The organism is Roseateles sp. 22389 (genome assembly GCF_052044995.1).
Lineage (GTDB): Bacteria > Pseudomonadota > Gammaproteobacteria > Burkholderiales > Burkholderiaceae_C > Roseateles.
The window spans coordinates 6,193-63,145 of record NZ_JBQEOF010000017.1; the positions used below are offsets into that span (position 1 = coordinate 6,193).

A 56,953-nucleotide genomic window follows, 5' to 3' on the forward strand; every position below is an offset into this window, starting at 1 on the left:
GACAAGCGCCAACGGATCTGCCCAACCGATGCGGATGACCGGTGCTCGGGCGATGAGGTCGTTCATCGTGGCGAACCACTGCGGTATGAACTCCAGGCCAAGGCCTGCGAGCAGCAGCACTGCGACGGGAACGAACAGAAGAAGTACTTTGCGGGCTTGCTTGACGTCTTCGGCGATCACCGTGCTGCTCACTTCAGTATCTCCTGCAGACTGGGCACATCCAGTCCATCATCTCGCGCCCGATCTGATTGCTCTTCTCCCGCAACTTGCCAGCGATGGCGTCACGCAGATCCGACATCCAGGAGGCGCTCGTCTGGTTGATCTGGTAGACCCCGTTCGCTGTCTTCTCAGGAATCATTTTCAGGGCCTCGATGACCCGGCTTTTGACGTCGTACTTGTTGTCGAGATAGTTGATGTAAGTGGCAGCCACGAATCCCACAAGCACCATAGTCACCAACGGAGCGACCACCGCTGTCGTGGCGACACCCACAGCTGCCGCGGCGGCGTAACCGGCGAGTGCCCCGAGTCCACCCTTCACCGCCTCGACGCCGATGCTACCAACGAGGTCGGCCATGGTTTTCTCGTCCTTGAAGAGAAAATCCGTCACCTCGATCGTGGACGAAACCACGATGCCCAGCACGAAGCCACCCTTCACCATCCCTCGCAACCCCTTCATGCCTAGCCCGAACCTCATAACAGCCGGGTTTGATGCCAGGTATCGCGTTCCAGCAAGGAGAGGGCTCCTATGGGCAGGGAAGCCTTTCAGGATGATGTACGTGCCCTTCGGCGTGGTCTTCACGTAGCTGGTGATACCAGCAATGCCCAGGGCCGTGAAAGTCTTGGTGACTGCAAAAGCGTCAAGCGCACTCTGCGCGGTTGGGGTGACCCACGCTTCATTGATGTTGGGGTACAGCGTTTTTCGCCAGTACTGCCCGAAGGTGGTCTTGTCCAGGATTTGACTTAGCGACTCCCGCAGCTTGGAGTTCCCCTTGGACTTGTCGTGCAGGATGCCGATGTACTCGTCGATGGACAAGATCAGCACGTCCGCCTGATTTTGGTCCATGGAACGAGCAAGTTCCTGCGCGTAACCTACGGTATAGAAGGTACCCGCCAAAGCAGCGCCGCTCATAGTCTCTTCTCCCTTTAAGCCGGTTTAATTGTCCGGAAGGCAGAGGGGCGGCCATAGTGACCAAGGACACGGGGCATCGGTTCGCCTACCGGCTCGGCTCCCCGTTCCCGCCGACCGCTCGGAAGCGCCTTCGTCGACTGTTATGCGCGACCCGTCTGCTGTCGCCGCTTGGTCCGCAGTGATTCACCAGCTAGCTCAATGCGGTGAACGTTGCTGACGAGCCGATCCATGATCGCGTCTGCGACTGTTGGATTGCCATCTGCAAGATAGTCATGCCATCGCTTCACGGGCAGTTGGCTGGTCACCACCGTGGCCTTGTTGCCGGATCGGCTTTCGATGACTTCCAGAAGATCCGACCGACGCTCTGGAGTCAACGTGTTGATACCAAGATCGTCAAGGATCAAGAGGTCCAACTTGCTAATGGCAGCAATTCGCTTCCGGAACGTCCCGTCCGCATGCGTGATCGCCAATTCTTCCAAGAGCAGGGGCACCCGCTCAAACTTTACCGTCATACCGTGTCGACATGCCTGATTCCCCAAAGCGCAGGCGATCCAGGTCTTGCCTAAGCCGGTGGCTCCGGTGATGACTACGTTGACGCCGTGCCTGATCCAGTTGCACAAGGCCAGAGATGCCATCGTCGAGCGATCGAGTCCGCGCTTGGCCTCGTAGTCCAGATCCTCTATGCACGCTGGCTCGCGGAGTTTGGCGTTGGCCAGCAGTCGGCGCAGCCGTTTGTCGTCGCGGTAGGTCACCTCATGGTCGACCAACAGGCCGACTCGCTCCTCGAAACTCAGGTGGCCCGTTGTTGCAGATTCGGTCTGATGCGAAAAGGCATGCGCCATACCGAAGAGCTTGAGCTCGTTGAGCTTGCGGATCGTCTCGTTCGTCATCATCTAGTGAGTTCCTTGGTCCCCAGTTGACTTCAGTGGTAGTGCTCGGGACCACGAAGGTTCTCGTGCACAAAGTTGGCTTCAGTGACGCTCCCATCAAAGGTGTCCAGCCGATGCACCAGGATCGCCCGCAGGCTCGAGACGGAGGTGGCGCCGTTGCTGATTGCCTTTGCACAGGCGGCCTCAAGACGGTCAGTGCCGAACTCTGCGCTCAGCTTGCGCATTCCAAGGCCCAGTCGATATCCGGCCGTCTTGCCGCCGCTCGCGGTGAGGCGTTGCTCCACGAAGGACGTGGTCTGTGGGCCGATTTCTGCCGCCCATTGCAGTTCCCGATCCGGCGACCACAAACCGTATGCGTGCTCAGCCGGGGTGAGGTGCGCAGGATCGATAACCGGTTCGATGCCTGGCGTCTGGGCATGGCTCGCCACGCGGCGCCCACCAAAAAGCACCTCCACAGCGCCAGCGGTCACGCGAACGTCGACGACCTGCGACACAAACTTTGCCGGTACCGAATAGAGGCGACCGGCCACGGTCACCATCTTGTCCATCCCGACCCTAGCGCGGCGAAACTCGACATACTCGTACGGCGTTGCCGGCAGGCTGCGAAGATGCGGCCGATCAAGGCTGGCAAACGCGCTTGCCCGGCTGCCGGGCAACTTCTGGAACGGCCTGCCATTCAAGTCGACAAGCAACTCACGAATCGCGTCGTTGAGTTCGGAAAGGCTAGTGAACACCCGTCGGCGCAGGCGGAACAGGATCCAGCGTTCGACGATCAAGACATGCCCCTCAACCTTGGACTTGTCCTTGGGATGTCTAGACCGTGCCGGCAAGATCGTGGTGCCGTAGTGCTGCGCGAAGTTCTGGTAGCTATCGTTAATCAACGGCTCCGTGAGACTCGGCCGCGTTACCCCCGACTTCAAGTTGTCGCAGACGATGGCATTGGGCACGCCTCCAAAGAACTCCAGCATCCGCACATGCGCGGCGATCCAGTCTGGCAGCTTTTGAGACCAGTGCGCTTCAGCGTAGCAATAGTTTGATGCGCCGAGGACCCCGACGAAGATCTGAGCCCGCTGAACGCTGCCGGACGCCGCGTCATGTATGGCTACCGTTGGTCCGGCATAGTCCACAAACACCTTGTCTCCTGCTTGGTGGGATTGCCGCAGGTAGCTCTTCAAGCCGCGGCACCACTTCCTGTACAGCGCGCAGAAGTTGCTGCGCTGCATCCCATCAGGGTGGTCCCGCAGGTATTCGGAGTGCAACTGCTGGAGCGTTGCCCCGGGCAGTTGCATCTCTCGGTGGATGTCGGCCCAGTTGGGCTCTGGCCGTCGGGCGCGCGTCGTTGGTTCGACGGGGTACAGCAAGCGTTCAAGCTGCTCGTCGTTGATATCCTCTGGCAGCGGCCATGTGAGCCGCGCGTTCGCAGCTCGCAGAAGGTAGTCTCCAACCGCGTCGCGCGAGATGTCCAAGCTCGCTGCAACCGCACGGCGGCTCAATAGCAGGCTGTGAGACAGCCGCAGGACCTCCCGGATCTTGCGCACGTGTATTCTCCGATTGACCATCGTTCTTCAGCGGCCATGCGCCGCTTTGGATACCGAGACACGGGCAAGCCCACCCGCCAGCTACAGCCCTCGGCTCGACCTTGACAGTCCAAACGACGGATCAGAGAATCCAGTCTGAAGTCCCCACTTCACTGGAGTCACTCCCGTAGGCGGCCCGCAGTTTTCACTGCGGGCCGCTTGCGTTTGGGCGCCTGTGATACGTCAGTCCACAGGCACGGCGTTCCCTCCCACAGCATCCTCCTGTCGCCGTGTTGCCCGTCCACGTGGACGGAACGTATAGCGCTGGGGCCAGAGCTCGCCGGGGGTCGTCCCCAACAGCCTCGCCACATGGTTTGCCACCTCGAACGATGAACTGCGATCGTGGATGACGTTGCCTACCGCGCTGGCCGAAACCCCAAGATCTCGAGCAATGTCCGACTGACTGACGCCCAGCCGCTTGAGCCTGTAGGCGATGTCTATCCCGTCCATGGTGACAATCTCGTCAGTTGGATGTAGATTGAACGCAATCGGTAGATTGTCGTTCTCTATGGAAACAGAATATACGCAGAAGAGATCGTCAGCGCAAGACGTGCCGGGGCCCCTGGGGTCACTGCCGGCGCGCTTGGCGCAGGTGGTGGCTTACGCGGGCGTAAGCCAAGCAGAGTTGGCTAGGCGAGTCGGCGTCTCTGCGGGCTTCGTGAGCGATGTCCTGCGAGGCATCAAGCGGCCCGGCTTGGAAATGCTCATGGGTCTACGCGAGGCCTTTGGGGTCTCGGTAGATTGGCTCCTATCGGGCGAGGGAACAATGATCGGAGGCGCCGGCATTCGCCACGATCTATTCCGAGCGATCCGGCTGCAGATCTCTGTTGCCCGATCGGCGGTCATCGATCAAAACCCGATCGCCAAGGCCCTACTTCTCCTGATCAGGGAAGGTCAACTCGCCGCAGCGACGGAAGAGCCAGCTTTCAGGGAGTTGCTGGATCGTGTCTCTCCGGACGATGGTGATCTGGACTTCGCCGTCGAGCTGTACAACGGCCATCAATGGGCCACCGACCCGGTTTCGCAGCGCCGAAACTTGTTGGCGGCGGCCGTTGCCCACTTCGAAACCCGGAAACCCATGGATCCTCTAGCCGCCCTGACCGGCGTCGGTGACCGCGCGTCCATCGTCCAGTTGAACTCTGGGAAGGGGCAACGAGTTGCCGGCCGAGACTTCCATGATCATCGTGGCGGGCGCAAGCGATGAGTGACAGTGGGCAGGAGGTTGGTGCGCTCCAGCTAAATCTGGGCCCTCGTAGTCGAATAGCCGGCCGTGACTATTACGAAGGCAGGGTTCCTGATTCGATCAAGGTCTACCTAGCCACGATGCCATCGGATCAGCTTGATGAAGAAGCAATCGACAACGAGCGACTGTTCTATTACCGATTCGGCGTCGATGTGCCTCAATCTGCTCGCGAGCAAATGATCGCATTGAAGCGCCAGCACGGCCTGACCGACGCCGAATGTCGTTGGCTGCGGCGCTCGGGACAACTCCGCATCACGCGCGATGCTGCAAGACTCGTCCCAGATCGGCTGGTCCCTGCCGCGGCCTGGGTCTATGCGCTCACGTTGGCTTTCGCCTTCGTGAACTCCTTGTTGATCATTGGAATGTCGGACGCTCCGGCTTGGAAACAAGCGCTGGGGTCGGCCATTACCACCGCCCTGTGGCTCGGTGCCATGTGGTTCATCAATCGGCTTTTCTGGGCCCCGTGGCGATGGGTAAGAGGCATAGGGACCAACTCAAAGTGATGGGATTTGATCGAAGCGACACAACTCGGCGTTCCTCGCAGGCGAACACTACAAGTTCGAAGAAATGAACATGATCAGGAGATTCGTTGGGACTTTCGCCATCATTCTCTGTGGCTCGGCCATGGCCCAGGAAACCGATGAAGATTTATGGGCTAAGGCGACGCCCGCATTCAAGGCTATGGACTACGCGACAGCCGCTGCTGCTTATGTCAAGTTGGCTAAGCGTGGAGACCAAGACGCGATGTACTGGCTTGGTCGGCTTCATGAGCAGGGACTCGGCGTCAAGCAGGATAGGAGAAGGGCTCAATCTCTTTTCCGTGAAGCCCGAAAAAGTGGCTCCAAGCTGGCTCGCATCCGGCTGGCGGCCATTTACAGTGACTTCGAGGGCAGGATCACCTATCGTGCTGACGATGCTGTGGTTGCCGATTTCTTGAGTCAGACAATAAAGTGCTCCCAGATTGGGAGGTATGGCAGCTTGGAGGTCAGTGTCCTCGACGCGATGGGTATGCAGACCGTGGATTTAATTGGTGGCAAACTGCGCTTTACTTATGCGCTGACTCGAATAGCCGGCGGCAGTCTAGTCGAAGTCATTCAGCACAATATTCGAGAATCGGACGACAAGGAATTTTCTCCCGCGGAACGACACGTCTATAACATCACGCCTGCCGGATACGCATGGGCCGGCAGCTACGGCCTGGTTTCCGGCGCGCCGCTTCCATCATCAGTGGTCACGGATCCGATTCGCGCGCTGACCAGTCGGCCGGAACCGTTTTGCAATACCAAGGCAAGGTATTACGTTGAACCGGATCTGCCGAACGGTTGAAGCCCTGATCGCAACAGGGGACCGGACGTGAAGGCCTTGGGGGGGGGGGGGCTAGGCGATCCGCAGCCCGAGTCAACGCATGTCCTGAAGCAGGCGCTATACGGTACTGGCGCGGGCAGTGATCTCGCTCCAGATGGTATCGCTCACGTCGGCCGCATCGACCAGGCCGCTGCGCTCGGCGTTGGCTTGGATCAAGGCGCGCAGCAACTCCCCATCCTCCGGCGGACAGCACAACCGATATCGCCTGCCAGACGACGTGATACAGCAAGCCTTGGGAATATCGACCGCGACCACAGGTGTCGTAATGCGCATGGTGCCTGGCTTGATTTCGGCACTCAGGCGCGTGTCACCGCTGGGTGCGCGGAACATGCGCCAATGATGGAGGTCAACCTCTGGTTGCTGCGAGACTTGGGGGGCAAAGCGCTCGTTGAGAAAGAGGAATTGCATCCAGCATAAGGTCCGGGCGGCGGATCGCGCGTCGGACAAGAAGGGGTTCTAGGTTGCAACTAAGAAGCTTGGTTGCGGCTGAAAGATTCAGCAGTGCCTAGGTGGCCTCAGAGCAAGCGACAAATACGGCTTATATGCCGTGGCCTGGGCGGATCAGGGCGGAGATCCTCCGCGCCGTGTCCAAGAATGCCGTCGCTCCAGCAGCCAAACCCAAGCGCTCGACCTCGTTCGAGCCTGAGGTCGCGCGCGCCGTCGGCACCGTCATCCGAATCGTTCGGGAGGCTCGCGAGTTCTCCCAGGACGGATTCGCCCTGCACGCTGGGGTGGACCGGTCGTACTACGGCAAGCTCGAGCGCGGCGAGCGACAGCCCACGGTTGGGCTGCTGCTACGCATCGCCAAAGCGCTGGATGTGACAGGCGCAGAGCTCCTTGCCCAGGCCGAAACCCTGCTGGAAGATCGGCCGACGCGGCGGCGGGCACGTACCTAATCACGGACCACGGCGTCCAGCCTGCTGCAGCCGCTTCTGTCGTCGGCGCTCCGTGCCTGCAATGTCTCCCTCCAGACTCGAGTGCAGTTGCTTGGCGAAAGTGACAATGTCGGTGTCCATGGCGGCGAGCCAGACGACGAGCTCCGTGATGTCTAGCCGACGCTCTCCCGATTCGACTCGGCTCACGATGGCCTGCGACCGGCCCAGGCGTATCGCCAGGTCGGATTGACGCAGCCGCTTGGACATGCGCACATCGCGCAGCAGCATGAGGAAGACATCGTTGGGGCGGCTGTACAGGGACTTGTGCATGGCTGTCGAGCACGCTATCTCCCAGATGGAATATCCGGAAAGTGCATCTATTGGCCTGCGCGCCGATGCTTCAGATCACTTGAAGCTTGCCATCTCTCAAGAGGCGTCGAGAGAATAGCCGACGGCATATGTGCCGTATGAGGCCGTCCCATCTTCTTGGTCGGACGGCCGTGAACGACCCGTCGCTGCATGTGCCCTAGGGCGGTGCGCATTGCGCGGCCTTCCTGAGCCTTTCGATGATGTTTGTCTCGAGGCGAGGCATCTCGCCGCCGCCCAATATTGCCAGCGATGCATCGGCCCATGCCTTGTGGCGGGTCCTCGGCATGGTGGGATCCAGCAGGCCTTGGCTATGCGCATGGTTTGGCATGGGTGCCGGGTTAGATCGTCGAGTCGAGCAGGTCTTCGCATCCACTGGAGCCGAGCTGATGGGTCGACTCAAGACGTTCCCGCACGAGAAACTTTTCCAGCTGCAGTGCTACTCACCGCGGGACTGCGAGGGTGCTTGGAGCTGCCGGCGTGTGAACGCGGTCTGGAGCGCCAAGCGCGGCGCCTGGCCGGTGATCCTATACACGGATGACGCTGGTCAAGACTTCCTCATTGAAGGATATGAGGAGATCGACGCGCCAAGCAACGTCGATCCGCGATCTCGGCGTTTGGTTGCCCGCGTCGAGACTTCTTGGATCGGTAGGTGAGCCTGCCGCGCGACCGGGCGAGCTATTGGCTCAAGGGATTGCTCGCTAAACTGTACTGACACAGACTGCATCCGCTGCATCCGCTGCATCCGCTGCATCCGCTGCATCCGCTGCATCCGCTGCATCCGCTGCATCCGCTGCATCCGCTGCAGTTTCTTCATGCGAAGGGAACTGTATTGATGACGATGCGTATTTCGACGAACGTGAACACCAATGTTCGGCAACGTCAACGGTGAACTGGGCCACCCTGAGCAGCGAAAGTGGGGACACAAAGCTCTAACATATCCAAATGCCGGGGCCGAACGACTGGATCCGGCAGTAGCGTTGGCGCCTCGCTTGATGCCCATCGACTGAAGACGGGGTCAGGCTGGTCAGAGTCATTCAAGACCGGAAGCTTAGGTGGCCGGTACGATCTTCACCGCGCGTTCGCTAGACTGCTTCCATTTTCGGGAGGACATCACATGAGTAAGCCGTATCACGTATTTATTTCATACGCTACCGAGGACGAGCAATTCGCCAGCGAGTTAGCCAACGGATTGAAGTGGTACGGCTTGTCAGTTTGGTTTGCACCTATCGCGCTCAAGATTGGAAGTAGGCTGCTCGACTCAATCAATGCCGGTCTTATAGCCTCAGAGTACGGGCTGCTACTGCTCTCTCCGACGTACATTTCTAAGAAATGGACAAGCTACGAACTGGACGTTCTACACCGACAACACATTGAAGAGAATAAGAGGCTACTTCCTATTTGGCACGGTGTTGGCAAAACGCAGTTAGACAACTGGAATCCAGGTCTATCAGGCATCATTGCGTTGCGAAGCACCGACGGCGCGAGCGCAATCTCCAAAAAGATTGCGGACTTAGTCTACCAAGGGTGCCCTGTTGTTGGCGTCAATCCGTCCTATGAGGATCCGCAATGGCGATTTCTTCAGGGGCGTGGAGAGCTCTACGCGAATCACAGCGACGGTTCGGCATTCAACCTTTTTGAAGCCGCGTTGTTTCCAGACAACCACTTCCCCATATATGTGCACGAGCGCCCGCACAGTCGCAAGGATATTTTGCTAGCCGTAGCCAAAGCCGTGTTCTATGGCAGCTACGAAAAGCTAAGCCTGAGCGATGAAAAGCGTGAGCAGATGAAGGCGCTCTGCAAAGATTTTGGCTTTGATCTTGACCAGCCAAATTTCGATCCTGCTATCTACGGATAGTACTCTTACGTCCGTGCTTCTGCACCGGGAGACTCGCTCGCCCGCTGGACATCGGCACTCGTCGCCCTTGGCGGTGTAGATGAAGTCCGTCTTGTCGAAGCCGCCCTCGGCCTGCGCGCTTGGAGTCATAACCTTTCGCTCCAGCAGACGGCTTTGCCGCCCGCTTAGCTTTGACGTTAGATCTAACAATACCCATGCCAAGCGCACGCTACACATTCGGCTTTCACGGTTCAATGCACTTGTTGCGCCACGCTGGTGAAGTTCAAGCGGAGACAGTTGAACCGTTCTTCGAGAACGGCGACTGGCTGTACGATCCCGACTACTTCGAACAAATTCCGGCGCTCTTTGAGCGAAGGCAACAAACTGCGCTTGCAGGGCTAGAGATAGCAGGAGTTGTCGTTGGTTTCATTGGCACATGGTTCGCCAAGAAGATACTTGACGAGGTCTACGAACGGACACTCAAGCGCCCGATCGGCGCTCAACTCGACAAACTTTTCGAAAAGGTCGAGATCCCTGCTGAAAAGACTATCGAGTATCGCGATGTGATCTATCTAGAGGACATCGACCTTGTTGTCGTCATACGCGCGATTGCGAGTAAAGACGCGGGCCAAGCCATACAGAATCAAGTGATGCAGGCGCATCGCGTGGCCTATAGCTACATCGAACAACACGGACGCAAAGGGCCCATCCATTGTCACAAGATCATTGACGGCTCCATCACGGCCGTGCCTGAGCTTTTCTCCACACTGGAAGAGATAAACCAGCACGATCGTTCCCAGATCAGGCTGCTTGGTCGCAGGTGAACTTGGGCTCCGGCAGCGTGGAGGGCGGCTCACTCAAGGGTGACGCCCGTACGCCGTCGGCCTTCATCAAGCGGTGGCGCGAATAGCTGGCCGTGCCGGTGCGCCTGTCCAAACAGGTGATCAGCGTGGAGTTCGGCAAGTCCGCCAGCATCGCTCCATCCCGACTTGCCAACCACATCGAGGTGGCGGCAACGAGTTGGAATCAGTGGCGGGTTTGGACTGGAACGACTGGCGGGTTTGAACTGGAATTGGTGGCGGGTTTGGATCGGAACACGTGGCGGGTTTGACTGGAATACGCAATTAAGGGCCTGCAAGCAAGAGGCGCGGAACTGCCGGGCGGCTGAACCACCGCTATGAGCATGCTCACGCGAACCGGAAGTTCCCTTCACCATCGTGACGATCGTTGACCCCGAATCGAAGCCGAGGAAACTGCCTCCGCTCAAGCGCTACGTCGAAGACTTGGAAGTAGGCACCGAGAAACTCTGGCCCTGATAGGCAGAAGGTGCAATACTGAACGAGTTCCTGATAGTCCAGAGCAATGCACGGCAGCCCCATATCTGGTCGACTGCTTGACTCAGGAATCGGCTCTTCGTCCTCGTTCCTGATGACGAGCCGACTGGCAACGTCGGGGACCGCGAGCTTGGTGACTGCTTCCTGAGGCGCCGGGAGGTCGTGCCCGACCCAACTGCGACATTGGCGTGTTCGAGGCGGAAGCCGTAAAGCCGTCATTCGGTTCTTTCTCGAGTTCGACGGATAGCTGCGTTGCGTCTGCGCCGCAGGCCTCGAGCTCCCACTGATCGACAATCTCGTGATCACAAGAAAGGGAGGAACCTGTGGAGTGGTTGAAGCGCTTGCTCGGGCGCCCGACGTTGACCTCGGCGCTGACAACGGTGAACGGTTTCCCCGCGCCATGGGGCGATGACCGGCCCAGCCTATTCGGCTATCTTGCGAGCTTCCCGCTGGAGCCCGATGGGCGCCTGCCACAAGCCGCTTCAACGCTCCCCGACGAGGATGCGCTGGTCAGCCGCAGCGGCTCGAAGCTGCGTTGGGCCGCCGGCGCCCTGGACGGCATGTTGGGCCGCCACGTGCAGACCTCGCAGACGGCGTCGGTGGAGAAGGCGCTGCACATGCTCGAAGCCGCCTCGAACGCGCCCACGCCGGAGCATGTGAAGGACTTCTACGACCTGGTGAACGAAGGCGAAGTGCTGAGCCTGATCGATGCACTGCTGGATGCTGTGCGGGGTTCGAGGGCGTTGGACAGCGCGCGGCTTCACGCCTTCGCCCAGTGGCTGGCGCGTGAGAGCCCTGATCGCGCGCCGGTCAAGGTAGGCATCGCCCTCCTGGGACTGATTCATCCGCCGCAGGACACCGCGCTGCTGCTGCGGCTGGGTCTGCACGACGAGTTCACGCTGTATGCCACGGTTGCGCTGAGCAACACGCTGCCGCAGCCGCAGCGGGAGGAAGCGCTGTGGTCCCTGGCTCGCCGCGTGGATGGCTGGGGCCGCATCCAACTCGTCGAGCGCTTGTCCGGAACGAGCCGCCCCGACCTCAAAGCCTGGCTGCTGCGGGAGGGCTACAAGAACTCGGTCATGTACGAATACCTCGCCTATGCGTGCGCGACCGGCGGCGGGCTCTTGCACGCACTACAGGCCGACACCGTCGACGCGCCCCTGCTCGATGGCGCGGGCGAGCTGATCCAGGCTCTGCTGCGCGGCGGGCCAGCCCAGGACATCGGCGACTATGACGATGGTGCGCAGGTCGTGCGGCACTACCTCGAGCACGAGGCCGCGCGCAACGCTCCGCCGCTAACCAGCTACCTCGCCGTGTCCGACATTGCCGAGTTCGTGGACGACGAGCACCGGACCTGGGCACCAATGGAGGCCAAAGGATGGACGCTCGAGCATCGACGCAGCGTGCGCGACGCGGCCGCATCGATCCTGTCCGCGCCGCATTGGCGGGGCCTGGCCCTCGCGGCCCTGGATGACGACGATCGCGTCACATTTTGGGTGGCCAGCAAGGCCGCGGAGCGCATGGGGCTGGATACGTGGGAGAAGTACTTTGTACGGCAGCACGACGGGCACGGTGAGCATTGGTTCGACCTGATGCGAACAGACGACCCTGCGCGCGTAGGGCGGGTCATTGCACTGGCCCAGGCACAAATCGACCTGCGGGCGATCGCGACCGGGCCTTCCGATGCCGTTGGACTCGGACCCGAGTACCGGCAGCACACGGCGCTGGACTTCATCCTGCAGTCGCTTGGCGACTTCCCGGGACAGGGGTGGCCACTTGTCGAGGCGGGCCTACGCAGCCCAGTCATTCGCAACCGCAACATGGCGCTGCGGGTGCTGGCCGCCTGGGGCCGCCGGCAATGGCCCGAGAGCGCGCAGGCGCTGCTATCGCAGGCTCTGCGCGACGAACCCAACGACGACGTTCGCGGGCGCATCGCGGAGCTGCTGGCAACCTAGGGCATCGGCTGCCGAGGCCGCGGAGCTATCCCGAAACTGCGATAGTCAGATGACGGCTCTTGGCCGCACAGCCACTCAAAGCCCCAGATGATCGTAGAACCACTTTGCAGGCGCCGTTGTGGCGAGGACCGGCAATGGAAAGCAAGCAGCCAGCTCCGTAAGACTCGACGCGTTCGCGACGTCCGCGCGAAAGCGCCCTCCGGCTCCGGCTCGAATAGTTCTATCGCGCGTCAGAAGTTGGCCCCACAGCGGCATGCGCTGATACGGATGTTCTTTTAAGGCCTGCAGGCTCGCCAGATACCGCTTCGGGAAGAGACGCCGATAGCAGCCCAGGTTGTAGAGCCAGGAGGCGCCGACGATCTGCAAGCTGTCGTTCGTTGATACCTTCAGGTGCGCGAACAGCGCTGCAAGGTCGAGAAGACGCTGCCCTTGACTCTCTGCGGACAACGGCGAATCGAAACCTGCGACGTGAAAGTGGAGCCTTGCGCGATCGGCGGCGACCAGCTCATACGAAAAGCATCCCTCCGTCATGGCGGGCGTCGGCCCTGCATGAAGGTGAAGCCGTCGAAGGTGAACGGCCAGGGTCCATGCTGCGGGATCGAGAGCCGCCATGAGGCCTGCGAGGTAATTTCGCCACTCGACGTTGCTTACATCGAGCCGTGGTCCCATGGCGAGTCGAACGTAGATGTTCGTGTGGGAACCGACTGTCTCAGCAAGGGACCGGCCCGAGAGCTCCGCAACCTTCTTCGCAAAGCGAAGCTGCACGTCGAAAAATTCGACGTCGTACGCGTCACTCATCCATCCGGACGAGGTGGCGGGCATCAGCGACATGGCGGAAGCTTAGCTCGCACGAACATCGCCAGAGCAGATGCAGATCTATTCCCGCTCTTGGCCGGGACTACCTGTTCGGCCGTGCGCCACATAGCTGTCGTTGAAGGCGGCCATCCGGCGGCAGTGCCCAGGGTGACCGCCAGCGACAACGTCAGATCTCCGTCTGCTCAGAGATCTCGAGGGCATCATCGACCTCGATGCCGAGGTATCGCACCGTCGACTCGAGCTTCGAGTGCCCAAGCAGCAGTTGCACGGCGCGCAGGTTCTTCGTGCGTCGGTAGATCAGCGTCGCCTTGGTCCTACGCATCGAGTGCGTCCCGTACTCGATGCGATCGAGGCCAAGCTCGTCGACCCAGTGCCCGAGGATTCGGGCGTACTGTCGGGTCCCCAGATGCGGAGAGTCGTGCAGCCGGCTGGGGAACAGGAAGTCCTCTGGCTTCCGCCCGGCCAGCTTGATCCACGCATGCAAGGCGTCGCGGGCAGCCTGCGTGATCTCGAACTGCACCGGGCGCTGCGTCTTGTGCTGCATGACGACGGCGCGCGACGCCACCTGATCGCCATGGCACACGTCCCGAACCTTGAGTGCGACGAGGTCGCATCCCCGCAGCTTGCTGTCGATGCCAAGGTTGAAGAGAGCGAGTTCTCGCACCCGACCCTCCATCTGGAGCCTCACGCGCAGCGCCCAGATGTCCTTGAGCTTGAACGGCGCCTTCTGGCCGACGATCTTGCCCTTGTTCCACGGCTCGCGATTAGCGGCATTGCCTGTGGTTCCCATGATGGTCTCCCATCGAGTTAAGGGCCACACAGGATGCGCTCTCGACTGCGCGCGCAGACGCCTTGGCCCAGCTACCCAGGGGCGGGGGGCACACCGCGCTCTGCGGAATGTCAGCTTCCTGGAGTAGCCGCGAACTCACGGAGCCGGCCAAATGCCGTCGCTGAACAATGTCAGCTGTGGGGCGATCCAACAAGTTCCCAAAGCCGGGCCGCTACCGTGGGGTTCCGACTGGCTGGAGTAGTCTGGGCCGCCTCGGCGTTCGCGACTGCATCATGGGGCCCGCAGTGGCATCAACATCGTGGTGACCGTGTGCGATGCGGCAGCGGCCGAGCAGTGCCCGTACTGGCCCGGCAGTCCAGTCAAGGTGCATGGGTGTCAACCTGACATCGCCAGACGCTTACCAACGAGTAGAAAGGACATTTCTTCGATGCTCCGGCGCGCTGCCTTGACGGCATCGTCACCAGACACCGTGACCGGATCACGCTGTGAAAGCCTACTTCCACCACTTGGAGTGCTTCTCGACGTACGCCCTGACAGCCCGACTGCGTGACCTCTGCCTCGGGTCGGCCGATTCCACCATCACCTCCTCAACCCATTTGAGATAGCGCTTCCCGCCCCAATGCTCCCAGGTGGCGTCGAGGATCATTGAGAAGAGGCCATCCGTCGACGCCAGCGCCACGTAGTCCTCAGGGGCAACTGGTGTGTCGACACACCGCTTCACCAGGCCGAGCCTGAGTCTGAGCGCGACATCCCACGCATCTGCCGTCCGGACCCACGGAAGGCTGTCACGCAGATGTTGCCAATTCGATGACGCTAGTGCTCCCGCAGTTGCAGCTCCGTGCAGTGATTCGAAGGTCAGGCACAGCAGCGGTCCAACGCTTCTGGACCGCCAGCTCATTGCCCGTTGAAACCCGTAGACCAGCAACTCGATGGGCAGTTGACCAGCTTGCTGCTTTACAGCCGTCAGCGCGACTAGCCAAGGGTCAACGCCGTAGTCGTTGGGCACCACATCTGGAGCAAGTTCAGCCGCGATGCAAGCGACCAAGCGCGGATTCAGCGTGGGCGCTTGCGCCAGGAAGGCTGCGACTGCATCGGGTTGCCTGCAGGCCTCCGCGATCCACTTCCGCAACTCTTTGGCATCTCCTCCCTCGGACATCAATTGCTGAATGCAAGTGAGCACCGCATCCGGTCCAAAAGCCCGGACGATTGACTCAATGGACACTTCGTTGTGTAGTCCTTGAACGGCAGCGGCAAGCTGGCTTCCGGCGTGCAGTTCGACACCGGCTTGCTGGACATCAGATGCTCTTGCTTGGGTTCGACGCCAGAACTCGCTCATTTCAGCAAGGTCTGGTCGGATGGATAAAAGCGGGGGCCACCAGCTCGTCCCCGGCATCATATTGTCCACAAGCAGGGCAGCGTCCAGCTCCTTGACCGTCGCCCGCATCGCAGCTTGCACGGCCGGGCGCTCATCTTCGACTAGTTCTACGAGCGTCCCCGGCGCCACCTCGAGCAAGTGCCCAGCCAGCTTCCAGCCGTGGGCAACGAGTTCTCCTTCTGCGACCAGGTCCAGGTTATCAACGACATAGTGCAACTCTGAATCGTTGAGAACATCAGCCCTGGACAGGGCGCGGGTCGCAACCATCTCCTTCGCCGCCTTTGACCCGGACAGTGTGGCCGGGACAGTCACCAATGCGATGGCATCGGCCACGGCAGTTGGCCCGCGCCGAGCAAGCGTCGCCTGCAGCTCGCAAATGGCTCGCATGGCTTCGCGGCCACCAAGAACGTCTGTGCCCAGCAGCCTCAGTACCTCACGGAATTCGGAGGCATCCGGACGGCGAGCATAGTCGACGAGTTGCGCAAGCCAGGGTCCAGCGGAAATGGAAGTCGCTTCAACCCCCTCCGTGCTCCGGGAAAAACGCAATCGGGAGACCGATTCGCCGCAAAATTGGAGGTCGAACAGCGCACCTTCTTGCGAGCGGTCACGAGTAGTCAACGTACAGAACCGGAAAGAACGCCTAAGCCGCGGCCACTGTAAGTCCCACAAGCGCAGTACCACGTCGTCCACCTGCGCATCGGTGGCTCTGCGAGCCCACACTTGGTCATGAGGCTGCTCGTACAACGCAGTCGCGAGCCGTGCGAACACCGGCACCTGGCTCGACGTCAGCGCCCAACCGCTTGCTAATGCGTTCGTGAAGTGAAGAGCGCCTCCGTAGACACGGGCTGTGTCGATGGAAGGTGCCTTGAACAGCGAAGCGAGCTGTGACGGACTATCCAGCGTCGCCAAGTCGGCGAACTCAATGAACAGCGTATGCGTCCACACGCAGCCTGGTCTCGGCATCTCGGGCGCTGGCCAAGTTCGGGCGAGCGCGTATAAGCCAGATTCCGGCAGTGGATAGCCCGTCAGGTAGGAGATGCCCTCCGCGGTGACGCCAGACCCGGACGCGTCGCTCATCACCAAGACGAGGCGCGCGTCGTTCGGGGTCAGTTCTGCAGAGCACGCAAACTGTCGGTGGCCCTCTGAATAGCCGTGAAGTGCCTGATGGACGATGATTCCCACAACCTGCCTCAGGCCAGCAACCACTGAAGCGGTTCCGTTAGGTCGTGTGATTGCCCTTCGGCGGAGACCACTGTAATGCGCTCGGAGGGGACGTCCATCTCGCGAATGCGCTGGGCCTCCTCCTTCGGAGGCTTCCCGGTCTCGTCGTAAACCCCGCCCTGGGCGCTAACCCCGAACACCCTGACCGTCCAGGCTTTGTCAAGTCCGTGGGACAGGTACTGGCGAAGCAAGGGCAGGTACGCCGTCAGATAATCATCCGGCGACATCCCGGCGCCTGCAGCTCTATCCCACGCGGACAAGACGATGGCAACGCTGCGTGCGCCTGTTTCCAACGGTGGCGCCTGCAACGATTGCAGGAGATCGACGACCTTGACCTGCGTGGGGGCCATTCGAGCATTCCATGGCACAGGCTTGCCGGGTTCCTGCGGAAGGCCTACCGCCTCAGCATCTTCCGCGTCGTCCGCGATCCAGCCAGGCGCCTTGATCTTGTCTGCATGGATAAAGAGCAACACGTTGGCGCTGCGCAGTGATGCCGCCACCTCGGGTGCACACTCGCGCGCTTCCCACATCTGCTGGAAAGACTCGCCCGCCAGGTCGGGGAACGACAACTGAAACTCAGGAGCAGCGCCGTTTCGCAGAGACATGGTCACTGTGCGGTCGCCTGCATGCAGCGTCCGCTCCTGGACCTTGGCGCGACGCCACGATGCAGCGATCTCGTTGAGATGCGCTGATTCGCCAGCCTTCAACGATACGAGGCTCAAGCGAGTCTCGACCTCATCGGACGTCAGCAGATGCCACAGAGCGGCCAAGAAGGTTGTCTTTCCCGAGCCAGGAAGCCCCAGCACAACTATGTCGTGCACGGTCATGTGCCTGCCCTCGCAGTCGCCAGCAATGGAAGCCTTCCGAAGGCGCGTTCCTTTAGCACCTCTCGCTGCTCAATGGCCGCAGGTACATTCCTGGCGGGATCAGCCATCCAATACCGTAGCAGTTCGTGCATGCCCTCTCCGCGGTGGGCATTAGTGGTCTTCGGCGAGGCGGCGACGATGAACGACTGGATTTCAGCGAAGTTGGAAGCGCAGTCCTCCCGCACCCTTGCCACGAGTGCCTCGAAGTATCCTAAAGCGCCGTCACGTCCCGCTTCGTCCTTGCGGATCGCGTCGAGCTTGGTAAGCACCAGGGCTAAGCGCTGCCAAGGCGGAGCGACGCCAGCCTCGACGAACGCCCGCAGGGTGAGGCGAACTTCGGCGCGCACTTGGTGGCGCTCGCCGGCGTTGAGCAGTTTCGCCCCATCCACGAGTACCGTGAGCACGTCTGAGCGCTTCAGCTCGGGATAGGCCTTAGCGCGGTCCGGCTCGTCCTGCACCATGGTGTATTCCTCGCCTGCGCGGTTGCCGAAGAGTGCTGCGCGCTTGGCATCGCAACCTTCACCAACTAAATCAACGTGGAAGAAGAGAACCTCTCCGCGCTCGGTTCGCTCCATGTGAGCCTCGCTGCGCTCGGAGTCACGCCTTGAATCGTGGCAGGCGCGCTCGAACGAATGCATCGTGGACGAGCCGGCGAACGCGTATCCGCCCACAGGCCCGCGCTGCAGCAGGTCATAGATGCCAGCGATCAGACTGGTCTTGCCGGAATCGAATGGCCCGACCAGGGAAACCACGTTGCACGGACCATGCCGCAGCAACGAGGTCGCTTCGCTGATGGACAGCGATTGAGCGTGCGGCAGGCGAAGGCCTGGGACAGACGACTTAGGGGTCGAAGTTGTACCCGGAACGATGACCAATGCCTTGCCGAAGTGGGGACAGGCGGAAGCTTCAGGGAAGCCTTCGAGACAACGGCCGCCCGACGCGATCTTGCAGTCGGGGTTCGCGCACTGTGGCCCGGAGTCCTCTTCGACATCTTCCATCGTGGTCATCCCAAGGACACCTGCAGCAGTTCTCGGTAGAGCAACTCGGCCAGCGTACGTGCAGGCAACGAAGCCGTCGCTTCAACGCCGGTCACGGTGGCCCATGCCGAGACCCATGTGTCCTGACCATTGACTTCTTGCCTGCGCCGGACGGCTTCTAGGATGGGCGTGGTGGTAGCCGACACCTTCCCTGCCTTGTCTTCCGGCAAGACCCGCCCCAACCATTCATGAGGGAAGCCTTGCACCATCGCGGGAATGGACAACTGAACGACGTCATCCACGCCTGCACGGGACAGCAGGGAGGGCAATGCTGTCGGGCCGGGAAGCACCTTGGTCAAGGCAGCCAGTTCCACTGCGATGACGATGGGACGGAACTCAGACCGAACTTCCTCGAAGGTCTGATCGAAACGAGTGCATCGCCCGCCTTGGAGCCACCAAAGGATGTCGAGTTCCTCGTCCTGAACCTTGACATAGCCCTGCACTGCAGCCTCGAAGGCACGCTGCCGGGTGGCCATCGCCGTCAGCGTCTGGCGACTCGCGCTGGCGAGTGCCTCGATAGCTGCGCGGACAGTCGCGATGTTGCCGTCCTGAAGGGCGGCGAGGTGCACTGCGATATCGAGCTGAGGATTGACCAGTTTCTGCTGCTCGAGCGGTGGTCGCCGACGCGCGGTCTCCGCGAGATAGTTCTGGGTGGCGATGGCCAAGCCTACTAAATCCATCGGTTGCGTCAACGTGCGCAGGCCTGCGCAGAAAGCGCCAGTTACCAGCGCTGCAGCCTTGCCCGCCTTTGCGTCCTGCTCTTCCAAGATCATCGCCAGGGTCACTGCTGCCAGCAGCGCCGCTTCCTCGTCCATCAGGGCTGGTCCGGCCTCGGCGAGCTGGTTGCGCACTTGGCCGGCTTCCGTGGACAGGTTCTGCATCTTTGTGCGGAACGCAAGCCGCACCAAAACCTCGAGCGTCGTCATAGACGGGCTCCGCGATGCGGCCTGGATAGCTGCATAGCGTTGCGCGCGAACTTCTGCGTTCTCGGCGAACTCCATCCCGCCGTACCAACCGTTGAATTGCTCCTGCACAGCTGCTCCCCTGCCTTCTTAGTGAGTGTTTTCGACGCGTTCGATTTCGGTAGCCAACTCAGCCAGGAGGCCGCGCGCCGCGGCCTCTTTGAACGCCTTCTTGTAGCGCTCAGGCTCCGGAACCTGCAGATCGGCTTCCGCAATAAGGCCGAGCTTCAACGTGATTTCCCGGCGCTCGCCGATGGATAGGTCCCAGAACCGGTAGATGAGATTTCGCATGGACGGGCCCTGCATTTTCCCCTCCGATTTGGGCTCCAATGGCGCTACCGCTGCAGCCTCATGCGCGGCCTCGGCCACCTGGGTCGCATGGAACTGCGCAACTGGTGGCTTGACCTCGGCAGCCGGCGCCCTCAATGGGGCCATGTGAGGCAGCGCCATGCTGTGGGTCCAGACCTCCTGAAAGCGGTCCTGCCGCAGCGCCACGAACATGTCCGGCGACTTCTGAAAATGGCGCACGTACGCGCGCACGTCTAGGGTCCGCCCCATGCCTTCGCCCCGCACCGTGACGTTGAGCAGGTTGTAGCCGGGCTTCCATTCCCGCTCGTTCATGTCCGGGTTCACCGCTCCGGCCTGGAATCGCATGTAGGTCGGCGTTGGCGTGCATCGCTGCCGATGCTCATGGCCGAAGAACTGCAGCTTGGCGCGTTCGTTGACATTGTCATCGGTATCGTCTCGATCGGCGAACCACGAAGGCGGGTGGTGGCAGAGCACCAAGTTGACTACGTCCTGCTCGGGGTTCAGCACCGTCTGGAGACGTCCCAGGTAGAGGCGACCGGGGGCATCATCCCGCTCACCCAAGCCAGAAATGAGTGTCGAGGTGAGTCCGAAAAGACGGAGCCGGACGCCTCCACCGAGGTCAACTTCGTCGGTCCAGAACGGTGAACCGGGGTAGACACTACAGTCGAAGCCCGCAGCGAACTCGTTGTACGCGGCCAGCGGCCGGAAGAGCGACTGCCCCACATCGGCATCTGCCAACTGCCGCTTCATCACCGACTCGCGAGCGTCTGGGTGCGCCGCGGCAATGGCATCCTGAGCGTTCGAAATGGCCATCGAGCTGGCGCACACGACTCGGTCGACGTCGTGGTTCCCGGGCACGACGTAGATGCCCTCTGGGGGGCAGCCGCACTGCCGAGCCAGCTCTAACAGCCACGCGCGGGCGACCCTGTATTCCGCAGGGCTCCCCTTAAAGGCGATGTCGCCGCCTACGAGGATGGCGTCTACGGAGCCTCCCTCGCGGCACAGTTCCACGACGTCCTGCGCCAAAAGGGTCCGGTAGGGTTGGTGTACGTCAGTGGCCGGGTTCTCGCAGTCGGGGGTTCGAAAGTGGATATCGGACAGGTGCAAGAGGCGCATCTGGCCATCTTAACTTTCGCATACGAGTGGCCCAGCCGCACATACCAGGAAACTTGCTGATCGGGACTATGCAACTCGTTCATGTTCGTGCCGGCCGATGTCAGAGGATCAAGAGCACACGCCCCACAAACCGGCGACCGACAGCTTTCAGCGGGCAACCTCGCGATAGTGAACGACCGCACCGGGTCGGGCACGACCTCCCGACGCCTCATGAAGCAGTCACCAAGCTCGCGGTCCCCGACGTTGCCAGTCGGCTCGTCATCAGGAACGAGGACGAAGAGCCGATTCCTGAGTCAAGCAGTCGACCAACCCGCCCGGAGTTGAAGGTCAGCTTGGTGCCGCCGCCGACATACGTCAGCTGGAATCGAACGGCAGCAGCCAGCCTAAACCGGCCAGCCCTGACCCGGTCAACTTGAACCGGCACAGGTGGTCAAGTTGAGCGGGATCCGCACACGGTTACGTCAAGGCGTGACCTTCGATTGTTTTCAGGTCGGCGTTGCCTTCCCACAATTCCTAGGATGTGGCCGAAGTACGAAGCGACTCCGGGCATCTGCAGGACAACTGGGGAGCTTTTACGTGACACGACCATCATTCAACAGCGCCTGGGCTGCCTTCATGGCAGTCCGCGTCCCGGTGCTCGAAGTGGGCAAGAAGATTGGTGGCAACGTTCAGAAGAACATCGAGCTACCTGAAGGCGGCTTCCGCAATGCCTGCCCGATCCGTATGAGCTACGTGCTCAACAAGACCGGCTTTCCAATCCAGAAGAGCCGCCTGTACGCCATGGTCAGCGGCGGCGATGGGCAGCAATACCTGTACCGCGTAGCGGACATGATGACCTACATGGAGAAGACGTTCGGGCGGCCCGACAAGACAGCCAGAGCTCCAAAGGAATCCGACTTCAAGGGGATGAAGGGCATTATCGTTGTAAAGGGAAGCGGCTGGGGCGATGCCCGTGGTCACGTTACCCTCTGGGACGGCACCAAGTGCTCCGACGTTTGCCACCTGATGCATGACCCTGATAACGGCCCCTTCGTTCCGGAGACGGCCTCCATCTGGACCCTGCGATGAAAGCTCTCCTGCTCGGCGTCACGATCCTCTCATCTGCCGTATGCGCGCAGCCGGCCCAGGCCCCGACTGGGAAACCCATGGCCGCCGCGACCGCCAGCTACTCCCAGAAGACGTTGCTCAAGAACTGGGCCGTCAGCGTGTGCTTGGCCAAGGTGGCCAAGACCCCGGAGGCCAAAGAGGATGCGAATGCGGCCGCCAGCGCATACATGGAGTTCGGGAAGCAGCCCCTCGAGGCGTATGAACTCCTGCGCGACCTCGCCGACACCTACTCGAAGCGCGTCTACGGTGGGGCCGTCCAGTCGGAGTTCAATACCATGAAGTGCATCGACCTGATGCACAGCAAGGAACTCGAAACCCTCACCACAAGGCTTGCCAAGCAGTCACGGTAGGGCCTGACCCTCGGGCAGCGCAGCGCCTGCAGCTCGCCCGCGGAGTCTTCGTGCGGCCAGCGTCCTGTTTCGCGCGCTCAACCAGCTCAGTGTTGGCAAGCAGGCGGGTGCTCGTCCGTCGCGGCTACGATGCAGCGGACCTAACCCTCTCAGTATGCGAATGACCCAAGTCGATGTCTCCCGCCTCTCATATACCGAGCTTGTTGCTCTGCGCAAGCAACTTGACCGTCAAATTGACGAGAAGCGCGGGGAGGAGCTGAAAGTTCTCGTCGATGGTTTCGCCAAGAAGCTCGAGGCAGCTGGGTTCTCTGTTGCGGAGGGTGTTGAGGCACTCGCACCCTATCTAGGGGCACCAGGTAAGCGCGGGCGCCATGCCAGCTCGGAGGCCCCCGTGCTGTACCGTGACCCCGCGAATCCGGCTAACACCTGGTCCGGGCGCGGCCGCGCTGCGAAGTGGTTGGCCGACTATGAAGCGCAAGGGCGCGATCGACAGGAGTTCAAGGTCTGAGCGTTTCGCGGTTACGTCCACCCTGATTGGAGTGCGGTATGGCAGTCTGGCAGTTCGATTTGGATTTCGAGCACGCTGATGACGGGCGCGACCTCTCCGCGGTGACGACCGAGTTGTTGGTCGTCCAACTCGCCGAGTTGATGGGCCCGAGCCACCTCATGCTGGAGGGGTGGCGCTACTTCGGGGACAAGCAGGGCAACCGCGTCGACGTCAACATGGGTGACGGCGGCACGTCACAGGTGCAGGCCAGGGTGGACGCCAGGGCGTCCACGACGGACGAGTTCATCGTCCATGTGTGTGCAGCCGCCAAGGTGGCGCGCTGCACCCTGGCAAGTGACGAACTGAACGGCAGTTTGGAGCCCGACCCAGCCGCGGTGCGCTCCGCGCTTCAGCGCTCCATCGCCTGGCGCTACGCCCTGGACCCGGCGTCATTCCGCCGCTAGGTCCGGTCGAGCGCTTGTAGGTGGCCTCGCAGCTCTCGGCCTAAACCGGCCAACCCTGACCCGGTCACCTTGAGCCTGCATCGGTGGTGAAGTCGACCGGCTTCCGCAATCGCGGGCCGCGGCATGGTCGATCCGGTTAAGTGAAGACCTTGGACAGCGGCCTCAACGTAGTCCTATTTCCGCGGGCTGCCCGCGTGGAGTCCGCTGATGTGCAATTCAAGGCAAGCGTGCAGGTCTGGGAATACGAGGATGACGGCCCGGGCCACTGGCTGAGCCCCGTGCTCGAACTGCCTCCCCCTCCGCCTCCCGAGGGCGCCAGCGAGCTGCTGGATCGACTCCTTGACCAGCCGAAACCTGATTGGCCGCCGACGCTGCGGATCGAGATGGAGGAGATTCGAGTTCACGAGGTGCGGGGAGTCGAAGTGCGGACGACATCGCGCGACGTCGAGGTCAGGCAGGGCGTGCGCAGGTTCGCACCGTCGGGCGCGAGATACGAATAGGACGCCTGGCTGATGCCCGGCGCTCCCTGGCCCCGCAGCGCCGAAGAGCGTGCATGGTAGAGGCTCAGCCGGCGCCGCTGGTCCAGGTTGGCTGGGACCCTTCTTGTCCGCGTCGAGGACGCGGATGTACGCGATTCGAGCGCGCGTTCGGAGCGCTCTTCGCTAACTACACTCGACGCTGATGCTGCCCGATCTGCCCGCGATCAAGACCGAGCTCCGAGACATTTACCTGGCGTACGTCAGCCGGCGCAGTCATGCGCAGCTCGGAATGCTCAGCGAAGCTCCGCGGCATGTCATCCATGAGGGCACCACCATGAGGGTCATGCGTGCAAATGGAGATGTCGAGGACAGCGGGATGCAACAAGCGTCCGCAGAGATTGCCATCGGGGACCAGGCTCAATCCCTGTCCTACGAGGAGCGGATGCGAATACTGAATGACCTAGCGGACCAAATGGCTAGGCAGATGGCTCAAAAGCTGTTCACGTCACTGAATGAAAGCTTGGAGCGTGCCGGTCAATCTGTCGATAACCGTGGGCGACCTTTTGACGCTGAAGCCATCCTTCGCATGCTGGAGCGAATGGAGCTCGACTTCAATTCTGACGGCAGTCCCAGAATGCCGTCGGTCCAGCTCGACGAGAGCATGCGAGCAGCGTGGGACGGTGCGATGCAGCAGCTGGAGAACGATCCGGTCTGGAGGTCGCGCCTCGAGCAACTGGTTGCGGAGAAGAGGGCGAATTGGCGTGATCGAGAAGCTGCTAGAAAACTGGTTGGATAAGGCGAGCGAGCGAAGCTATCAGCCAGTGTTTGTGCAGATGCTGGTGGCCGAGGGCTACCGCGTGCTGCACAGCACGAGGCATTGTCTCCTCGAGTTTGGTAAGGACATCCTCGCGGTAGCGCCTGATGGCGTTGGGTGTGCTTTCCAGTTGAAGGGGCACCCTGGAGGGCGCCTAAAGGTCGCAGAGTTCCGTACCGACATCCAGCCGCAGCTCGTGCAGCTGATGGGCCAAGCTCCGGCATACCCAGGCTTTCCTTCGGGTGCCCATCGCTCCTATCTGGTGAGCAACGGGCAATTCGAAGAGGAGGTTCAGGTGGCGGTTCGTGACATGAACCAGTCCCCCTATCCATCCAAGGCCGAGCTGTGGAGCCGCGGGCACCTTCTTGACATGTGCAAGCAGCACGGCGAGAGGCTTTGGCCGAAGGAGCTGGAAGACAGCAGGTCCTTGCTTGAGCTCTACATGCTCAACCCACGGGGCATGTTCCCAGTCGAGCGATTCGACGAATTGCTGACGTCAGTTCTTGGGCTCGGCGATGACGTAGAGCCCTTTGGGCGTCCCGAGGCCATCCGAACTGCAAGCAGTGCGGCTTGGGTCACAGGCATCGCTGTCGCCGGGTTCGCAGAGGCCCAGAACCACGCTTCCGTAGCCCTCGCATGGGCGCAGTGTTGTGTCTCCTTGGTCGGTGCGGCCGAGAAGCATCTGGCCGGTGAACTGGCGCCTATTGCGAGTAGCTTCGACCTGGCTGAAGCTGCGCTGCTCGACTCGTTGGCCGCGCTGTGGGAAGAGCTGCAGGGGCGGACAAGCCTTGTCGAGGGCGATCCCCTGGCCGACCGGGACATATTGGGTTGGCGCGTCACGACGCTGATGGGCCTCATGGCCTGCTTGGCCTTGGCGCAGCGGCAGCACGCGGTATTGGCGGCATCGTCGAGCGCAGCTCTCGACACCTGGCTGAAGACCCCGCGACTCATCGACGTTTGGGGTGAGGGCGCGGCAGGCGCACTACTGCCGTGGTGCGTGTGGCTTCGGACCGCGGACGCTACCACAAGGCCTGATGATGAAATCAGGGCGTTTGCCGGGTACTTCATCGAGGCGAATCAGGACGACGCGCCGGCACCGCTTGCCTCACCGTATTACCTGGGCGAAGCCGCACTTGGTCTGAGGATGAGGCTGCCGAAGCATCGCCTGGGTTTGCAGGAGACCTTCCAGGGCAACGCCTACATGGCTGTGCCTTCTCTGCATTTGCTCGTGCGTACGGGCCTGAAGCAGGCGTGCAGAAGACTTTGGGCCGACTTCACGAGGATTGGGCATCGAGGCGTGCAACTGGTGTCTCGCAGCGACTACTGCAGATTCAAGGTTCGACGCGGAGTGGAAACCACGCGGATGTACCCCAACACCTATGCTTGGGCAGACCTCAAGCGCGATGCGCTTGATGGGGACGGTACAGGTATGGTCCCAGCGGCGCTGATCGCGAGGCCGTGGCTACTCGCAGCGTGGTGGCAGGTCGCGCCCCATCGTCTCGATGCAAATGCGATTCGCCTGTTCGCGGACGCGGTAATCCCTGGATGGGGCAGTTGATTTTCGTTTTAAGTGTTCGGCGGCGGCGCTGGGCCAGGTTGCGTTGGACCTTGGGTCAAGGGGCGAAGCGACGGCTCGAATGATCGGTGAGCAGTAGACGGCGCCGGATACTACACGCCATGCAAATGCCTTTTGCCGCATCTGCTCTACACCGCTGAGCCAGCGCGACTCCTTTGAAGCCCTGTCCATTTAGCGACTCGAATTGCGCCCCAGTCCGCCCGCGAAGGCCCGCCGTGGCTGCGCTGCGCGCAGAACACTACCTTGGCGCAGTGCGGTCGGAGCCGAGGTGAGAGTGCTTAGAGAGTTGCCCCGCCCCAGAACAGAAGGCGCTTGCCGGGCTCAATCTGCGGGGGAGGGCTACAGGCTTCGGGCGCCCAGCCACGCAAGGAGCAGGGCTGTCGTGGAGGCCAGGGCGGCCAAGCCAAGTAGGTAGCGCGAGCCGGTCTGATGTTTGTCGAGTGTCTCGACAAGCTTGCGGAGCGCAGTCAGGAATTGAGGGGACATGGTTGTGTGGTGACGTGACCTGCACCCCCCGACCGCGGCTCCCGCCCTGGCCGAAAATGCGCCGTTTCCTTCCTGCGGGTTGATCCTCGACCAGACCATCGACGCCACGAGGTGGTCGCCCATGAGAACTGAATGAGCACTGGACGTGAGAAGCCTTGGATTTGAATCAGAAGCGGCCCTCGTAAAGGCCATCATCGCCTGCGCCGTGCGTGCCAGGCGCCGTGACTACCGCGTCGAACTGGAGGTCGACGCCGGCGTCGGCGTCGCCGATGTTGTCCTGACCAAGCGTGCGCCCCGGAGCACCGATGCATTGCGGGCAGCCGCTTTGGTGTCACCCCGCCTTGCCGTTCTTCTGAGCCAAGGCGTGGGGGATGCCATCAAGAGCCGTGCTGAGCTTGCAGCCTTTCTGGGCACGTCCGAAGGTGCCGCGCAGCGGGTGATAGCGCAGTTGTTGGCCGCAGGGGTCGCTGAGCAGTCCCGAGGCGCGTTGTCCATCTCGGGATTTCGCACGCCTCCGTTTGAGCGACTGATAGCGGTTGAGGCCAAGCTAAGCGACTGGCAGCGCGTACTGGTTCAGGCTTACCGAAATCTGCAGTTTGCTGATGAGTCTTGGGTCGTTCTTGACCACTCATTCGCCAGGCCAGCCATCGCTCAGCTGGACCGCTTCCGAGTCGCTGGCGTCGGGCTCGCGTCCATTGAGCGCGGACGAGGCCTGTTCATTCACCAGGCAGCGGGCTCGGAGGGCCCTATGAGTCCAGCCAAGCGTTGGCAAGCACAGGCTGTGCTGTCGTCTCGCGTCCTTACGCGGAAGATCGCTTCAGGCGCCGGCTAGGGCCCGGCGCCACTCTTGCAGGTGGCCAGCTTGGCCATGCTTCTCGAGCGTCACACCCATGCGGTCGATTTCCCGGTAAGACGCCAACGCCGCATCGACCTTGCGAATGAGCAATGCCCGACGCTCAGCTAGCGACAGAGGTCGAAGCTCCTCAACGTGATCCTGCATGTTTCGGAAGTAGTGCTTGTAGAGCGGCGGCTGGTTGAACGTCGGTTCCACCAGGCGGGCCAATGCCTCATCCGCCCAAGGGGTCGCCCGATAGACCTGTTGCCAGACGCGCGGCGCACGGTCGCGGATTCGCTTTGCATCTTCGAATTGCACCCAGTTGAGCAGCCCGGCAAGGTAAATACGCGCCTTGGGTCCCCGGCGCTCTCCTTCCGACTCCAAGAACTTGTCTACCGAGAAGATGCGCGTGTTCTCGAAGGCGCCCATGGTGATGGTGAGGTCGCCGGCCGCGGAATAGAGAAGACCCTCGGTGTTTGTGTAGCCCAAAACCAGTCCCAGCCCCGTATTCATCACGTCGGAGCAGAAGGCCATGCAGTCGGTCAGGAACTGTGCGTCCTGTATCTGCTTGGTGCCACGCTCGTGTTCATACATCACGTACACCTCGTCGACATTCGGAAACGAGGTAATCCAATTTAGGACGCGTCTACGCCAGTCCATATCCTGAATCATGGGCGCCGTAAGGGCAACAGACAGGCACAGAGGCCGGTTTCCGGCGTGCTCCATGAAAGCGTCGATGGTGAACATCCGCTGCTGGTCAAAGTACGAGGGGTACATCTGGTTGATGTACCTGGTAGGCACTACGACCTTTCGAAAGCCCTGCTCGATCTGGAAGCTGATGCATGCTTCGGCAACTTCCGAGGCGTGCGCTACGAAGGTAGCCGTTTGAAACCCGCCGTCGACCTGTTCGGGAAAGAACGGGTACGTAAGCAGTTTCGGCTTGCGCGAGCTGGGCAAATAGAACTGGGGGTCAAAGATCGAGGCTGCGCGCGTCGCGAGAGGCAGCCGCTCTACCGTGGCCTTCGCCTGGTGCAAAGGACTCAGGATCAGACCATCGCCGCACCCGTCCGTCTGGAACGATTCGACGTTCCAGTTGCTGTTGTGCCCGACTTGATGAAGTAGTCCCAGCGCCATGTGTGCTCCCTGTTCTAGTTCGCCAGCAATGCCTGCAGTTCTTCGATGAACAGCGCTGGAGTGCGCTGCCGCTGCCACGGCACCTTCATCATTGCTTTGGCCACGAAGTCCGAAAACGCCTGTGATGCGCCCGCGACCAGCGCCAAAGGCGGAGGCTCATGGCTGGCTACAGCAATCATGATTTCGTGCATCTGCATCCCTGGCTTGGACGCGAAAGGCTCGACGCCTGCCATCAGTCGGTACATGACCACGCCGATGGAGAAGAAGTCCGTTTTGAATGTCACCGCCTCCTTCTCGTTGGCCATCTGCTCGGGCGCGCCGTACCCTGGAGTAAATGGACCAGGACCGGGACCGTCATGCGTGACCCCGGGCGCGCCGGTCTCCCGCACGATCCCGAGGTCGATAACCACGACGTCGCCTGAGGGGCGGATCAGCAGGTTCGCAGGCTTGATGTCGCGATGCACGAACTTGCGATGGTGGACCCATAGTGGGAGCAGCGCGTTGGAAACTCCCAGCGCAAGCGCAGCGATGCTTTTCTCGTCACCCTTGTACCTGTCCGCCATGTCGCAGAGCGGCGTTGAGTCGACGAATTCTTCGACGGAGACGTACAACCGCTCGGCTAGGCGCTCGTCGGTAAGTGGGTTTTCAGTGAACAGGTTGCAGAACAGCAGCTTCGGGAAACTGGCTGGCCTGACGTCCTCGAGGATGGTGGTCTCAGCTTGAAGTCTGGCGAGGGTGGTGTTGTCCGCTCCGGACACGACCTTCACGACGATGTCGCCCCACGCCTCCCAGCCGTGAAGGAATGGTCGCTCGTCCGGATCGTCGCCATCAGGAGGCAGGACGTCTGGCGGAATGCTCGCGTCGACGAAGTGCGCCAAATACACGACGCGCTGCCCCGACTCGGCAAGTGGTCGGTCGATCACAAGGCTCGGCAGGCAGGCGACCAGATCGTCGCGAAGCTGTAGCGAATCTCTTGGCACGGCGAGCCTCCCTGGCCCTGTTGGCGCCGCGTCAAACTACCAAGAAGCGCGGCTTATGCAACCAAAGATAACAGAACCGGACGTGGCGGCGGACCAGCAATAACACGCCCTGCAAGCGGGGCGACATTCCGGACAATTCCTATCTAGCTGGAGCCTGTGCGCAAGAGCGCGGCCGACGCCGCCCGAATCTCATGTCGAGCTTTTTCACTGAGCGAACGGCGGAATACGCCATCCTGCCACCCCTTCTCGCCTATCTGAGGCAGAGGTTCGGCGCCGCTGTGCCGATGTACTTCTGGGCTACACGCGAGGGCAATAGCGTCGCTCAGGAACGGCACTCGGGTCGACGGTTTCGGGTGCTTGTCGTGTTTGCTCGGCGGCCCAAGGTTCTCGACGGTCACCACATGCTTGGGAAAATTAACCGGGAGCTGTTCGAGTTTGCGGACCGGGCAGGCAAGCACCGAATACCCAGCGTGGCTGCGTTCCCCGCCGTCAGCGACCTCTTCGAACTTGGTCGGGACTTTCAAACTTACTGGTTTCCGCTTGCCGGCCTGCCGCATCAGGATGCAGTCTTCAAGGTCTCTCTTTCGAGGCCAGACCTAAGGCCAGAGCCACTCGACGGCTTCCGCCTGGAGCCCTGGGAGCTGGAGGATGTGGGGGATGCCGTGGAAGTGGCGCCTGTGCTGACCTGGCGCGATGCCGTGTGTGCGATTCGGGATGTCCGGCATGCACACCGAATCGTCCCTGACATGGGTTTCATCGGAGGTGGCAGCAGCTACATGCCCGTCTACGTCCTCGTGCCAGAGTGAGCGGGTATTCATAGTCCCAGTTGGTGTGAAGCTCTCAATCGGGCCGTCTGCCACGGCGTGGCTGCACTTGACCGGCGACTGCATCCTGTTCTCGCACCCCAGAGGCGCCCTGGTCGCGTGTCAAAAGTAGCCGGATTCGCGGCCCTGGTGGGCACCGTCTCAAGCTCCAGCCGCCAAGTCCTTCTTCATCCGACGTGCTCCTCAAGTCGACTGACCGCGACCATCCTGCATGAGACGCGAGGGCCAGCCAATCCGCACCAGCAGGCCGTCCGGCCCACAGATAGGCTCCCGAAAAGAGATGGCGGCAGCCATTCTGTGTCCAGCTACCATCTGCACGGGCCATGAGAGGCAGGCGGGCTAGATCGACTTGTCGTCCACTCCCCAGTCACGCAACTTGCGACGCCGATCCTCGTCCCTTTCCTCGGTGCGGGTCTCCCGCTGAACGGCAACTACCAGCGAGTCGTCACCCAGGAGGACGCTGTCAATCAGCTTGCGCAGGTGCTCCGTGGTAGATGCATCGGTCCCGATATAGCCGGCCTGAAGCAGGTCAATAAACGCTGTCTGGCGCATGTAGCGACCGTCCAAGCCTTCGTAGCTCACGCGGACGTTGCCGGCGGCAGTCCTAAAAGACTCGTCGGCGAGGATTTCCTCGAAGTGGTCTAGCGGCAGGAGTACGTTGGTCTTGACGTCCGGATCGCGTCTTCGCACGAACTTGAAGTAGAAGGCCTCGCGGTTCAACCTGTACTCGTCGCGCGCAGCATGCCGTGGGAATCAGGCGGTGTATAGGGAACAATCCAAATACTACCAAAGCGGTAGTGTGTGAACTGTGCGTTTTGGACACGATCCGCCGTTTCGCGGAGCGTGCATGTCGGTCATCGGGAAGAGGCTTAAGCAGGCCAGAGTTAACTCTGGGCTGTCTCAGGAGGCGCTTGGCCTCGAGGCAGGGCTTGAGGCCGAGTCCGCAAGCACTAGGATGAACCGCTACGAGGTTGGAGCGCGCGCTCCGACTCTCGAGTTGATGGAGCGGGTCGCTAAGGTGCTGGACGTCCCGGTTTCTTACTTCTATGAGACCGACAACACCATTGCGGAGCTTCTGCTGACGGTCGGGAAGCTGTCGAAGGCGGAGCGAATCAAGGTTTTGGAAGCGGCCAAGAAGGCGGTGAAGCAGTAGCTGCTCGCTGCCGATGGGCGCGCCTTGGTCGGGACGCTTCGGAGATGCCTGATCCACTCTAGGTGGCTCTTTTGCCTGGGGCCGGACTCAAGTTGGAGCTGATTTCGGGAGACCATGGAGGGGCTTTCTTTGGCGCGTCGCCGAGCGTGGGCTCGGTCGATGGGCGCCACCGGGCTCGGCCAGGTGCTTGCGCTGGTGGGATTTATGTCGCACAAATGCTACGGAGGCTGCACAGGAGGGGCGGCTACCGCACCTGAACGGGAGCGCGTGCTGGCGGGGGTGATCGGGGCATGGGGCCGGAAGGACCATTGGTTGCGCGGGCGAGGGCACACTGCTGGGGAGCGCGCCAGCCTTGCGCTGCCGGGGCGCCGGGTCTAGGTTGTCTCAACGCGGAAGGGTGTCCGTCGCCCGGCACCCCCTCTACATATATAGAGAGAGGACCAGAGAAATGAGACGTCTCAATTTCGTCTTGGCACGGGCCTGATCGACTCCGACTACCAGGGCCAGTTGATGGTCAGCGTGTGGAACCGTGGCAAGGACAGCTTCACCATCCAGCCGATGGAGCGCATCGCGCAGATGGTGATCGTGCCGGTGGTGCAGCCGACCTTCCGCGTGGTCGATGACTTCGACGCCTCCTCGCGCGGCGAGGGCGGTTTCGGCTCGACCGGCAAGGCCTGACCCACGCCCTCTCGCGGCAAGAACTCTCTCTCCCCAAGGGAGGAGTCCTGTCCCCGTCCACCAGCGGCAAGAACTCCCTCTCCCCCAACGGGGGAGAGGGCAGGGGTGAGGGGGGCGTCGAAGTACGCCGATGTCGGTTTGCACCGAGCCCCCTCACCCTCTCCCCAAGGGGAGAGGGAACAAGAGGGCCAGAGGCGAGCGAGGTCAATCCTCGTGCCCGTGCCCGTGCTCCACGCCCGCCGCCTCGGCATCGACGGGCACGCTCGCATTGGCGCCATCGAAGAAGAACGGCTTGCGCGCCTTCTTCACGGGCCAGACCTCGTTCATCGACGGGATGTCGAAGACCTTGCCGCCTTGCATGACCTGCGAGATCCGGTCGCTCTGCCGGATGTCCTTGAGCACATCCCCGTCGAGGATCACCAGGTCCGCGAGTTTGCCCGGCTCGAGTGAGCCGATGTCCTTGTCCAGCCCCAGATAGCGCGCCGGATTGAGCGTCGCGGTGCGGATCGCCTCGAGCGCGGACATGCCGCCCAGGCCCATCATCCACATCTCCCAGTGCGCGCCCAGGCCTTCGCGCTGGCCGTGCGCGCCGATGTTCACCGGCACGCCGGCGCGCTGCAGCTCGGTCGCGGTCTTCGCGACCTGGATGACGTTGAAGTCCTCCTCCGGCGCCGTTTCGCGGCGCACGCTGCGCGGCTCGAGCACGGCCTTGGGTACGAACTTGCTCAGCAGCGGATGGCGCCACACGTCGGTGCGCGCGTACCAGTAGTGCTCGCCGTCCAGGCCGCCGTAGGCGACGTTGAGCGTCGGCGTGTAGCCGACCTGCGTCTGCGGCCACAGCTGCTTCACGTCGTCGTAGACCTTGGCCACCGGCAGCGCATGCTCGATGCCGGTGTGGCCGTCGATGACCATGTTCATGTTCATCTGGAACAGCGATCCGCCTTCCGGCACGACCATCATCTGCGTCTCGCGCGCGGCCTCGAGCACCTGCTGGCGCTGGTCGCGGCGCGGCTGGTTGTAGCTCTTGACGCTGATCGCGCCGGCGGACTTGAGCCGCTTCAGATGGGTGAGGGCGTCGTCCAGGCTGTTGATCACGGCGGAGAAGTCGCCTTTCGCGCCGTACAGCACCGTGCCGGTCGAGAAGATCCGCGGCCCGACCACGCGGCCGGTGCGCTGCATCTCGGACTGGGTGTAGATGTCGCTGGTGCGGTTGGACGGGTCGTGCAGCGTGGTCAGGCCGAAGGCCAGCGAGGCGTAGTTGATCCAGCTCTGCTGCGGGATGATTTCGCTCTCGGCCATCGTGCCGTGCCAGTGGGCGTCGATCAGGCCGGGGATCACCGTCTTGCCGGCGGCCTGGATCGTCTCCGTCCCCGCCGGGATCGTCACCGAGGCGCGCGGCCCGATCGCCGCGATGCGGTCGCCGTCGACCAGGATGACGCCGTCCTCGATGACTTCATCGGGCCTGGCCGCGTTCATCGTGACGATGCGCGCGCCGACGATGGCGATGCGGCCCTTGGGCTTGTCGGCGCTCAGCGTCAGCTGGATAGTCGCGCCGCGCTCGGCCGGCTTGAAGCCCGGCTCCAGCGCCTGCGCCAGCGGCACGGTGAACAGCTCGTTGCCGAGCGCGTAGTGCAGCGCGTAGGGCCGGGCCTTGCCGTCGCCGGACCACTGCAGGTCGTCGCCGGCATTGACGTCGAGCTTGCTGACCGGCATCGCCTCGGCCTTGGGGCCGACGGTCTGCAGCTTGCCGGCCGGCGCGAGCGGCGTGACGTAGGTGTGGAAGCGTTCGGTGAAGCCCAGCCACTGGCCGTCCGGCGACACGGTGAAGCGCGTCGCGAATTCGCTCTTGGCGACCGCGATCTCGCTGCGTTCGACGAGGTTCAGGCGGATCAGCTGGCGATTGGCATCGACCTCGCCGGTGGTCTGCTTGCGGGTGACGTAGAGCGTGTCGTTGTCGGCGCCGAACTGCGGCGCCTCGCCGTCCTTGGTGACGCGGCGCGCCTGGCCCTTGCCATCGGCCGGTGCGACGTAGATGCCGGGCTCCAGGCTGTTCCAGGGCGAGGTCAGGTAGCCGCCCTTGGCCTTCTGGTACGCGATGCTGCGGCCGTCGGGCGAAAAGGCCGGCGCCAGGTACTTGCCGGGCTCCGGCGTGACGACGGTGTCGCGGCCGCTGGCCAGGTCGAGCACGCGCACGCGGCCCTGGTCGGCGTCGCTCCACCCGAGGTAGACCAGCTGGCGGCCGTCGCGCGAGAAGGCCGGGAAGTATTCGAAGCGCTCGGTCTGCGAGGTCAGGCGCTTCGCTTCGCCGACCGGCTGGCCGTCGCGCAGCTCGCTCGTGTAGAGGTAGCCCGCGGACGAGAACACCACCCGCCTGCCGTCGGGCGAGACCTTCACCCAGCGCAGCATCTTCGATTCGAAGCTGGCCGGCGCGACCTCATGCGAGAAGCGCACCGCGGGCGTGAACTGGCGTTCGTCCTTCACGTGGAAAGGGATCTCGGCGGCCGAGCCCTTGAACGGATCGATGCGCCAGAGCTTGCCCTGCGCCCAGGCGACGAGCTGGCGGGCATCGGGTGTCCAGGCGATGCCGGGGTAGACGCCGTGCACGGACCAGGACTCCTGCAGGTCGCGCTCCATGCCGGTCCAGGCGGGGAACTCGCGGCCCGTCTTCAGGTCCTTGAGGAACAGCGTGGTGCGGCTGCCCGAGGCGTCGCGCAGGCGGCGGATGAAGGCGAGGTACTTGCCGTCGGGCGAGGGCGTGGGCCGGATGGCGCCGCCGGGGCCGGTGACGAAGGGCTCGCTGGTGCCGTCGGTCAGGTCCTGGCGACAGATCCGGAAGATCTCGCCGGTGCTGTCCTTGTTGTATTCGAACTGGCGGCCGGGCGTGCTGTCCTGCGAGTAGTAGAGGAACTTGCCATCGGGCGAGAGCGCGGGCTCGCCGAGGTCCTTCTGCCAGTTCGGCTTCTCGTTGAGCTGCTGGCCCTTGCCGCCGTCGACGTGATAGAGCCAGATCTCGCCGCTGCCCAGCGAGCGGGTGCCGGTGAAGTGCTTGCGGGCGGCGATGTATTTGCCGCTGGGGTGCCAGACGGGGTTGTTGAGCAGGCGGAAGTCTTCGGTGGAGATCGCGCGGGCGTTGCTGCCGTCGGCGTTCATGACCCAGATGTTGTCGCCGCCGCCGGCGTCGGAGACGAAGGCGATCTGCTGGCCGTCGGGGGAGAAGCGGGGTTGCATCTCCCAGGCGACCGAGTGGGTGAGGGCGGTGGCCTCGCCACCGTCCATCGGCATCACGTACAGGTCGCCGAGCAGGTCGAAGACGATGCGCTTGCCATCGGGGCTGACGTCCACGGACATCCAGGTGCCGGAGCGGACGTCGAGCTTGGCGATGCGCTGCTCGCCGCGGGGCTGGTTGACGTTCCACTTGGGGGCGGAGGCCGCGGCGGCGGGCGCTGGCGCTGCGGCGGGGGCATCGGCGGCGAACGCCGCGGCCTGCAGCGCGAGCCCGAAAGCAATCACGCCCGCGCGGGCGGGCGTGACGGTGAAGAGGCTGGTGAGCGAGGTCGGCTTCGTGAGCGTCTTGGTCGGCATTGGGGCACCCTGGGATGAGAGTGCCGGGAGCATATTCGTCGACCCTTGGCAAACCCGGGAGGGTTTGCGAGGGCATGACGAATGGACGTGCGAGGGGCGGAAAAAACATGGACACGTCAGGTGCCCCCAGTTCCTGAAGGGGGCGTTGCCACCCATTTTTGGCGTTTGACTGACTTGAGTAAGCTAAGTATCAGTCCGAAGAGAAATTTCTAATGTCATTGCGTAGATTTCGTCCGACTCGTGATTCAAATTCTGGTCATGGCGAAAATGGATCTGACGGACGCGCAATATTCGGCGCTCTCCTGCTTTTGTTATCTCGCTCAAAAATTCCGTCTGCGGATTGCGGTTTCAGACCTCGCTCGAGCGAAGAGCTTTGATACGAGCCTTGCGCCTTCTGAAATGGTGCGTGTCCTCGCGCCCTATCATCATCTGAAAATCCAGTCATTCAAACTGACGGGAGTTGAGTGGAAGAAATTGCACCTCCCGGTGATGGCAGAGCGTCTCGGAGGCACTTGGACGGCACTGGTCGCGCGCAGTGAGTTTGAGTTTGTCGCCGTTGATAGCGTGTCAGGGGCCGTTCATCGCTTTCAGATCGATGGTTTTTCAGACGCTTTTACTGGGCGCATATTGGCGCTGAAGGAGCGGCGCGACATGCCCGAAATCCATCGGGTTTTTGGATTGTCGTGGTTGACCCGTCGGGCGAACCAGATGCGAGGGTTGCTGGTTCAGATACTCGTCGCCTCGCTCGTCATGCAGATATTCGCGACGGCGATGCCTCTGTTCAGCCAGGTCGTCATCGACAAGGTTCTGGTCCACCACAACATCTCCGCCTTGTACGTGCTGGGAGTGGGCATGGGCATCCTCACGGTCTTCGAATTCGTGCTCATGCTGCTGCGAACCCAGCTCCAGGCCCACGTCGCGAGCAAGGTGGATCTGGAGCTGGGCGTTCGCATCAAGCAGAAGCTGCTGCGTTTGCCCATGCACTATTTCCAGAGCCGCAGCAGCGGGCACGTGCTCGGGCTGTTCAAGGAACTCGACACCGTTCGCCAGTTCATCACCGGCCCGTCGGCGACCAGCCTCGTGGACGTCACATTTCTGGTGGTATTCCTGCCGCTGATGCTTTGCTACAGCCCGACCCTCACCGGCATCACGGTTGTCACCGCGTTGGCAATGATGGCGGTGTCCTTCCTGATGAAGCCTGGACTGACCCGCCGCATGTCGGAGCATTCCAGGGCGGCCACCGAGTGCCAGAGCGCCTTGGTCGAGAACCTTGCTGGGATCGGCACCATCAAGGCCCTGGCGGCTGAGCCCGTCATGCAGCGGCGTTGGGAATCGGCATTCGCCCTCAACGTACTGGCGACCTTGCGCTCGGCGAACGCGCAAGGCGCATCCGCCGCGGCCAGCACATTCATTCAACGTGCGTCGACGCTGGGCATCCTCTGGGTCGGGGCCGATCTGGCACTGCAGAACCGGATCAGCGTCGGGCAGATGATTGCCTTCCAGATGCTATCCGCTCGTGTCCTGCATCCGATGATGCGGATGTCGCAGCTATGGCAGGACCTGTGCCAGGTCCAGCACTCGATGTCGCGCCTGGGGGACATCATGAACGCCCCCGGCGAGGAGACGTCGGGTGATCGCGCGTTGATCCTTGCTCCTCGGCCGGGCAGCATCGAGATTGCCGACCTCCGTTTCGCTTACCCCGGCAGCCAAACGCCGGTACTTCGGAACCTGTCGGTGCACATTCCGTTCGGCCAGACCGTGGCGTTGGTGGGCCGGAGCGGCTCCGGCAAGAGCACCCTCGTCAAGCTGCTCCTGCGGTTGCACATCGCGGAGCAGGGCCGGATCCGTTACGGCGACGTCGACATTCGCAACATCGATTTGTCCGCGTTGCGACGTCGCGTGGCGCTGGTGCCTCAGGACACTGAGCTCTTCAATGGAACGATCGCCCAGAACATTGCGATTCATTCCCCTTGGGCGAGTCTTGAGCGCATCGCCGAGGTCGCACGCGCCGCGGTGGCCGACGTGTTCATCGCTGAACTGAAGGAGGGCTATCAAACGCTTGTCGGCAGTGCTGGTGTTCAGCTGTCCGGAGGGCAGCGCCAGCGCATCGCCCTGGCCAGGGCGCTTCTGCACGAGCCGGACGTCCTGATCCTCGACGAGGCCACAAGCGCCATTGACTACGCCACGGAACTCCAGATCCACGACAACCTCTCACGCCTGTTGAAGGGGCGAACCCTGATCCATATCACCCACCGTCTGCGGTCGATACGACACGTCGACATGGTTCATGTCCTGGCAGGGGGACATCTTTCGGAGAGCGGCACGCATGCGGAACTGATGGAGCGTGGGGGCTCCTATCGCGCGCTCTACGGTCAAGTAGAAGAGACCGTGCTCGCCGCCGTCGCCTGAGCACCGTGAAACTCAAGCTGGCGTGGATCTGATGCAAGCCAAGGGCGATTGGGCCGTCGCACCCGCGGACGTCGATGGAGTGGATGTAGAGCAAGTCGAAGGCCTGCAGTTGCCGCAATCGCACAGGGTGCTACTCACGAGCATCCTGGCCGTGTCGCTGATGCTGTTGGTCTGGCTGTGGCTGAGCGAAGTCGACATCGTGTCGACAGCATCCGGCAAGGTCATGCCAGAAGGCCGATTGAAGGTCGTTCAGGCGGCGGAGGCGGGCGTCATCGTTGCCATCCATGGCACGGAAGGCCAGTCGGTGCGGAAGGGGGACCTGCTGTTTGAGTTCGACCCGACGATCAGCGAGTCGGAACAGCGCTCCGTCGGTGCCCGGCTCGCCCTCGCGACGCTCGAATTCGCCCGTATCGAGGCGGAGATCGCTGGCCGCGATCCCGTCTATCCGGAAGGTGACCAGCATCCTGAGGCGGTTGCCCTGCAGGAGCAACTGCGCATGGCACGCGTGTCGAGCTTTGGGAGCCGGATCGCCCAGGCTGAGGTCAACGTTGACAGCGCTCGCAACAGCTTGGCTTCGGCCCGGGCGATGGTCGGCAATCTCGAGGAGATCGCGGCCTATACCCGCGAGCAGGAACAGATGCTCAGGCCGCATGTGGGCAAGGTCGTCTCCCGATTCAACTACGAATCGACGCGGCAATCGCTGCTCGACAAGGAGAACGACCTTGCGATGCAGCGAAGCAAGGCCGCAGCCGCTGAGGGCGAACTGCAGGTGGCGCAGAAGCGGCTGCGGCTCGTCAAGGACGAGCACCAGAGTCTGTTGGTCGAAGAGCTCAATGGCAAGCGCAATGAGTTGACGCTGCTGCGGGCCGAGGCCAGGAAGATCGAACGCATTCAGGGATTGAAGGAACTGCGATCACCGATTGATGGGCAGATCCAGTCGGTGGGTGTCACCACCGCAGGCGGTGTGGTGACTGCCGCGCAGACGCTCGCCACCATTGTCCCGGAAGGCATGCCGCTCGTGATCGATGCGAACCTGTCCAGCGCCGACGTGGGTTTCGTGCAGGCGGGCCAGGTGGTGAAGATCAAGTTGGACGCTTATCCGTTCATGCAATACGGCGCGCTGTCGGGCGTCGTGGATCAGATTAGTCCGGACTCCGAGAACGCCGTGGGGAGCGTCATGGGCAGCGGCGCCACCCCGTCGGCCTATTACCGAGTACGCATCACGACGGAGCTTCAACAGGGCGGGATCGATCCGCGGATTCGTGTCAAGCCAGGCATGACGGTACAGGCCGACATCACGACGGGACGCCGTCGATTGATCCAGTTCTTCATTCAGCCGCTGGTCCGCCATTGGGAAGACACGCTGACCATGCGCTGAAACAGGGCGATGGCTCGAGGCCCATCGGAGCCATTTGAAGCAGCCATTTCTCAAACCTCGCTCTGCAAGCAGAGCCTCACCATGCAGGAGATGACGAGATGTCCAGTCCAAAGAACGGAAAGCGGCGAATTGCCGCGCTGATAGCGCTTGCCGCGGGCGCCCCCTTGTCGGGGACTGCCGGCACAAGCGCTCAACTTGGCGGCTACCGGATTCAGTTCAAAACGCAATCTCAGGAGCGCAGCACCAAGGCCGCGGATCTCATGCCCCAGTCGGTGATCGAGATTACGCGAGCAGGTAGCGGAGCGCCGATATACAAGGAGCAGTCGCTATTGGAGCCCGGCTGCGGGAAAGTGCCAGCCGCTGCCTTGGTCACGGATCAATATGTGGCTTTATGCGGGCACCTGGGCGGCCGCCATTACACCCACCGCGTCTTCCGCATCGGGAGCGCCGGGCCGGAAAGCGCCACGCTCGACGCCTTTGACGACCCGGCGCCGATGAAGGCAGATGCGCGAGGTGTCCTCACCGCGCTGGTAGCCCGCCGGGACCAGTTCCCGGGCGAGCTCGTCGGTCCGCTGTACTTCCCCTACGTGTATGCACTGCGTGCTGACGACAGCACCTTTGGATTCGTCCCGACCTTTGGCCTCGGCGTGAAGCAGCAATACCTGGACTACTACTCCGGAATCAGGGCAAGTCAGGACTTGTCGCAGTTCCTTCCAGTCTTGTTGGCCGCTTTGATCGCAACGCAAGGCCCGGAGCTAATTTGCCAGGAAGTGCAGCAGTGGAGGAGGGATCAATTGGAAGCGAAAGGGAACACGAACGCCTTTGACAGTGCCATCCGCCACTGGGTCGCAAAGCTGCCAGTGGTCGGCTACCCGGCCTTCGACTTGACGCGCTGCTGAGGACCTCGCCATGGCATGCCCCAACGCATCGAATCTGAGCGCGGCCCAAAAGGACATTGCTGCCCGCATCATCACAGCAGGAGACAAACGAGGCTTCAGCGACGAGATGATCAACTTCGCCCTGAAGGCCGCATTCATCGAATCCAGCATGGGAACCAACTTGGGCGCTTCCCGTCCAGGTGGGGACCACATCGGGCTTTATCAGTACGACACGGTGACTTGGAATGGGTTGAACCATGTCGGGAGCCGCAACAGCATCGACGCGCAGATCAACGCGTTCTACGACGACATCAACAAGTACTCGGGACGCTACAACGCATTGCAACCGGCAGAGCGCGGTTACCTGACGCAAGAGCAGTACATCTATTTGAAGCACCACGACGGAAACAATTACACCAACTGGTCTGGCTCTCCGGGCGTGAAGATCTTCAACAGCACCTGCTTCGATATGCAGGTCAAGACCTCTGACGGCGGAGGGGGCGGCGCAGGCGCTGGAAGCGGCGAAGCCGTGGAGATTCCGCCCTGGGTGGGCTGGGATCACATCGAGGCGGGCATGCGCGGCGGCTCTGTGACCGTATCGGAGCCTACTTTGGCGCTGCCCAAAGATCCGCCACCGGGCGAAGACGGTGATGGCGAGTACTGATTGCCCCCATTCTTGATCGCCGTGTGGTCGGGTCTCGACCGCCATGCTTGCAGCCGCCATCTGGCTTGCGGCTGTTGCCTAGCATGGCGGTCTGAGGAGTCGACCGCCGCTCACTCAGAACACCGTCATGATCGATCTGAACCTGACTCGTGAAGAGTTTTTCGCGCGATGCTTCGAAACCCGCTTCCACCACCAGCGCGCAGCATTGCGCGAGGTCGTGTTCGGTTGGAAGGACGTCAACGAGTTGCTGTACGTCATGGACCCGGGCGCGCATGGTGTCCGGCTGTTCCAGGACGGCCCGGTGGACGAGACGAAATTCGTCGAGACCTACTCCGAACTCGGTGTTAACCGCCGACGGATCAACAAGGAGGCGCTCTATCGCCTCATGGGCGAAGGCGGAACTCTGGTGATGAATCGGTTGGAGCTCGTGTCGTCGACGATTCGGCGCTTATGCATGAGCGTGTCCGAGCTCTGCGGCGCTCCCACCATTGCGAACGGCTACGTGGCGTTTGATGGCAATGGCAGTTTCGGCAAGCATTGGGACACGCACGATGTCTTCGCCGTGCAGTTGTTCGGGCGCAAGCGTTGGAAGCTGTACGAGCCGACGCATCCCTTGCCGACGCGGCATCAGACCAGCCGCCACCTCAAGGAGTTCTGTCCGACCATGCCGGTTTTCGACGACGTCCTTGAAGCAGGAGATGTCCTCTACGTTCCCCGTGGCTGGTGGCACGAGGCCTTGCCGATGGGCGAGGAAACCTGCCACGTCGCCATCGGAACCCATGGACCGACTCTGGCCGACTATGCCGTCTGGTGCTGTCAGAGGTATTTGCGGGATCACTTCGTCTGCCGCAAGTCCGCCCGCTTGGACGATACGGCAAGCAACAACTTGGTGGGTGTCGGCGAAGTCGTGGCGGAAGTCATCGCCAATCGAGTGACGTTCGAAGAGTTCCAGCGCGACCTCGTCGCGAGCGAGCGCCTGTCTACGCCGTTCCACCTGGAGCATTTCGTCGCACCGCGTCGTTACCCGATCGATGATGAGACGGAGCTTCAGATCAATTCGATGCTGCGCGTGGATGTTGATCGGCAGTTTCTTTCCGTCAATGGCGCGGAGGCCCCTCGCGATCTCCGCATCCGCGAGGTTCTCGGCTGCTTGACCGTCCGATCGCACATGACGATCGCCGACATGATCATCGCGCTGCCCCATTTATCAGCGGAAGAAGTGCGAGCCGCCGCTTGTGCGCTGGTGATGGGGAATCGCGCGCTGATTCGTAGCGGCTCACTCGGGCCGATCTCTTGATGAAGGGGCGTGCCTGGCGCAGCGCGCCAACGCGGTGGGATATCCAAAGCGACATGACCGTCAGTCGTCGTCATCCCGTGCGAAGCGTTCCGCCAACTCTTCCATCGTCGGCATCCCCGCCTTCTCAAAGCGGATGCGCAGGCCGAGCGCCCGCGTGACGCACATGAGCGAGCTCACGGAGGATTCCTGACCCGCTTCGAGTCGATAGATCACTTCCCGAACTCTGAAGGCATCTCGCGCGAGCGCCGATATGGACATGCCGCGCGCTTCGCGGCGTGCCTTCAGGATCAGTCCGACGTCTTCGGGGAAGCTTGCGGTCTCGAGCATGACTCTCGCTTTCGGTTGCATCGACTCATTCTGCAAGCGTTGGCGAACACCAGATTCATTGAGCGTGTCAGCCATGCCTTGCAAAACAGGCCGGAAATCGAGAATTTGCAAGCCATGGCTGGCATGTTGGGTGGCAAACGCGAAATCAAGCGCAGAAATGAAATCGGGCCGCGAATGCGGCCCGTCCCTTTACTTCAACGCGCGTCGCGCGTTCACTTGGCTCGCGCCGTCATGATCGCGTCCGCGACGTTCTTCGGCGCCTCGGAGTAATGCTTGAACTCCATCGTGTAGGTCGCGCGGCCCTGCGTGGCCGAGCGCAGCGAGGTGGAGTAGCCGAACATCTCCGACAGCGGCACCTCCGCCTTGATGATCTTGCCGCCGCCGACCATGTCGTCCATGCCCTGCACCATGCCGCGGCGGCTGGACAGGTCGCCCATCACCGTGCCCGCGTAGTCCTCCGGCGTCTCGACCTCCACCGCCATCATCGGCTCCAGGATCACCGGGCTGGCGCGCCGGCAGGCTTCCTTGAAGCCCATCGACGCGGCCATCTTGAACGCGTTCTCGTTCGAGTCCACGTCGTGGTACGAGCCGAAGGTCAGCGTCACCTTCACGTCCACGACCGGGTAGCCCGCCAGCACGCCGTTGGGCAGCGTGTCGATCACGCCCTTCTCCACCGCGGGGATGTACTCGCGCGGCACCACACCCCCCTTGATGGCGTCCACGAACTCGAAGCCCTTGCCCGCCTCCTGCGGCTCGACCGTGAAAACCACGTGCCCGTACTGGCCCTTGCCGCCGGACTGGCGCACGAACTTGCCTTCCACATCGCTCACCGACTTGCGGATCGTCTCGCGGTACGCCACCTGCGGCTTGCCGACGTTGGCCTCGACGCCGAACTCGCGCTTCATCCGGTCGACGATGATCTCCAGGTGCAGCTCGCCCATCCCCGAGATGATGGTCTGCCCCGATTCCTCGTCGGTGCGCACGCGGAAGGATGGATCCTCCGCCGCCAGCCGGCCCAGCGCGATGCCCATCTTCTCCTGGTCGGCCTTGGTCTTGGGCTCGACGGCCTGCGAGATCACCGGCTCCGGGAACACCATCTTCTCGAGCGTGATGATCGCCTCCGGGTCGCACAGCGTCTCGCCCGTGGTCACGTCCTTCAGGCCCACGCAGGCCGCGATGTCCCCGGCCAGGATCTCCTTGATCTCCTCGCGCTGGTTCGCATGCATCTGCAGGATCCGGCCGATGCGCTCCTTCTTGCCGCGCGTCGGGTTGTAGACCGAGTCGCCCGACTTCAGGATGCCGGAGTACACCCGCACGAAGGTCAGCTGGCCCACATACGGATCGGTCATCAGCTTGAAGGCCAGGGCGCTGAACTTCTCGTTGTCATCGGCCTTGCGGGTCGTGTCCCGCTCGTCGTCGTCGGTGCCGTGCACCGGCGGGATGTCGATCGGCGAAGGCATGAAATCGATCACCGCGTCCAGCATGCGCTGCACGCCCTTGTTCTTGAACGCGGTGCCGCACAGCATCGGCTGGATCTCGCCGGCGATGGTGCGCTGGCGGATCGCGCGCTTGATCTCGTCCTCGCTCAGCTCGCCACTCTCAAGGTACTTGTTCATCAGTTCCTCGTCCGCCTCGGCGGCGGCCTCGACCATCTTCTCGCGCCATTCCTCGGCCTTGGCCTTGAGGTCGGCCGGGATCTCCTGGTACTCGAACTTCATGCCCTGCGAGGCCTCGTCCCAGACGATGGCCTTCATCTTGAGCAGGTCGATCACGCCCTTGAACTGGTCCTCGGCGCCGATGGGCAGCACGATGGGCACCGGGTTGGCCTTGAGCCGGTCCACCATCATCTGGCGCACGCGGTAGAAGTCCGCGCCGATGCGGTCCATCTTGTTCACGAAGGCCAGCCGCGGCACCTTGTACTTGTTGGCCTGGCGCCAGACGGTCTCGGACTGCGGCTGCACGCCGCCCACCGAGTCGTACACCATCACCGCGCCGTCCAGCACGCGCATGGACCGCTCCACCTCGATGGTGAAGTCCACGTGGCCCGGGGTGTCGATGATGTTGATGCGATGCTCCGGGTAGGACAGGTCCATGCCCTTCCAGAAGCAGGTCGTCGCGGCCGAGGTGATCGTGATGCCGCGCTCCTGCTCCTGCTCCATCCAGTCCATCGTCGCGGCGCCGTCGTGCACCTCGCCGATCTTGTGATTGACCCCGGTGTAGAACAGGATGCGCTCCGTCGTCGTCGTCTTGCCGGCGTCGATGTGCGCCGAGATGCCGATGTTGCGGTAGTGCTCGATGGGGGTCTTGCGGGACATGGTGGTCTCCAGTGGCGATGAACGACCTGGGGACGCCAGCTTCATGGGAGGCGGCCGTCGGGTCCGAAAGCCGATCAATGTAGCGACAAGCCATGACGGCCGCCATCCGCCGCATGGAAGAGCCCCGGCGCCCTGGGGATGAGTCTTCCGGCCCCCGTCCGGGGGCATGGGGGCGTCACTTTTTCCTCCGGCGCGGCCGGCATCCCCTGAATGAGGGGCATCGGTGCGGGCGAATTCCGGAGTTCCCGGGTGGTTACGTCGCGTCACATCGATACATTCGCTCACTCGAACGAGATATCAGGGAGTTGCGGTGAGATCGAATGTTGTTGTCAGCCTGTTGGCATCAGGCGCCCTGGGCATGAGCGTCATGGCGGGCCCGGTCGTCGCCCGGGCCGCCCCGGTGGTGGAAGTCGGCATGAACTGCACGGTGGCCGATGGCTGGTGGTCGCTGGACCGCGAGCGGCCGTTGCAGCCCGAGCCGGTCAAGGTGGTGGCGATCAAGGCGTTGACCACCGGCGCGCCGGGGGCCTGGGTGCAGCCTTCGCGGGGCAAGCTGACCGAGCACCAGCTGCACATCGCGCTGGACCGCCTCAGCGAGTGCCGCTGAAGGGGGACGGGGAGGGCGCCCCACGGTCGGTCCGGGAGGGCCTCCGAAGGGGCGCGCCGGCCGGGGTAAACCCGGGTCGTCCGGCGGCGCTGGCTAGAATGCCGGGCTTCACCGCCGCGGCGCGCGCGGCGCAACCCCCTGGGATCCCATGGCCAGCACCACCTCCTCCAAGCATCTGATTCACTTCGAGGGGGGCAATGCCCTCTCGTCCTTCCGGGCCGCGGCGCTGCTGGCGCGTCTGCAGGCCGTCAGCGACCGCATCACCGCGGTGCATGCCCGTCATGTCCACTGGGTCTGGACCGACGCGGCGCTGGACGCGCAAGGCCGCGACAAGCTCGCTTCGCTGCTGGACTACGGCGACCGCTACGACGGCGCCACCGAGGGCGCGCTGATCGTCGTCGCCCCGCGCCTGGGCACGCTGAGCCCCTGGGCGTCCAAGGCCACCGACATCGCCCACAACTGCGGCCTGGCCCTGCACCGGGTGGAGCGCGTCACCGAGTTCCGCCTGACGCTCAAGTCCGGGCTGCTGGCCGGGCTGACCGGCGGCGCCAAGCCGCTGACGCAGGAGGAACTGCTGGCCTGCGCCGACCTGCTGCATGACCGCATGACCGAAAGCGTGCTGCTGTCGCGCGAGGACGCCGCCCACCTCTTCGACGACAAGCAGGCCCAGCCGCTCGCGCACGTGCCGGTGCAGGCCCGCGGCCGCGCGGCGCTGGAGGAAGCCAACGGCGCCTGGGGCCTGGCGCTGTCCGACGACGAGATCGACTACCTCGTCGCCGCCTTCCAGAAGCTGGGCCGCGACCCCAGCGACGTCGAGCTGATGATGTTCGCGCAGGCCAACAGCGAGCATTGCCGCCACAAGATCTTCAACGCCCAGTTCACCATCGACGGTGAAGCGCAGCCGCTCTCGCTCTTCGGCATGATCCGCAACACCGAGAAGGTGTCGCCGCAGCACACCGTCATCGCCTACGCCGACAACGCCGCGGTGATGGAAGGCCACGCCATCGAGCGCTGGATGGCGGCCGGCGATCGCCGCGCGCCGAAGTACGAGGCCCGTGCCGAGACCGCGCACGTGCTGATGAAGGTCGAGACCCACAACCACCCGACGGCCATCTCCCCGCATCCGGGCGCCTCCACCGGCGCCGGCGGCGAGATCCGCGACGAGGGCGCCACCGGTCGCGGCGCCAAGCCCAAGGCCGGCCTGACCGGCTTCTCGGTGTCCAACCTGCACCTGCCGGGCCTGAGCGAGCCGTGGGAGAAGGATCCGGTCGGCAAGCCCGCGCACATCGCCAGCGCGCTGCAGATCATGACCGAGGGGCCGCTGGGCGGCGCCGCCTTCAACAACGAGTTCGGCCGGCCCGCGCTGGGCGGCTACTTCCGCGTCTTCGAGCAGGACGTCGACGGCATCCGCCGCGGGTACCACAAGCCGATCATGATCGCCGGCGGCCTGGGCGCGATTCGCGCCGACCTCACCAAGAAGATCCAGTTCCCCGCCGGCTCGCTGCTGATCCAGCTCGGCGGTCCCGGCATGCGCATCGGCATGGGCGGCAGCGCGGCCAGCTCGATGGCCGCGGGCACCAACACCGCCGACCTGGACTTCGACTCGGTCCAGCGCGGCAACCCCGAGATCCAGCGCCGCGCGCAGGAAGTGCTCAACCATTGCTGGGGCCTGGCCGAGCGCAATCCCATCCTGGCGGTCCATGACGTCGGCGCGGGCGGCATCTCCAACGCCTTCCCGGAACTGGTCAACGATGCCGGCCGCGGCGCCATCTTCGACCTGCGCAAGGTCCCGCTCGAGGAAAGCGGCCTGGCGCCCAAGGAGATCTGGTGCAACGAGAGCCAGGAGCGCTACGTCCTGGTGATCGCGCCGGAAAGCCTGCCGCTCTTCACCGCCATGTGCGAGCGCGAACGCTGCCCCTTCGCCGTCGTCGGCGTCACCACCGAGCAGCGCGAGCTGGTGCTGGAGGATGGCCCGCAAGGCGAGCGCGCCATCGACATGCCGATGGATGTCCTGCTGGGCAAGCCGCCCAAGATGCACCGCGACGTGACGCGCGTGGCGCGCTCGGGCGGCGCGCTCTCGCTTGACGGCGTCGACCTGGCCACGGCCGCGCGCACCGTGCTGCGCCACCCGACGGTGGCCAGCAAGCGCTTCCTGGTCACCATCGGCGACCGCACCGTCGGCGGCCTGAACCACCGCGACCAGATGGTCGGCCCCTGGCAGGTGCCGGTGGCGGACTGCGCGGTCACGCTCTCCGACTTCAAGGGCTTCAGCGGCGAGGCGATGAGCATGGGCGAGCGCACCCCGCTGGCCGCCGTCGATGCGCCCGCGTCTGGCCGTGTCGCGGTCGCCGAGGCCATCCTCAACCTGCTGGCCGCGCCGATCGAGCTGCCGCGGGTGAAGCTCTCGGCCAACTGGATGGCGGCCTGCGGCGAGCCCGGCGAGGACGCCGCGCTCTACGACACCGTCAAGGCCGTCGGCATGGACCTGTGCCCGGCGCTGGGCATCTCCATCCCGGTGGGCAAGGACTCCTTGTCGATGCGCACCCGCTGGTCCGAGGACGGCGTCACCAAACAGGTCACCGCGCCGGTCTCGCTCATCGTCACGGCCTTCGCCTCGCTGGCCGACGTGCGGGGCACGCTCACGCCGCAACTGCGGGACGGCGACACTACGCTGGTGCTGGTCGACCTCGGCCAGGGCCGCATGCGCATGGGCGGCTCGATCCTGGCGCAGACCCTGAACCAGTTCGGTCCCGAGGTGCCCGACCTCGACGATCCGGCGCTGCTCAAGGCGCTGGTGGCCGCGGTCAACGACCTGCGCGGCCAGGGCCGCCTGCTGGCCTACCACGACCGCAGCGACGGCGGCCTCTTCGCCGCGGCGCTGGAGATGGGCTTTGCCGGCCAGCGCGGCGTCAGCCTCAATGTCGACATGCTGGTCACCGAGGGCGACGGCATCAGCGACAGCCGCGCCGAGATGGGCGACTCCAAGAACTGGGCCTCGCAGGTCAGCGCGCGCCGCGAGGAACTGACGCTCAAGGCCCTGTTCAACGAGGAACTGGGCGTCCTGCTGCAGGTCCCCACCGCCGACCGCGACGCGGTGCTGCAGACGCTGCGCGCGCACGGCCTGTCGAGGATCTCGCACGTTGTCGGCAAGACCAACGACACGAAGCAGGCCGAGGTCTGGCGCGACGCCAAGAAGGTCTTCGCCGCGCCGCTCAACGAGCTGCAGCAGGAGTGGGACCAGGTGTCCTGGCGCATTGCCCGCGATCGCGACAACCCTGCCTGCGCGGACCAGGAGCATGCGCTGGCCGGCACGCCCGGCAAGGGCCTGCACTGGCTGCCGACCTTCGACGTCAAGGAGGACGTCGCCGCCCCCTTCATCGCCAGCGGCGTGCGCCCCAAGGTCGCGATCCTGCGTGAGCAGGGCGTCAACTCGCATGTCGAGATGGCCTATGCCATGGCGCAGGCCGGCTTCGACGCCTATGACGTGCACATGAGCGACCTGCAGGCCGGCGCGGTCGACCTGAAGGACTTCAAGGGCTTTGTCGCCTGCGGTGGTTTCAGCTACGGCGACACGCTGGGCGCCGGCGAGGGCTGGGCGCGCTCCATCCTCTTCAACCCGGTGCTGAAGGCCGCGTTCGAGGCCTTCTTCGCCCGTCCGGACAGCTTCGCGCTGGGCGTCTGCAATGGCTGCCAGATGCTGGCGGCGCTGTCGCCGATGATCCCGGGCGCCGAGCACTGGCCCAAGTTCGTCCGCAACCGCAGCGAGCAGTTCGAGGCCCGCCTGGCGCAGGTCGAGATCGTCGACTCGCCGAGCATCTTCTTCACCGGCATGGCCGGCAGCCGCCTGCCGATCGCGGTCGCGCACGGCGAAGGTTTCGCGGACTTCTCCCAGCGCGGCAATCCCGACCAGGTGCTGCGCGCGATGCGTTATGTCGATGGCGATGGCCAGCCGACCGAGCAATACCCGCTCAACCCGAACGGCAGTCCGCAAGGCCTGACCGCGGTCACCACGGCGGACGGCCGCTTCACCGCGCTGATGCCGCATCCGGAGCGTGTCTTCCGCAACATCCAGATGAGCTGGACCGGCGGCGACGCTGGCGAGTTCAGCCCCTGGATGCGGATGTTCCGCAACGCGCGCAAGTGGGTGGGCTGACCACGCCCCCTTGACCCCCACGCGCCAAACGACGCATCAATCGACGCGCAAGACAAAGGGCCACGCTCACGCGTGGCCCTTTTTCATTGGCTGCTCCGACCTGCGCGTCACGCCTTCCGGGCTCTCCCGCACGCCCCTACCGCCAAACCGTGGAAGTAGGCTGATGTGTCGGTGTATGGGGGAAGGGTTTTCGCGGCGGAGCCGGGAAAATCTTTCCCCCATGCGGACCCAGAGAGAGGGCAGGCGGAGAGCGCCCTCTCACCCCGCCACCACCCCCGCCAGCAGCTCATACGACCGCCTGCGCGCCGCCGCATCGTGGACTGCGCAAGCGACGATGAACTCGTCCGCCCCGGTGCGTTCGAGCGTCGCCGCGAGTCCTTCACGCACTGTCCGCGGCGACCCGACGATGGATTCCGACAGCATGCGTTCCACCGCCAGTTGCTCGCCCGCGGTCCACAGGTCGGCCATCTGGTCGACTGGCCGCGGCAGTGGCCCGCGCTGCCCGCGCTGCATGCCGAGGAAGCGCTGCTGCAGCGAGGTGAACAGGCGCTGCGCCTGGGCATCGGTATCGGCCACGATGACGTTCAGTCCGACCGCTGCGTAGGGCTGGGGATGCCGGGCGCTGGGCCGGTACTGAGCCCGGTACATCTCGAGCGCCTGCATGAGCATCGCCGGCGCGAAGTGCGACGCGAACGCGAACGGCAGGCCCAGGTAGGCCGCGAGCTGCGCGCCATAAAGGCTCGACCCCAGCAGCCAGATCGGCACCTCGGTGCCCTGGCCCGGGATCGCACGCACGACCTGGCCCTCCTGCTCGGGCGCGAGGTAGGCGGTCAGTTCCAGCACGTCCTCGGGGAAGCGGTCTTCGTGGGCCGTCGACAGGTGACGGCGCAGCGCGCGCATCGTCGGACCATCGGTGCCGGGCGCGCGGCCCAGCCCCAGGTCGATGCGGCCGGGGAACAGCGTCGCCAGCGTGCCGAACTGCTCCGCGATGGTCAGCGGTGCGTGGTTGGGCAGCATGATCCCGCCCGAGCCGACCCGGATCGTCGAGGTCGCCGCCGCGATCTGGCCGATCAGCACCGCGGTGGCCGAAGATGCGACGCCGTCCATGTTGTGGTGTTCGGCGACCCAGTAGCGGGTGTAGCCGAGCCGCTCCGCGTGCTGCGCGAGCGCGATGCTGTCGTGGAGCGCCTGGGCGGCGGTGCCGCCCTCGACGATGGGGGCGAGGTCGAGGATCGAGAGACGGGGATGCATGGCCGCGGAGTCTAGGCGTGGGTCCCGGACCGGGGCGGCGGCAGGGTTATCGCCGGATGCGGTAGGGGCGGTGGCTCGTCAATCGCTGCCGAGCTGCGCCTGCACCTGCCGCGTCTTGCCGCCGTTCCACACCGTCAGCGTGACCTTGTCGCCCACGCGGCGCTCCTCGAGCTCGCTGAGCAGCTCGTCGAGATCGGCCACCGGCTTGCCGTTCACCGCGGTGATGACGTCGCCACCGACGATGCGCCCATCGCGTCCCCGCATGAAGGGCTGCAGGCCCGCCCGCTGCGCGCCACCACCGGCCTGCAGGCCGATCAGCACCACGCCCTTGGGCAGGCGCAGCACCTGGCGCAATTGCTCGGTGCCGGCGGTCAGCCCGAGCGCCGGGCGGATCACGCGGCCATGCTGGATCAGCTGCGGGACGACGCGGTTCACCTCGTCGGCGGGAATCGCGAAGCCGATGCCGTTGCTGCCGCCGCTCGGGCTGAAGATCGACGTGTTCACGCCGATCAACCGGCCCGCCGAATCGAGCAGCGGCCCGCCCGAGTTGCCCGGGTTGATCGCCGCATCGGTCTGGATCGCGCCGCGGATCGTGCGCTGCGTCATCGACTCGATCTCGCGGTTCAGCGCCGAGACGATGCCGCGGGTGAGCGTCTGGTCCAGGCCGAACGGGTTGCCGATCGCGTACACCGTCTGACCCACCTGCAGCTCGCGGCTGCTGCCCATCGGCACCGGCTGCAGCTTCTCCCGCGGCGCGGCGATGCGCAGCACGGCCAAGTCGCGGTCGGGATCGACACCGACCAGCGTCGCGTCATACGCCGTCTGGTCCGACAGCGTGACCTTCGCCGCCGAGGCGCCGCGGATCACATGGAAGTTGGTGACGATGTGACCGCGCTCATCCCACAGGAAGCCCGAGCCGGTGCCGCTGGGTACCTCGGTCACGTTGCGCGAGAAGAAGTCGCGCTGCTGCGCCAGCGTCGTGATGTGCACCACCGACGGCGACACCTTGCGGAACACCGCGATGTTGTTCTGCTCCTGGGCGTCGAGCGGGCCGCGCGGCGTCACCGGGCGCGGTTGTTGGGCGAAGGCCCCGGTGGCGAGGAAGAAGGTGGCAAGCAGGAGGAGGGTCGTGCGGCGCATGGCGCGGGATTATGGAGCGCTGGCGCGTTTGCGGGACGCTCCCGTCCTGCGGAGGCCCGGGCGTTGGCCGCCGATGCATGGGGCACCGGCGGCAAGCGCCGGTACCCCACGCATCACCGTCCCCGATCACCGAGATCCTTCGACGGCAATGCGATGGCGGACTGCGGTGGGGGGTCTGCGGTGGGCGGACTGAGGTGAGAGATGTCGGGTCATTCGGGGGCGGCCATCGTCGATTCGATCCAGTCCCGCTTGCGGCGCAGCGTCTCGTCGTCGTCGGCGAAACGGCGCGCGATGTCCTGGAACTCGTCCTGGATGCGCAGGAAGGCGTCGACGACCTCCGGATCGAAATGGCTGCCGCGGCCCTCGACGATGATCGCTGCCGCGTCGCCATGCGGCATCGCGTCCTTGTAGACGCGGCGGCTGATCAGCGCGTCGTAGACGTCGGCCAGCGCCATCAGCCGCGCCGACAGCGGGATGGCCTCGCCGCGCAGGCCCTCCGGATAACCGGAGCCGTCCCATTTCTCCTGGTGGCCGTAGGCGATGTCCTTGGCCGTGGACAGGAAGGCGACCGGGGTGCCGAGCTGGGCCTCGGCCTGCGCGATCGCGTCGCGGCCCAGCGCGGGGTGGGACTTCATGATCTCGAATTCGTCCGGTGTGAAGCGTCCCGGCTTGAGCAGGATGCGGTCGGGGATGCCCACCTTGCCGATGTCGTGCAGCGGCGCCGACTTGAACAGCGTGGCGATGTACTCCGGCGTGAGCAGCGCCTGCCAGCGTGGATGTCCGCGCAGCGCCTGCGCCAGCGCCTTGACGTAATGCTGGGTGCGCCGGATGTGGTTGCCGGTGTCGCTGTCCCGCGTCTCGGCCAGCGAGGCCATCGCCAGGATGGTCACGTCCTGGATCGCCGCCAGCTCCTCGGTGCGGCGCGCGACCTCGGCCTCCAGGTAGGCCGCCTTGTCGCGCAGGAAGTCCGCGCTGGCCTTGAGCCGCAGGTGCGTGCGCACGCGCGCCATCACGATGGGCGGGCTGATCGGCTTGGTGATGTAGTCGACCGCGCCCAGCGCCAGTCCGCGCGTTTCGTCGGCCACGTCGGAGCGGGCGGTGAGGAAGATGACCGGCACGTCGCGTGTGGCCGGGTCGGCCTTGAGCCGCTCGCAGACTTCGTGGCCGTCCATGCCCGGCATCATCACGTCGAGCAGGATCAGGTCGGGCCGCGGTTCGGCGCCGGCGATGCGCAGCGCCTTCTCGCCGTTGTTGGCGATCTTGACGCGGTAGCGGTCGCGCAGCAGCTCGCTCATCAGCGCGAGGTTGTCGGGCGTGTCGTCGACGACCAGCACGGTGGCGCCGTCGGTCGGGTCGGAGGGCGGCGCGGAGTGCGAGGTCATGCGGGGCTCCCGGACGACGTGGGATCGGTGTCGGCCTGGCTCGCGGGACCGCGGCGGCCGGTGGCATCGGCGCGGACCAGCACGAGCGCGCCGTCGAAGTCGAAGCGTTGCGCGGCGTCGGCCGCGCGGCGCAGCGTCCGCAGCCGCGCGGTCGGCAGCGGCAGGCGGTCCAGCAGGGCGCCGAGTTCCTGCCCCGCGTCGGCGGCGCCGGAATCGCTGTCCTCCAGCAGGGCCTCGAGCCGCGCCAGCAGGGCGTCGAGCCCGGCCAGCGCCGCCGCGTCGAGCACCGCCGGCGCCGTGGCCGAGGGGGCAACCGGTGGGGCGGCCTGCAGCATCGCCTCGCGCGCCAGGTGGCGACCCAGCGAGACCAGCAGCGCGGCCAGCAGCGATTGCGCGCGGATGAGCAGCGGGTCGCGTTCGGCCGCGGGCTGGCGCTGCGCGCAGGCCTGCTCGAGCGCCCCGGCCGCCGCCGCCAGGGGCCGCGCGCCCAGCGTGCCCGCGGCGCCGCGCAGGGAATGCGCCAGTCGCGTCATCGTCGTGTGGTCGCCGGCACTGGCCGCCTCGGCGAAGCGCGCGGCGAAGTCGCTCTGCGAGTCGTGGAAGGTGCGCAGCAGCTTGCGGTAGAGCGTGAGGTGGCCGCCGGCGGTCGCCAGTCCCGCCTGCACGTCGAGTCCGGCGATCTGCGGCAGGCCGTCGGCTCGCCCGGCGACCGTGGCGGCAGCGGCGTTGGGCGAAGCGGCGGTGGCTGCGGCGGAGGTTGAGGCGGTGGACGAGGAGGCCGCGGACGCGGGGGCGGATGGGGCGTCCGCATCGCGGCCCGCCGGACGATCGTTGCCGCGAGGGTCCCGTGAGCCGTCCGGCGCGGCCTGGCCGCCCGGGCCTTCCTCGGCAGTCCCCAGCGTCTGGCTGAGCGCCCGCCGCGTGTCGATGCGCCGGCCCGCGCCGGAGCGGGTGTCCATCGGCAGCTCCGAGGCCGGCATGGCCGGGCGGACCCAGCGTGCCAGCACCTCGAACAGCAGGTCGACATTGAGCGGCTTGGGGATGTGGTCGTTCATGCCGGCGGCCAGCACCTTCTCGCGGTCGCCGCTCATCGCGTTGGCCGTCATCGCGATGACCGGCAGCGTGCGCCAGCGCGGATCGGCCCGCAGCGCACGCGTGGCGGCGTAGCCGTCCAGCACGGGCATCTGGCAGTCCATCAGCACGCCGTCGAAGCCGTCGGGCGTCGCGGCCAGCAGGTCCAGCGCGACGCGTCCGTTGGCGGCCAGCGTGACATGCAGCCCCGCGTCCTCGAGCAGCGCGGCCGCCAGTTCCTGGTTGAGCTCGTTGTCCTCGGCCACCAGCACGCGCGCGCCGGCGAGCCGGCGCATCGCCTCGCGGGCGGTGTCGCGGCGGCGCTGCGCCGCGGGCGCGGGCAGGTCGGCATGGCCCAGGGCCTCGCCGATCGCGCTGAGCATCGACGAGGCGGTGACCGGCTTGGTCAGCAGCACCGGCCGGCGCTGCGTGCCGGCCCCGGCCAGCGCCGCGGTCAGCGAGTCGTCGCGGCCGAAGGAGGTCACCAGCACCACCGCCGGCGGCGCCTGCAGCCGGCCGTCGCCGAGCTGGCGCGTCGCCTCCAGGCCGTCCACCACCGGCATCTGCCAGTCCATCAGCACCAGCGCGAAGGGCTGGCCCTCGGCCTGGGCCTGCTCCGCGTCGCGCACCGCCTCCGCGCCGTCGGCGGCGGTGGTGACGTCCAGCCCGAAGCTCGCGCCCAGCGTGGAGAGGATCTCGCGCGCGGCGCGGTTGTCGTCGACCACCAGGGTGCGCAGCCGCGCCAGTTCGTGCGCCATCAGCGCGCGCCGCGCCGGCAGGTCCGAGCCCTCGGGCTGGAGTGCGAAGCGCGCGGTGAAGTGGAAGGTCGAACCCTGGCCCGGCGCGGACTCGACCCAGATGCGGCCGCCCATCATCTCGACGAGCTGCTTGCAGATCGCCAGCCCCAGGCCGCTGCCGCCGTAGCGGCGGGTGGTGGAGCTGTCGGCCTGGCTGAAGCTCTGGAACAGCCGCGCCTGCTGCTCGGGCGTCATGCCGATGCCGGTGTCGCGGACGCGGAAGTGCAGCTCGACCTCCGGCGTGGCGAGGGCGTCCAGCGCCGCCGCCTCACGCGCGCCGAGCGCGACGGACTCGATGCCGACGATGATCTCGCCGCGGTCGGTGAACTTGGCGGCGTTGTTGCCCAGGTTGACCAGCACCTGGCCCAGCCGCAGCGGATCGCCGATCAGCGCGGTCGGCAGGTCCGGCGGCACGTTCAGCAGCAGCTCCAGCCCCTTGTCCTCGACGCGGAAACCGATCAGGTTGACCAGGTGGTCCAGCACGTCCTCCATGCGGAAGGGCACCTCCTCGAGGCTGAGCTTGCCGGCCTCGATGCGGCTGAAGTCCAGGATGTCGTCGATGACGCCCAGCAGGTTCTCGGCCGAGCGGTGCACCTTCTCGATGTAGTTGCGCTGGCGCGCGTCCAGCCCGGTCTGCAGCGCCAGGTGGGACATGCCGATGATCGCGTTCATCGGCGTGCGGATCTCGTGGCTCATGTTGGCCAGGAAGTCCGACTTGGCCCGGGTGGCCTCCTCGGCATCCTCCTTGGCCTGGCGCAGCGCGTCCTGGGCGCGTTCGCGGTCCTCCAGCAGGGCCTCGAGCTGGCGGTGGTGCGCCTGCAGCTCGAGGTCCTTGCGGTCGCGCGCCGCGCCGTGGGCCAGGCTGCGCAGCGAGGCCGCCAGCAGCCCGAAGGCCAGCAGCGCCACCAGCGCCGCGATGCCGACCCGCGTGGCGGTCGGCTCCAGCGCGTCGAGGTCGCCCAGGAGCACCAGCCGCCAGGGGCCGGCGGGGTCGTTCCAGGCGACCTCGGCCTGGGCGGTGGCGTGGCGGGCGCCGCCGACCGACACCGTCGGCGCGCGCGGCTCGAAGGGCAGGCTGTGCGCGCGCGCCGGATCCTCGAAGAGCTTGCCGTACTGGCCGCTGGCGGTCAGCGTCTTCGAGCGCTCCGCCGTGGCGGCGCCGTCCAGGCTCATGCGCCATTCCGGCCGGCTGGCGGCGAGCACCACGCCCTGCGGCGAGACCAGCAGCGCGCCGGCATAGCTGCGGGTGTCGAGGAAGCGGTCGAGCGTGTC

The 56,953-nt window shown here is 64.1% G+C and carries 49 protein-coding genes and 2 pseudogenes (1 of these 51 cut by a window edge); 26 read left to right on the forward strand and 25 right to left on the reverse strand.

The genetic code is table 11. The annotated features are described in order from the left end of the window. From ACTJKJ_RS20330 to ACTJKJ_RS20350, 5 genes are all read right to left on the reverse strand, one after another. A partial coding sequence (locus tag ACTJKJ_RS20330) for a hypothetical protein (protein ID WP_440821584.1) occupies nt 1-192 on the reverse strand: 192 nt, incomplete at its 3' end. A gap of 1 nt (nt 193) precedes the next feature. Continuing rightward, complete coding sequence (locus ACTJKJ_RS20335) at nt 194-1,129, reverse strand: hypothetical protein (RefSeq protein ID WP_440821586.1); 936 nt, start codon at nt 1,127-1,129, stop codon at nt 194-196. A gap of 140 nt (nt 1,130-1,269) precedes the next feature. After that, nucleotides 1,270-2,022, reverse strand: a complete 753-nt coding sequence (istB, locus tag ACTJKJ_RS20340) for an IS21-like element helper ATPase IstB (RefSeq protein ID WP_440821588.1) — start codon at nt 2,020-2,022, stop codon at nt 1,270-1,272. A 29-nt stretch (nt 2,023-2,051) separates the two neighbouring features. Then, nucleotides 2,052-3,557: an IS21 family transposase gene (istA, locus tag ACTJKJ_RS20345; RefSeq protein WP_440821590.1), complete on the reverse strand. Its 1,506-nt coding sequence runs from the start codon at nt 3,555-3,557 to the stop codon at nt 2,052-2,054. Nucleotides 3,558-3,779: 222 nt separating this feature from the next. Further along, nucleotides 3,780-4,046 (reverse strand): helix-turn-helix domain-containing protein, encoded by a 267-nt coding sequence (locus ACTJKJ_RS20350; protein ID WP_440821592.1) that lies wholly within the window; start codon nt 4,044-4,046, stop codon nt 3,780-3,782. A gap of 28 nt (nt 4,047-4,074) precedes the next feature. On the opposite strand from ACTJKJ_RS20350, the gene ACTJKJ_RS20355 reads away from it, so the two are divergent. From ACTJKJ_RS20355 to ACTJKJ_RS20365, 3 genes are all read left to right on the forward strand, one after another. Then, nucleotides 4,075-4,800 (forward strand): helix-turn-helix domain-containing protein, encoded by a 726-nt coding sequence (locus ACTJKJ_RS20355; protein ID WP_440821594.1) that lies wholly within the window; start codon nt 4,075-4,077, stop codon nt 4,798-4,800. Further along, a complete protein-coding gene (locus ACTJKJ_RS20360; RefSeq protein WP_440821596.1) occupies nt 4,797-5,342 on the forward strand; it encodes a hypothetical protein in 546 nt (181 codons plus the stop codon). Before ACTJKJ_RS20355 ends, ACTJKJ_RS20360 begins: the two co-directional genes overlap by 4 nt. Nucleotides 5,343-5,406: 64 nt before the next feature. Next, nucleotides 5,407-6,165 carry a tetratricopeptide repeat protein gene (locus ACTJKJ_RS20365; protein ID WP_440821598.1) on the forward strand — a complete coding sequence of 253 codons (759 nt, stop codon included), beginning with the start codon at nt 5,407-5,409 and terminating at the stop codon, nt 6,163-6,165. Between the two features lie 96 nt (nt 6,166-6,261). Here the strand turns inward: ACTJKJ_RS20365 and ACTJKJ_RS20370 are convergent, their stop codons facing one another. After that, nucleotides 6,262-6,612: a hypothetical protein gene (locus ACTJKJ_RS20370; RefSeq protein ID WP_440821600.1), complete on the reverse strand. Its 351-nt coding sequence runs from the start codon at nt 6,610-6,612 to the stop codon at nt 6,262-6,264. Nucleotides 6,613-6,788: 176 nt separating this feature from the next. On the opposite strand from ACTJKJ_RS20370, the gene ACTJKJ_RS20375 reads away from it, so the two are divergent. Continuing rightward, nucleotides 6,789-7,100 carry a helix-turn-helix domain-containing protein gene (locus ACTJKJ_RS20375; protein ID WP_440821602.1) on the forward strand — a complete coding sequence of 104 codons (312 nt, stop codon included), beginning with the start codon at nt 6,789-6,791 and terminating at the stop codon, nt 7,098-7,100. On the opposite strand, the gene ACTJKJ_RS20380 is transcribed toward ACTJKJ_RS20375, so the two are convergent. Together ACTJKJ_RS20380 and ACTJKJ_RS20385 are read right to left on the reverse strand one after the other, a co-directional pair. Further along, nucleotides 7,101-7,409: a helix-turn-helix domain-containing protein gene (locus ACTJKJ_RS20380; RefSeq protein ID WP_440821604.1), complete on the reverse strand. Its 309-nt coding sequence runs from the start codon at nt 7,407-7,409 to the stop codon at nt 7,101-7,103. A gap of 583 nt (nt 7,410-7,992) precedes the next feature. Further along, on the reverse strand, nt 7,993-8,262 hold the full coding sequence (locus ACTJKJ_RS20385; protein WP_440821606.1) for a hypothetical protein: 270 nt from the start codon (nt 8,260-8,262) through the stop codon (nt 7,993-7,995). Nucleotides 8,263-8,562: 300 nt separating this feature from the next. Here ACTJKJ_RS20385 and ACTJKJ_RS20390 point away from each other — a divergent pair, with 300 nt between their 5' ends. The 3 genes from ACTJKJ_RS20390 (at nt 8,563) to ACTJKJ_RS20400 (ending at nt 12,571) form a co-directional block, all read left to right on the forward strand. Continuing rightward, nucleotides 8,563-9,303, forward strand: coding sequence for a toll/interleukin-1 receptor domain-containing protein (locus tag ACTJKJ_RS20390; RefSeq protein WP_440821608.1), 741 nt, complete (start codon nt 8,563-8,565; stop codon nt 9,301-9,303). A 194-nt stretch (nt 9,304-9,497) separates the two neighbouring features. Next, complete coding sequence (locus ACTJKJ_RS20395; RefSeq protein WP_440821610.1) at nt 9,498-10,106, forward strand: hypothetical protein; 609 nt, start codon at nt 9,498-9,500, stop codon at nt 10,104-10,106. 842 nt (nt 10,107-10,948) lie between these two features. Then, nucleotides 10,949-12,571 (forward strand): hypothetical protein, encoded by a 1,623-nt coding sequence (locus ACTJKJ_RS20400; protein ID WP_440821612.1) that lies wholly within the window; start codon nt 10,949-10,951, stop codon nt 12,569-12,571. 75 nt (nt 12,572-12,646) lie between these two features. On the opposite strand, the gene ACTJKJ_RS20405 is transcribed toward ACTJKJ_RS20400, so the two are convergent. Both ACTJKJ_RS20405 and ACTJKJ_RS20410 read right to left on the reverse strand, forming a co-directional pair. After that, nucleotides 12,647-13,402, reverse strand: coding sequence for a hypothetical protein (locus ACTJKJ_RS20405; protein WP_440821614.1), 756 nt, complete (start codon nt 13,400-13,402; stop codon nt 12,647-12,649). A gap of 151 nt (nt 13,403-13,553) precedes the next feature. Further along, entirely contained in the window at nt 13,554-14,177 is a 624-nt protein-coding gene (locus ACTJKJ_RS20410; RefSeq protein WP_440821616.1) for a tyrosine-type recombinase/integrase, read from the reverse strand. 289 nt (nt 14,178-14,466) lie between these two features. Here ACTJKJ_RS20410 and ACTJKJ_RS20415 point away from each other — a divergent pair. Then, nucleotides 14,467-14,547: pseudogene (locus ACTJKJ_RS20415) on the forward strand (arsenate reductase ArsC); the annotation flags it as partial. A 123-nt stretch (nt 14,548-14,670) separates the two neighbouring features. Here the strand turns inward: ACTJKJ_RS20415 and ACTJKJ_RS20420 are convergent. From ACTJKJ_RS20420 to ACTJKJ_RS20440, 5 genes are read right to left on the reverse strand one after another with little or no spacing between them, the layout of a single operon-like run. After that, nucleotides 14,671-16,734 (reverse strand): GAP1-N1 domain-containing protein, encoded by a 2,064-nt coding sequence (locus tag ACTJKJ_RS20420; RefSeq protein ID WP_440821618.1) that lies wholly within the window; start codon nt 16,732-16,734, stop codon nt 14,671-14,673. Nucleotides 16,735-16,742: 8 nt separating this feature from the next. Then, nucleotides 16,743-17,600, reverse strand: coding sequence for a TRAFAC clade GTPase domain-containing protein (locus ACTJKJ_RS20425; protein WP_440821620.1), 858 nt, complete (start codon nt 17,598-17,600; stop codon nt 16,743-16,745). Continuing rightward, nucleotides 17,597-18,646, reverse strand: a complete 1,050-nt coding sequence (locus ACTJKJ_RS20430; protein WP_440821622.1) for a TRAFAC clade GTPase domain-containing protein — start codon at nt 18,644-18,646, stop codon at nt 17,597-17,599. The genes ACTJKJ_RS20425 and ACTJKJ_RS20430 overlap by 4 nt, the downstream gene beginning before the upstream one ends. Then, complete coding sequence (locus ACTJKJ_RS20435) at nt 18,643-19,710, reverse strand: GTPase-associated system all-helical protein GASH (protein WP_440821624.1); 1,068 nt, start codon at nt 19,708-19,710, stop codon at nt 18,643-18,645. Before ACTJKJ_RS20435 ends, ACTJKJ_RS20430 begins: the two co-directional genes overlap by 4 nt. 18 nt (nt 19,711-19,728) lie before the next feature. Further along, a complete protein-coding gene (locus ACTJKJ_RS20440) occupies nt 19,729-21,063 on the reverse strand; it encodes a metallophosphoesterase (RefSeq protein ID WP_440821626.1) in 1,335 nt (444 codons plus the stop codon). Between the two features lie 615 nt (nt 21,064-21,678). Here ACTJKJ_RS20440 and ACTJKJ_RS20445 point away from each other — a divergent pair. From ACTJKJ_RS20445 to ACTJKJ_RS20480, 8 genes are all read left to right on the forward strand, one after another. Further along, nucleotides 21,679-22,131, forward strand: coding sequence for a type VI secretion system amidase effector protein Tae4 (locus tag ACTJKJ_RS20445; RefSeq protein ID WP_440821628.1), 453 nt, complete (start codon nt 21,679-21,681; stop codon nt 22,129-22,131). After that, nucleotides 22,128-22,520, forward strand: coding sequence for a T6SS amidase immunity protein Tai4 family protein (locus ACTJKJ_RS20450; protein WP_440821630.1), 393 nt, complete (start codon nt 22,128-22,130; stop codon nt 22,518-22,520). The genes ACTJKJ_RS20445 and ACTJKJ_RS20450 overlap by 4 nt, the downstream gene beginning before the upstream one ends. Nucleotides 22,521-22,680: 160 nt before the next feature. Beyond that, nucleotides 22,681-23,028: an H-NS histone family protein gene (locus ACTJKJ_RS20455; protein WP_440821632.1), complete on the forward strand. Its 348-nt coding sequence runs from the start codon at nt 22,681-22,683 to the stop codon at nt 23,026-23,028. Nucleotides 23,029-23,066: 38 nt separating this feature from the next. After that, a complete protein-coding gene (locus ACTJKJ_RS20460; protein WP_440821634.1) occupies nt 23,067-23,471 on the forward strand; it encodes a hypothetical protein in 405 nt (134 codons plus the stop codon). 140 nt (nt 23,472-23,611) lie between these two features. Next, nucleotides 23,612-23,971 carry a hypothetical protein gene (locus ACTJKJ_RS20465; protein WP_440821636.1) on the forward strand — a complete coding sequence of 120 codons (360 nt, stop codon included), beginning with the start codon at nt 23,612-23,614 and terminating at the stop codon, nt 23,969-23,971. 181 nt (nt 23,972-24,152) lie between these two features. Further along, complete coding sequence (locus ACTJKJ_RS20470) at nt 24,153-24,746, forward strand: hypothetical protein (protein WP_440821638.1); 594 nt, start codon at nt 24,153-24,155, stop codon at nt 24,744-24,746. Further along, nucleotides 24,712-26,322: a hypothetical protein gene (locus tag ACTJKJ_RS20475; RefSeq protein WP_440821639.1), complete on the forward strand. Its 1,611-nt coding sequence runs from the start codon at nt 24,712-24,714 to the stop codon at nt 26,320-26,322. Before ACTJKJ_RS20470 ends, ACTJKJ_RS20475 begins: the two co-directional genes overlap by 35 nt. A 649-nt stretch (nt 26,323-26,971) precedes the next feature. Next, on the forward strand, nt 26,972-27,658 hold the full coding sequence (locus ACTJKJ_RS20480; RefSeq protein WP_440821641.1) for a hypothetical protein: 687 nt from the start codon (nt 26,972-26,974) through the stop codon (nt 27,656-27,658). On the opposite strand, the gene ACTJKJ_RS20485 is transcribed toward ACTJKJ_RS20480, so the two are convergent. Both ACTJKJ_RS20485 and ACTJKJ_RS20490 read right to left on the reverse strand, forming a co-directional pair. Next, on the reverse strand, nt 27,644-28,795 hold the full coding sequence (locus ACTJKJ_RS20485) for a hypothetical protein (RefSeq protein ID WP_440821643.1): 1,152 nt from the start codon (nt 28,793-28,795) through the stop codon (nt 27,644-27,646). The two genes, ACTJKJ_RS20480 and ACTJKJ_RS20485, sit on opposite strands and share 15 nt — an antisense overlap. A 14-nt stretch (nt 28,796-28,809) precedes the next feature. Then, nucleotides 28,810-29,775 carry a serine/threonine protein kinase gene (locus tag ACTJKJ_RS20490; RefSeq protein ID WP_440821645.1) on the reverse strand — a complete coding sequence of 322 codons (966 nt, stop codon included), beginning with the start codon at nt 29,773-29,775 and terminating at the stop codon, nt 28,810-28,812. Between the two features lie 191 nt (nt 29,776-29,966). On the opposite strand from ACTJKJ_RS20490, the gene ACTJKJ_RS20495 reads away from it, so the two are divergent. After that, a complete protein-coding gene (locus ACTJKJ_RS20495; protein WP_440821647.1) occupies nt 29,967-30,581 on the forward strand; it encodes a hypothetical protein in 615 nt (204 codons plus the stop codon). 357 nt (nt 30,582-30,938) lie between these two features. On the opposite strand, the gene ACTJKJ_RS20500 is transcribed toward ACTJKJ_RS20495, so the two are convergent. Next, nucleotides 30,939-31,319: a hypothetical protein gene (locus ACTJKJ_RS20500; protein WP_440821648.1), complete on the reverse strand. Its 381-nt coding sequence runs from the start codon at nt 31,317-31,319 to the stop codon at nt 30,939-30,941. Nucleotides 31,320-31,446: 127 nt separating this feature from the next. On the opposite strand from ACTJKJ_RS20500, the gene ACTJKJ_RS20505 reads away from it, so the two are divergent. Next, complete coding sequence (locus tag ACTJKJ_RS20505; RefSeq protein WP_440821650.1) at nt 31,447-31,752, forward strand: helix-turn-helix domain-containing protein; 306 nt, start codon at nt 31,447-31,449, stop codon at nt 31,750-31,752. A gap of 477 nt (nt 31,753-32,229) precedes the next feature. Next, nucleotides 32,230-32,430 (forward strand): annotated as a pseudogene (locus tag ACTJKJ_RS20510) (dUTP diphosphatase); the annotation flags it as partial. 204 nt (nt 32,431-32,634) lie between these two features. On the opposite strand, the gene ACTJKJ_RS20515 reads toward ACTJKJ_RS20510, so the two are convergent. Continuing rightward, the gene (locus ACTJKJ_RS20515; protein WP_440821652.1) at nt 32,635-36,012 is read right to left on the reverse strand and encodes an amidohydrolase family protein; all 3,378 of its coding nucleotides are present in this window, start codon (nt 36,010-36,012) and stop codon (nt 32,635-32,637) included. Between the two features lie 240 nt (nt 36,013-36,252). Between ACTJKJ_RS20515 and ACTJKJ_RS20520 the strand changes: the two genes are divergently transcribed. From ACTJKJ_RS20520 to ACTJKJ_RS20540, 5 genes are all read left to right on the forward strand, one after another. Next, a complete protein-coding gene (locus ACTJKJ_RS20520) occupies nt 36,253-38,421 on the forward strand; it encodes a peptidase domain-containing ABC transporter (protein ID WP_440821654.1) in 2,169 nt (722 codons plus the stop codon). Between the two features lie 31 nt (nt 38,422-38,452). Next, nucleotides 38,453-39,799: an HlyD family type I secretion periplasmic adaptor subunit gene (locus ACTJKJ_RS20525; protein WP_297389655.1), complete on the forward strand. Its 1,347-nt coding sequence runs from the start codon at nt 38,453-38,455 to the stop codon at nt 39,797-39,799. Between the two features lie 98 nt (nt 39,800-39,897). Then, nucleotides 39,898-40,698, forward strand: coding sequence for a hypothetical protein (locus ACTJKJ_RS20530; RefSeq protein ID WP_440821656.1), 801 nt, complete (start codon nt 39,898-39,900; stop codon nt 40,696-40,698). A 10-nt stretch (nt 40,699-40,708) separates the two neighbouring features. Beyond that, nucleotides 40,709-41,341, forward strand: a complete 633-nt coding sequence (locus ACTJKJ_RS20535) for a hypothetical protein (RefSeq protein ID WP_183478741.1) — start codon at nt 40,709-40,711, stop codon at nt 41,339-41,341. A gap of 127 nt (nt 41,342-41,468) precedes the next feature. Further along, nucleotides 41,469-42,638: a JmjC domain-containing protein gene (locus tag ACTJKJ_RS20540; RefSeq protein ID WP_297389648.1), complete on the forward strand. Its 1,170-nt coding sequence runs from the start codon at nt 41,469-41,471 to the stop codon at nt 42,636-42,638. A gap of 60 nt (nt 42,639-42,698) precedes the next feature. Here ACTJKJ_RS20540 and ACTJKJ_RS20545 read toward each other — a convergent pair whose 3' ends face one another. Together ACTJKJ_RS20545 and fusA are read right to left on the reverse strand one after the other, a co-directional pair. After that, on the reverse strand, nt 42,699-43,076 hold the full coding sequence (locus ACTJKJ_RS20545; RefSeq protein WP_255488620.1) for a hypothetical protein: 378 nt from the start codon (nt 43,074-43,076) through the stop codon (nt 42,699-42,701). 101 nt (nt 43,077-43,177) lie between these two features. Continuing rightward, nucleotides 43,178-45,280: an elongation factor G gene (gene fusA, locus ACTJKJ_RS20550; protein ID WP_440821659.1), complete on the reverse strand. Its 2,103-nt coding sequence runs from the start codon at nt 45,278-45,280 to the stop codon at nt 43,178-43,180. A 358-nt stretch (nt 45,281-45,638) separates the two neighbouring features. Here fusA and ACTJKJ_RS20555 point away from each other — a divergent pair, with 358 nt between their 5' ends. Then, entirely contained in the window at nt 45,639-45,887 is a 249-nt protein-coding gene (locus ACTJKJ_RS20555; protein ID WP_440821661.1) for a hypothetical protein, read from the forward strand. Nucleotides 45,888-46,035: 148 nt separating this feature from the next. Continuing rightward, nucleotides 46,036-50,040, forward strand: a complete 4,005-nt coding sequence (gene purL / locus ACTJKJ_RS20560) for a phosphoribosylformylglycinamidine synthase (RefSeq protein WP_440821662.1) — start codon at nt 46,036-46,038, stop codon at nt 50,038-50,040. Between the two features lie 258 nt (nt 50,041-50,298). Here the strand turns inward: purL and ACTJKJ_RS20565 are convergent, their stop codons facing one another. The 4 genes from ACTJKJ_RS20565 to ACTJKJ_RS20580 all read right to left on the reverse strand — a co-directional run. Further along, entirely contained in the window at nt 50,299-51,291 is a 993-nt protein-coding gene (locus ACTJKJ_RS20565) for an LLM class flavin-dependent oxidoreductase (protein ID WP_147241601.1), read from the reverse strand. A 78-nt stretch (nt 51,292-51,369) separates the two neighbouring features. After that, entirely contained in the window at nt 51,370-52,431 is a 1,062-nt protein-coding gene (locus ACTJKJ_RS20570; protein ID WP_440821665.1) for a S1C family serine protease, read from the reverse strand. Nucleotides 52,432-52,640: 209 nt separating this feature from the next. Next, complete coding sequence (locus ACTJKJ_RS20575) at nt 52,641-53,813, reverse strand: response regulator (RefSeq protein WP_440821667.1); 1,173 nt, start codon at nt 53,811-53,813, stop codon at nt 52,641-52,643. Next, nucleotides 53,810-56,953: the 3' portion of a response regulator gene (locus ACTJKJ_RS20580; RefSeq protein ID WP_440821669.1), read on the reverse strand. The gene runs 582 nt beyond the window's last position; only the last 3,144 of its 3,726 coding nucleotides appear in the window; the start codon falls outside the window, past its right edge; it ends in the stop codon at nt 53,810-53,812. Before ACTJKJ_RS20580 ends, ACTJKJ_RS20575 begins: the two co-directional genes overlap by 4 nt.

Bases quoted from the DNA above. Each gene is read 5' to 3' on its own strand.
- ACTJKJ_RS20440 (WP_440821626.1), bottom strand. From the start codon at position 21,063: ATGCGCCTCTTGCACCTGTCCGATATCCACTTTCGAACCCCCGACTGC.
- ACTJKJ_RS20570 (WP_440821665.1), bottom strand. From the start codon at position 52,431: ATGCGCCGCACGACCCTCCTCCTGCTTGCCACCTTCTTCCTCGCCACC.
- ACTJKJ_RS20525 (WP_297389655.1), top strand. From the start codon at position 38,453: ATGCAAGCCAAGGGCGATTGGGCCGTCGCACCCGCGGACGTCGATGGA.
- ACTJKJ_RS20450 (WP_440821630.1), top strand. From the start codon at position 22,128: ATGAAAGCTCTCCTGCTCGGCGTCACGATCCTCTCATCTGCCGTATGC.
- ACTJKJ_RS20485 (WP_440821643.1), bottom strand. From the start codon at position 28,795: ATGGCGCTGGGACTACTTCATCAAGTCGGGCACAACAGCAACTGGAAC.
- ACTJKJ_RS20515 (WP_440821652.1), bottom strand. From the start codon at position 36,012: ATGCCGACCAAGACGCTCACGAAGCCGACCTCGCTCACCAGCCTCTTC.
- ACTJKJ_RS20425 (WP_440821620.1), bottom strand. From the start codon at position 17,600: ATGACCGTGCACGACATAGTTGTGCTGGGGCTTCCTGGCTCGGGAAAG.
- ACTJKJ_RS20405 (WP_440821614.1), bottom strand. From the start codon at position 13,402: ATGTCGCTGATGCCCGCCACCTCGTCCGGATGGATGAGTGACGCGTAC.
- ACTJKJ_RS20575 (WP_440821667.1), bottom strand. From the start codon at position 53,813: ATGACCTCGCACTCCGCGCCGCCCTCCGACCCGACCGACGGCGCCACC.
- ACTJKJ_RS20395 (WP_440821610.1), top strand. From the start codon at position 9,498: ATGCCAAGCGCACGCTACACATTCGGCTTTCACGGTTCAATGCACTTG.
- ACTJKJ_RS20505 (WP_440821650.1), top strand. From the start codon at position 31,447: ATGTCGGTCATCGGGAAGAGGCTTAAGCAGGCCAGAGTTAACTCTGGG.
- ACTJKJ_RS20390 (WP_440821608.1), top strand. From the start codon at position 8,563: ATGAGTAAGCCGTATCACGTATTTATTTCATACGCTACCGAGGACGAG.
- ACTJKJ_RS20530 (WP_440821656.1), top strand. From the start codon at position 39,898: ATGTCCAGTCCAAAGAACGGAAAGCGGCGAATTGCCGCGCTGATAGCG.
- purL (WP_440821662.1), top strand. From the start codon at position 46,036: ATGGCCAGCACCACCTCCTCCAAGCATCTGATTCACTTCGAGGGGGGC.
- ACTJKJ_RS20365 (WP_440821598.1), top strand. From the start codon at position 5,407: ATGAACATGATCAGGAGATTCGTTGGGACTTTCGCCATCATTCTCTGT.
- ACTJKJ_RS20335 (WP_440821586.1), bottom strand. From the start codon at position 1,129: ATGAGCGGCGCTGCTTTGGCGGGTACCTTCTATACCGTAGGTTACGCG.
- ACTJKJ_RS20385 (WP_440821606.1), bottom strand. From the start codon at position 8,262: ATGAAGAAACTGCAGCGGATGCAGCGGATGCAGCGGATGCAGCGGATG.
- ACTJKJ_RS20535 (WP_183478741.1), top strand. From the start codon at position 40,709: ATGGCATGCCCCAACGCATCGAATCTGAGCGCGGCCCAAAAGGACATT.
- ACTJKJ_RS20380 (WP_440821604.1), bottom strand. From the start codon at position 7,409: ATGCACAAGTCCCTGTACAGCCGCCCCAACGATGTCTTCCTCATGCTG.
- ACTJKJ_RS20460 (WP_440821634.1), top strand. From the start codon at position 23,067: ATGGCAGTCTGGCAGTTCGATTTGGATTTCGAGCACGCTGATGACGGG.
- ACTJKJ_RS20540 (WP_297389648.1), top strand. From the start codon at position 41,469: ATGATCGATCTGAACCTGACTCGTGAAGAGTTTTTCGCGCGATGCTTC.
- ACTJKJ_RS20555 (WP_440821661.1), top strand. From the start codon at position 45,639: ATGAGCGTCATGGCGGGCCCGGTCGTCGCCCGGGCCGCCCCGGTGGTG.
- ACTJKJ_RS20370 (WP_440821600.1), bottom strand. From the start codon at position 6,612: ATGCAATTCCTCTTTCTCAACGAGCGCTTTGCCCCCCAAGTCTCGCAG.
- ACTJKJ_RS20430 (WP_440821622.1), bottom strand. From the start codon at position 18,646: ATGACCACGATGGAAGATGTCGAAGAGGACTCCGGGCCACAGTGCGCG.
- ACTJKJ_RS20350 (WP_440821592.1), bottom strand. From the start codon at position 4,046: ATGGACGGGATAGACATCGCCTACAGGCTCAAGCGGCTGGGCGTCAGT.
- ACTJKJ_RS20455 (WP_440821632.1), top strand. From the start codon at position 22,681: ATGACCCAAGTCGATGTCTCCCGCCTCTCATATACCGAGCTTGTTGCT.
- ACTJKJ_RS20410 (WP_440821616.1), bottom strand. From the start codon at position 14,177: ATGGGAACCACAGGCAATGCCGCTAATCGCGAGCCGTGGAACAAGGGC.
- istB (WP_440821588.1), bottom strand. From the start codon at position 2,022: ATGATGACGAACGAGACGATCCGCAAGCTCAACGAGCTCAAGCTCTTC.
- ACTJKJ_RS20445 (WP_440821628.1), top strand. From the start codon at position 21,679: ATGGCAGTCCGCGTCCCGGTGCTCGAAGTGGGCAAGAAGATTGGTGGC.
- ACTJKJ_RS20360 (WP_440821596.1), top strand. From the start codon at position 4,797: ATGAGTGACAGTGGGCAGGAGGTTGGTGCGCTCCAGCTAAATCTGGGC.
- ACTJKJ_RS20565 (WP_147241601.1), bottom strand. From the start codon at position 51,291: ATGCATCCCCGTCTCTCGATCCTCGACCTCGCCCCCATCGTCGAGGGC.
- ACTJKJ_RS20470 (WP_440821638.1), top strand. From the start codon at position 24,153: ATGCTGCCCGATCTGCCCGCGATCAAGACCGAGCTCCGAGACATTTAC.
- ACTJKJ_RS20495 (WP_440821647.1), top strand. From the start codon at position 29,967: ATGTCGAGCTTTTTCACTGAGCGAACGGCGGAATACGCCATCCTGCCA.
- fusA (WP_440821659.1), bottom strand. From the start codon at position 45,280: ATGTCCCGCAAGACCCCCATCGAGCACTACCGCAACATCGGCATCTCG.